The sequence below is a fragment of the Thalassospira sp. MIT121401 genome, from assembly GCF_047125595.1.
GTDB lineage: Bacteria > Pseudomonadota > Alphaproteobacteria > Rhodospirillales > Thalassospiraceae > Thalassospira > Thalassospira povalilytica.
The window spans coordinates 641,888-699,558 of record NZ_CP138926.1; the positions used below are offsets into that span (position 1 = coordinate 641,888).

42 protein-coding genes and 2 tRNA genes (1 of these 44 cut by a window edge) are annotated in these 57,671 nt (G+C 55.7%); 24 read left to right on the plus strand and 20 right to left on the minus strand.

The features are described from left to right. Nucleotides 1-331: 331 nt before the first annotated feature. Nucleotides 332-2,137, plus strand: coding sequence for a translation elongation factor 4 (gene lepA, locus SIB88_RS02990; protein ID WP_101246506.1), 1,806 nt, complete (start codon nucleotides 332-334; stop codon nucleotides 2,135-2,137). Between the two features lie 135 nt (nucleotides 2,138-2,272). After that, entirely contained in the window at nucleotides 2,273-2,737 is a 465-nt protein-coding gene (locus SIB88_RS02995) for a heme-degrading domain-containing protein (RefSeq protein WP_412559294.1), read from the plus strand. 36 nt (nucleotides 2,738-2,773) lie between these two features. On the opposite strand, the gene SIB88_RS03000 is transcribed toward SIB88_RS02995, so the two are convergent. Further along, nucleotides 2,774-3,130, minus strand: coding sequence for a winged helix-turn-helix transcriptional regulator (locus tag SIB88_RS03000; RefSeq protein ID WP_206926592.1), 357 nt, complete (start codon nucleotides 3,128-3,130; stop codon nucleotides 2,774-2,776). Nucleotides 3,131-3,235: 105 nt separating this feature from the next. Between SIB88_RS03000 and SIB88_RS03005 the strand changes: the two genes are divergently transcribed. Together SIB88_RS03005 and SIB88_RS03010 are read left to right on the plus strand one after the other, a co-directional pair. Continuing rightward, nucleotides 3,236-3,556, plus strand: coding sequence for a nuclear transport factor 2 family protein (locus SIB88_RS03005; protein ID WP_412559295.1), 321 nt, complete (start codon nucleotides 3,236-3,238; stop codon nucleotides 3,554-3,556). 44 nt (nucleotides 3,557-3,600) lie between these two features. Further along, nucleotides 3,601-4,398: an SDR family oxidoreductase gene (locus tag SIB88_RS03010; RefSeq protein WP_412559296.1), complete on the plus strand. Its 798-nt coding sequence runs from the start codon at nucleotides 3,601-3,603 to the stop codon at nucleotides 4,396-4,398. Between the two features lie 8 nt (nucleotides 4,399-4,406). On the opposite strand, the gene SIB88_RS03015 is transcribed toward SIB88_RS03010, so the two are convergent. Both SIB88_RS03015 and SIB88_RS03020 read right to left on the minus strand, forming a co-directional pair. After that, the gene (locus SIB88_RS03015; protein WP_412559297.1) at nucleotides 4,407-4,805 is read right to left on the minus strand and encodes a GFA family protein; all 399 of its coding nucleotides are present in this window, start codon (nucleotides 4,803-4,805) and stop codon (nucleotides 4,407-4,409) included. 40 nt (nucleotides 4,806-4,845) lie between these two features. After that, a complete protein-coding gene (locus tag SIB88_RS03020; RefSeq protein ID WP_170310180.1) occupies nucleotides 4,846-5,868 on the minus strand; it encodes an NAD(P)/FAD-dependent oxidoreductase in 1,023 nt (340 codons plus the stop codon). Between the two features lie 242 nt (nucleotides 5,869-6,110). Here SIB88_RS03020 and tsaE point away from each other — a divergent pair, with 242 nt between their 5' ends. From tsaE to SIB88_RS03055, 7 genes are all read left to right on the plus strand, one after another. Then, nucleotides 6,111-6,587, plus strand: a complete 477-nt coding sequence (gene tsaE, locus SIB88_RS03025; RefSeq protein WP_412559298.1) for a tRNA (adenosine(37)-N6)-threonylcarbamoyltransferase complex ATPase subunit type 1 TsaE — start codon at nucleotides 6,111-6,113, stop codon at nucleotides 6,585-6,587. Continuing rightward, a complete protein-coding gene (locus SIB88_RS03030; RefSeq protein WP_412559299.1) occupies nucleotides 6,584-7,711 on the plus strand; it encodes an aminoglycoside phosphotransferase family protein in 1,128 nt (375 codons plus the stop codon). Before tsaE ends, SIB88_RS03030 begins: the two co-directional genes overlap by 4 nt. Beyond that, entirely contained in the window at nucleotides 7,708-8,469 is a 762-nt protein-coding gene (locus tag SIB88_RS03035; RefSeq protein WP_412559300.1) for a nucleotidyltransferase family protein, read from the plus strand. Before SIB88_RS03030 ends, SIB88_RS03035 begins: the two co-directional genes overlap by 4 nt. Beyond that, a complete protein-coding gene (gene addB / locus SIB88_RS03040) occupies nucleotides 8,469-11,669 on the plus strand; it encodes a double-strand break repair protein AddB (protein ID WP_412559301.1) in 3,201 nt (1,066 codons plus the stop codon). Before SIB88_RS03035 ends, addB begins: the two co-directional genes overlap by 1 nt. Next, the gene (gene addA, locus SIB88_RS03045) at nucleotides 11,666-15,130 is read left to right on the plus strand and encodes a double-strand break repair helicase AddA (protein ID WP_412559302.1); all 3,465 of its coding nucleotides are present in this window, start codon (nucleotides 11,666-11,668) and stop codon (nucleotides 15,128-15,130) included. The genes addB and addA overlap by 4 nt, the downstream gene beginning before the upstream one ends. A gap of 177 nt (nucleotides 15,131-15,307) precedes the next feature. After that, a complete protein-coding gene (gene trxA, locus SIB88_RS03050; RefSeq protein WP_101246499.1) occupies nucleotides 15,308-15,628 on the plus strand; it encodes a thioredoxin TrxA in 321 nt (106 codons plus the stop codon). Nucleotides 15,629-15,835: 207 nt separating this feature from the next. Next, nucleotides 15,836-16,774 (plus strand): LysR family transcriptional regulator, encoded by a 939-nt coding sequence (locus tag SIB88_RS03055; RefSeq protein ID WP_101246498.1) that lies wholly within the window; start codon nucleotides 15,836-15,838, stop codon nucleotides 16,772-16,774. Here SIB88_RS03055 and SIB88_RS03060 read toward each other — a convergent pair. The 8 genes from SIB88_RS03060 to SIB88_RS03095 form a co-directional block, all read right to left on the minus strand. Beyond that, the gene (locus SIB88_RS03060; RefSeq protein WP_412559303.1) at nucleotides 16,762-18,138 is read right to left on the minus strand and encodes a lyase family protein; all 1,377 of its coding nucleotides are present in this window, start codon (nucleotides 18,136-18,138) and stop codon (nucleotides 16,762-16,764) included. The genes SIB88_RS03055 and SIB88_RS03060 overlap by 13 nt on opposite strands. A gap of 44 nt (nucleotides 18,139-18,182) precedes the next feature. Then, the gene (dcuC, locus tag SIB88_RS03065; protein ID WP_412559304.1) at nucleotides 18,183-19,577 is read right to left on the minus strand and encodes a C4-dicarboxylate transporter DcuC; all 1,395 of its coding nucleotides are present in this window, start codon (nucleotides 19,575-19,577) and stop codon (nucleotides 18,183-18,185) included. 183 nt (nucleotides 19,578-19,760) lie between these two features. After that, nucleotides 19,761-21,446, minus strand: a complete 1,686-nt coding sequence (locus tag SIB88_RS03070) for a methyl-accepting chemotaxis protein (RefSeq protein ID WP_412559305.1) — start codon at nucleotides 21,444-21,446, stop codon at nucleotides 19,761-19,763. Between the two features lie 307 nt (nucleotides 21,447-21,753). Then, a complete protein-coding gene (locus SIB88_RS03075; protein ID WP_101246494.1) occupies nucleotides 21,754-24,207 on the minus strand; it encodes a DNA translocase FtsK in 2,454 nt (817 codons plus the stop codon). A gap of 60 nt (nucleotides 24,208-24,267) precedes the next feature. Further along, on the minus strand, nucleotides 24,268-25,458 hold the full coding sequence (locus SIB88_RS03080; RefSeq protein WP_288349109.1) for an aminotransferase class I/II-fold pyridoxal phosphate-dependent enzyme: 1,191 nt from the start codon (nucleotides 25,456-25,458) through the stop codon (nucleotides 24,268-24,270). Nucleotides 25,459-25,658: 200 nt separating this feature from the next. After that, nucleotides 25,659-26,897, minus strand: a complete 1,239-nt coding sequence (locus SIB88_RS03085; RefSeq protein WP_228194741.1) for an ammonium transporter — start codon at nucleotides 26,895-26,897, stop codon at nucleotides 25,659-25,661. A 334-nt stretch (nucleotides 26,898-27,231) separates the two neighbouring features. Next, nucleotides 27,232-28,560, minus strand: a complete 1,329-nt coding sequence (gene amt, locus SIB88_RS03090; RefSeq protein ID WP_101246491.1) for an ammonium transporter — start codon at nucleotides 28,558-28,560, stop codon at nucleotides 27,232-27,234. A gap of 24 nt (nucleotides 28,561-28,584) precedes the next feature. Beyond that, nucleotides 28,585-28,923: a P-II family nitrogen regulator gene (locus SIB88_RS03095; RefSeq protein ID WP_007088725.1), complete on the minus strand. Its 339-nt coding sequence runs from the start codon at nucleotides 28,921-28,923 to the stop codon at nucleotides 28,585-28,587. A 597-nt stretch (nucleotides 28,924-29,520) separates the two neighbouring features. Here SIB88_RS03095 and ubiH point away from each other — a divergent pair. Both ubiH and SIB88_RS03105 read left to right on the plus strand, forming a co-directional pair. Beyond that, complete coding sequence (gene ubiH, locus SIB88_RS03100) at nucleotides 29,521-30,744, plus strand: 2-octaprenyl-6-methoxyphenyl hydroxylase (protein WP_101246490.1); 1,224 nt, start codon at nucleotides 29,521-29,523, stop codon at nucleotides 30,742-30,744. A 144-nt stretch (nucleotides 30,745-30,888) separates the two neighbouring features. Then, nucleotides 30,889-31,548 carry an OmpW/AlkL family protein gene (locus SIB88_RS03105; protein WP_206926612.1) on the plus strand — a complete coding sequence of 220 codons (660 nt, stop codon included), beginning with the start codon at nucleotides 30,889-30,891 and terminating at the stop codon, nucleotides 31,546-31,548. Nucleotides 31,549-31,689: 141 nt separating this feature from the next. On the opposite strand, the gene SIB88_RS03110 is transcribed toward SIB88_RS03105, so the two are convergent. From SIB88_RS03110 to SIB88_RS03130, 5 genes are all read right to left on the minus strand, one after another. Then, the gene (locus SIB88_RS03110; protein ID WP_228194740.1) at nucleotides 31,690-32,067 is read right to left on the minus strand and encodes a gamma-butyrobetaine hydroxylase-like domain-containing protein; all 378 of its coding nucleotides are present in this window, start codon (nucleotides 32,065-32,067) and stop codon (nucleotides 31,690-31,692) included. A gap of 15 nt (nucleotides 32,068-32,082) precedes the next feature. Next, on the minus strand, nucleotides 32,083-32,271 hold the full coding sequence (locus SIB88_RS03115; protein WP_101246487.1) for a Trm112 family protein: 189 nt from the start codon (nucleotides 32,269-32,271) through the stop codon (nucleotides 32,083-32,085). Between the two features lie 49 nt (nucleotides 32,272-32,320). Then, entirely contained in the window at nucleotides 32,321-33,010 is a 690-nt protein-coding gene (locus tag SIB88_RS03120; RefSeq protein ID WP_101246486.1) for an LON peptidase substrate-binding domain-containing protein, read from the minus strand. Further along, a complete protein-coding gene (gene trxA / locus SIB88_RS03125; RefSeq protein WP_412559306.1) occupies nucleotides 33,007-33,939 on the minus strand; it encodes a thioredoxin in 933 nt (310 codons plus the stop codon). Before trxA (SIB88_RS03125) ends, SIB88_RS03120 begins: the two co-directional genes overlap by 4 nt. 135 nt (nucleotides 33,940-34,074) lie before the next feature. Continuing rightward, nucleotides 34,075-34,680: a prolyl-tRNA synthetase associated domain-containing protein gene (locus SIB88_RS03130; protein WP_228194738.1), complete on the minus strand. Its 606-nt coding sequence runs from the start codon at nucleotides 34,678-34,680 to the stop codon at nucleotides 34,075-34,077. Between the two features lie 133 nt (nucleotides 34,681-34,813). Here SIB88_RS03130 and SIB88_RS03135 point away from each other — a divergent pair. The 3 genes from SIB88_RS03135 to SIB88_RS03145 all read left to right on the plus strand — a co-directional run bounded on the left by SIB88_RS03135 (nucleotide 34,814) and on the right by SIB88_RS03145 (nucleotide 35,750). Then, nucleotides 34,814-34,888: transfer RNA gene (locus SIB88_RS03135), tRNA-Gly, on the plus strand. A 36-nt stretch (nucleotides 34,889-34,924) separates the two neighbouring features. Further along, nucleotides 34,925-34,999, plus strand: a tRNA-Gly gene (locus SIB88_RS03140). 109 nt (nucleotides 35,000-35,108) lie between these two features. Beyond that, the gene (locus SIB88_RS03145; RefSeq protein WP_412559307.1) at nucleotides 35,109-35,750 is read left to right on the plus strand and encodes a DUF488 family protein; all 642 of its coding nucleotides are present in this window, start codon (nucleotides 35,109-35,111) and stop codon (nucleotides 35,748-35,750) included. Between the two features lie 70 nt (nucleotides 35,751-35,820). Here SIB88_RS03145 and fabI read toward each other — a convergent pair whose 3' ends face one another. Beyond that, a complete protein-coding gene (gene fabI, locus SIB88_RS03150; RefSeq protein WP_114111985.1) occupies nucleotides 35,821-36,579 on the minus strand; it encodes an enoyl-ACP reductase FabI in 759 nt (252 codons plus the stop codon). Nucleotides 36,580-36,962: 383 nt separating this feature from the next. Here fabI and SIB88_RS03155 point away from each other — a divergent pair, with 383 nt between their 5' ends. From SIB88_RS03155 to SIB88_RS03170, 4 genes are all read left to right on the plus strand, one after another. Continuing rightward, on the plus strand, nucleotides 36,963-41,798 hold the full coding sequence (locus tag SIB88_RS03155) for an NAD-glutamate dehydrogenase (protein WP_101248244.1): 4,836 nt from the start codon (nucleotides 36,963-36,965) through the stop codon (nucleotides 41,796-41,798). A gap of 289 nt (nucleotides 41,799-42,087) precedes the next feature. Further along, nucleotides 42,088-42,702, plus strand: coding sequence for a TetR/AcrR family transcriptional regulator (locus SIB88_RS03160; RefSeq protein ID WP_101248243.1), 615 nt, complete (start codon nucleotides 42,088-42,090; stop codon nucleotides 42,700-42,702). A gap of 162 nt (nucleotides 42,703-42,864) precedes the next feature. Beyond that, nucleotides 42,865-44,028 (plus strand): efflux RND transporter periplasmic adaptor subunit, encoded by a 1,164-nt coding sequence (locus SIB88_RS03165; protein ID WP_250281486.1) that lies wholly within the window; start codon nucleotides 42,865-42,867, stop codon nucleotides 44,026-44,028. Nucleotides 44,029-44,064: 36 nt separating this feature from the next. Beyond that, on the plus strand, nucleotides 44,065-47,244 hold the full coding sequence (locus SIB88_RS03170; RefSeq protein ID WP_228194735.1) for an efflux RND transporter permease subunit: 3,180 nt from the start codon (nucleotides 44,065-44,067) through the stop codon (nucleotides 47,242-47,244). 71 nt (nucleotides 47,245-47,315) lie between these two features. On the opposite strand, the gene SIB88_RS03175 is transcribed toward SIB88_RS03170, so the two are convergent. Further along, the gene (locus SIB88_RS03175; RefSeq protein ID WP_412559308.1) at nucleotides 47,316-47,960 is read right to left on the minus strand and encodes a hypothetical protein; all 645 of its coding nucleotides are present in this window, start codon (nucleotides 47,958-47,960) and stop codon (nucleotides 47,316-47,318) included. A 296-nt stretch (nucleotides 47,961-48,256) separates the two neighbouring features. Between SIB88_RS03175 and htpX the strand changes: the two genes are divergently transcribed. Both htpX and SIB88_RS03185 read left to right on the plus strand, forming a co-directional pair. Next, complete coding sequence (htpX, locus tag SIB88_RS03180; protein WP_412559309.1) at nucleotides 48,257-49,258, plus strand: zinc metalloprotease HtpX; 1,002 nt, start codon at nucleotides 48,257-48,259, stop codon at nucleotides 49,256-49,258. Nucleotides 49,259-49,634: 376 nt separating this feature from the next. After that, nucleotides 49,635-51,245: a hypothetical protein gene (locus tag SIB88_RS03185; protein WP_412559310.1), complete on the plus strand. Its 1,611-nt coding sequence runs from the start codon at nucleotides 49,635-49,637 to the stop codon at nucleotides 51,243-51,245. Nucleotides 51,246-51,397: 152 nt separating this feature from the next. On the opposite strand, the gene SIB88_RS03190 is transcribed toward SIB88_RS03185, so the two are convergent. Next, nucleotides 51,398-52,117 (minus strand): Bax inhibitor-1 family protein, encoded by a 720-nt coding sequence (locus SIB88_RS03190; protein ID WP_101248238.1) that lies wholly within the window; start codon nucleotides 52,115-52,117, stop codon nucleotides 51,398-51,400. A gap of 260 nt (nucleotides 52,118-52,377) precedes the next feature. Between SIB88_RS03190 and SIB88_RS03195 the strand changes: the two genes are divergently transcribed. Together SIB88_RS03195 and SIB88_RS03200 are read left to right on the plus strand one after the other, a co-directional pair. Continuing rightward, nucleotides 52,378-53,925 carry a hypothetical protein gene (locus SIB88_RS03195; RefSeq protein ID WP_412559311.1) on the plus strand — a complete coding sequence of 516 codons (1,548 nt, stop codon included), beginning with the start codon at nucleotides 52,378-52,380 and terminating at the stop codon, nucleotides 53,923-53,925. A gap of 216 nt (nucleotides 53,926-54,141) precedes the next feature. Next, a complete protein-coding gene (locus SIB88_RS03200) occupies nucleotides 54,142-55,758 on the plus strand; it encodes an acyl-CoA synthetase (RefSeq protein WP_101248237.1) in 1,617 nt (538 codons plus the stop codon). A gap of 113 nt (nucleotides 55,759-55,871) precedes the next feature. On the opposite strand, the gene SIB88_RS03205 is transcribed toward SIB88_RS03200, so the two are convergent. After that, nucleotides 55,872-57,671: the 3' portion of an ABC transporter permease gene (locus SIB88_RS03205; RefSeq protein ID WP_412559312.1), read on the minus strand. The gene runs 759 nt beyond the window's last position; the window shows 1,800 of its 2,559 coding nt (coding positions 760-2,559); its start codon lies beyond the right edge, outside the window; it ends in the stop codon at nucleotides 55,872-55,874.

Consider the following 57,671-nt stretch of genomic DNA (forward strand, 5'->3'; position numbering starts at 1 on the left):
GTTGGGCCGCAAACACAACACAACGCTTCTAATTGCGGGCAAAAACCCCTATAAACCCGCTGGTGATTGATCCGGAAAATTGAAAATGCGGTTTTCTGACGGATACGACGATCACGCAAGGCGGGTTTTCCTGTTTATGCCAGTCCGGTAACCGGATGTGATCCTACCTTTGAGTCGCCGCCACACAGGCGTGCAGACCGGGATGGATCGCAATGGGAAAGCTTGTTGATTGCGTGGATCGTAACCGCCCGGTTCGGGGGATCACACCAAATCGAAACACATGTGCCACGCGGCGAAATGCCAGCCAATTTTAGTGCCAGAAGCAGCCAAAATGACTGACCTTAAGAACATTCGTAACTTTTCGATCATTGCGCATATCGACCACGGCAAATCGACCCTGGCCGATCGTCTGATCCAGTTGACCGGTGGCCTGACCGAACGTGAAATGGCCGATCAGGTTCTCGATTCGATGGATATCGAACGTGAACGCGGCATCACGATCAAATCACAGGCCGTGCGTTTGAAATACACCGCCAAGGATGGGCAGGAATATACGCTCAACCTGATGGATACGCCGGGCCACGTGGACTTTGCTTATGAAGTGTCGCGGTCGCTTGCGGCGTGTGAAGGATCGCTTCTGGTGGTGGATGCCGCCCAGGGTGTCGAAGCACAGACCCTTGCCAACGTTTATCAGGCGATTGAAAACAACCACGAAATCGTTCCGGTATTGAACAAGGTCGATCTTCCGGCTGCCGAGCCCGACCGCGTAAAGGAACAGATCGAAGAAGTCATCGGCATTGATGCATCCGAAGCCGTGATGATTTCGGCCAAGACCGGCATGGGTGTTCCCGACGTGCTTGAAGCACTGGTGCATCGTCTTCCGGCACCGACCGGTGATGCGGATGCCCCGCTTGAGGTCCTTCTGGTTGACAGCTGGTATGACACCTATCTTGGTGTGATGATTCTGGTGCGCGTGAAGGAAGGGACGCTCAAAAAAGGGCAGAAAGTCCGCTTCATGAACGCCAAGGTCACCCATCAGATCGAACGTGTCGGTGTCTTTACGCCAAAACCGCTTGCCCTTGATGAACTGGGTCCGGGTGAAGTCGGTTTTATCAATTGCGGCATGAAAACCGTGGCCGAATGCGAAGTCGGTGACACCATTACCGAAGAAAAGCGCCCCTGTGCCAAGCCGCTGGCCGGTTTCAAACCGTCCATCCCGGTTGTGTTCTGTGGCATCTTCCCGGTCGATACCAGCGAATATGAAGTGCTGCGTGATGCGCTTGAAAAGCTGCATCTCAATGACGCATCCTTCCAGTTCGAACCGGAAAACTCGACCGCACTTGGTCTTGGTTTCCGCTGTGGCTTCCTGGGTCTGCTTCATCTCGAAATCATCCAGGAACGTCTGGAACGCGAGTTCGAGCTTGATCTGATCACGACCGCCCCGTCGGTGTCCTACAAGATCACCATGAGCAAGGGCGAAGAAATCCTGCTTCATAACCCGGCAGATTTCCCGGACGTCACCAAGATCAAGGCGATTGAAGAACCGTGGATTAAGGCATCGATCATGGTGCCCGATGATTATCTTGGCGGCATCCTGACCCTGTGTACCGAACGCCGTGGTGTGCAGCTTGACCTGACCTATGTAGGTAACCGTGCGATGGTGGTCTACAAGCTGCCGCTTAACGAAGTGGTGTTTGACTTCTATGACCGCTTGAAATCGATCTCGCGCGGCTATGCAAGCTTCGACTACGAGATCGCCGGCTATGACGAAAGCGATCTGGTCAAGGTGTCCATCCTTGTGAACGAAGAACCGGTCGATGCGCTGGCATTGATGGTTCACCGTTCGGCTGCTGAATATCGTGGCCGCGAGATTTGTAAACGTCTCAAGGACCTTATCCCGCGCCAGATGTTCCGCATCGCCATTCAGGCCGCCATCGGCGGCAAGGTGATTGCCCGTGAAACCGTATCTGCCCTGCGCAAGGACGTTACGGCAAAATGTTACGGCGGTGACGTTTCGCGTAAACGTAAACTTCTGGAAAAACAGAAGGCCGGTAAGAAAAAGATGCGTCAGTTCGGCAAGGTCGAAATTCCGCAATCGGCCTTTATCAATGCGCTCAAGATGGGCGACGATAAATAAGCTGAAATTACGATATCGAAACAAAGGCTGTATCCAATTGCGGATGCAGCCTTTTTTCTTTGCTGTTTCCATCAATGCCAAAGCTGCGTTATGGATGAAGCAAGATCATCAAACACCGTTGCCAAGGAGCCGTCCATGGATCTCGACCTTCTCGCCCGTCAGGAAGAAAAGCTGGTCTTTGATCGCTTTGACGAGGATACGGCATGGACCATCGGCTCAAAACTGGTTGCGGTCGCGCGCGCCCAGAATGCGCCTGTGGTGGTTGATATCCGAACCCCTGACCGCACACTGTTTCATGTATCCTTGCCCGGTGCCAAACCGGCCAATGACGCCTGGGCGCGTCGCAAAAGCAACCTGACCTTGCGCGAACATGAAAGTTCAATGCGTTTTGGCATGGCGCTTAAGGCCAAGGGCAAGACGCTGGCCGATCACGGGATTGATTTTGCCGATTTCGCCGATCATGGCGGCAGTTTCCCGATCCGGGTTGCCGGTGTCGGGGTGATTGGCGCAATCACGGTGTCGGGCCTGGCATCGCACGAAGATCACGGCATGATTGTTGATGTTCTGGCAGCCTATCTGAAAACAGATACCGGCCTCTGACCCGCGGTGCAGACCCGTTCTGCCAAGGACAAGCTGTCAGCTTTCTGCTTCTGCTTCTGCTTCCGCTGGGGCCGGGCGTGCTTCTGCCCATTTCAAAAGTGCATCCAGTGCCGGGCACAATGATTGTCCCCAGTCGGTCATGCTGTATTCCACCTTGGGCGGGACTTGCGGGTACACCTTGCGCTTTATGATGCCGTCGGCTTCAAGTTGTCGTAACTGCTGGGCCAGCATTTTTTGTGAAATCGCCGGAATAAGACGTTCAAGGTCGGAATAGCGCTGTGTCTTGCCACCGAACAGGTGAAACAGAATCACCAGTTTCCATCGACCTTCGAGCATCCGCAGAATGGCCTCGACATCAGATGCCGCACTATCGGGTGTGTATTGTTTCCCCATTTCCTACCTTACGCTCACTAACTTACTTTTAAGTGCGTACTTCACAAAAAGTAAGTTAAGGCAAAATATCGCGGTCTGACAATCATCCAATCAGGAGTCCAGACCATGAAACCGATCCTTCCATCACCGATCGATCGATATTTTTCCGGAAAGCAGAACGGGTCCTTTGATCTGCGGGCGTTTTCCCGTGATGCGGTCGTTCATGACGAAAGCAACACACATCGTGGCCATGCGGAAATCAACGCCTGGCAGGCCGCAGCGCGACAGAAATACGACTTCCACGCCGAACCCCAAGAACTGACCAACGATGCAGACGACGTCATTGTGCGCGCCAAGGTGTCGGGAAACTTTCCCGGCAGTCCAGTGATGCTTGATTACCGTTTCACGCTTTGTGACGGGCTTATTCACCGTCTTTCAATTTCATAGTCACACCTGCCGACAGTTATAACGAGTTGATGAAAGCGATGAACATGACCAGGCATCAATCGGGTTTCGACCAAGAATTCGCTGGCAAAACAGTTGTCCTGACCGGCGGAACCCAAGGAGCAGGCAAGGCCATTTACGACCGGCTTAAAACAGCGGGTGCCGACATTTTGACTGCGGGTCGGTCGTCAAAGCCCGATGATCTGGAACACGGGGCATATATACAGGCCGACCTGACCGATCCGGCCGATGTCAAAAGGTTCGGTGAGGCCGCATTATCGCACTTTGGGCATGTGGATATTCTTATTCATGTTGTTGGGGGCTCAACCGCGCCGTCGGGCGGATTTGCGGTCATTGATGATGATATCTGGATGCAGGAATTAAACCTGAACCTGCTTTCTGCTGTCAGGCTGGACCGCATCATCTTGCCCGCGATGATCAGGAACGGGCAGGGCGTTGTTTTGCACACGTCATCTATTCAACGCCAACTGCCACTTCATGACGCAACCACGGCTTATGCCGCGGCCAAGGCGGCTTTGACGACATATAGCAAATCCTTGTCAAAGGAAGTTGGTCCCAAAGGCATCCGCGTCAACAGCATCGCCCCGGGCTGGATATATACCGATGCGGCCAAGGCGATGGTATCGCGCATCGCCAAGGGCGGAAACATGACCGAAGATGCTGCCAGGCAATCTATTCTCGATGCTTTGGGTGGTATTTCGCTGGGGCGGCCGGCTGTTCCGGATGAAATTGCCGAACTGGTGGCATTTCTGGTGTCACAACGTGCATCGGCCATTCATGGTGCGGAATATACGATCGATTGCGGCACGATCCCGACCGTTTGAATTGAATATCAGTCGATATGGTCGATATCGGGATCAATTCCGGCAAAGCTTTCAAGGGCGTTACGCATCCACAAATGTTTACGGGCCTTGAACGGGCGCGGGTTGTCAAAGCTGCCAAGCCGGATGTCGATGGTGCTTTGCTGCGCGCCATTGCGCCAGGTCAGGCTGGAACCGCATTTCGGGCAAAATCCGCGAAACTTGCCAGGCGAGCTTTCATAATCGGTGGGCTTCCCATCCCACGTCACAGAACCGGTCGCAAAGGTGACAAAGGTCGAAACGCCCGAACCGCTATCTTTACGGCACATGTCGCAATGGCAATGATTGCCGCCAACCGGATCACCAGAAGCAACAAAGCGCACCGCGCCACACAGACATCCACCGGAATGGGTTGGATTATGCGTGGTCATGGTGCGCTTTCCTGAAATGGTGGTTTTGGACCGGCTTCGATTATTCGTTGGGAACACCCGTGGTGGTCGAATATTCGAAGTGGAATTCCTTGTCCGGGAACAGATAGGAACGTGCCGCGTGGATTGCGCTGGCACCCTCGGCAAAGCCTGAAAGGATCAGTTTCAGTTTATGTTCATAGGTCGCGATATCACCGATCGCGAAAATGCCCGGAACCGATGTCTGCATCGTACCTTGGGTTACGCCGATATGGCTTTTATCAAGGTTAAGGCCCCAGTCGGCAATCGGACCAAGTTCCATGGCAAGGCCAAAGAACGGCAGAAGGTGATCGGCTTCCAGTTCGCGCTCTTCGCCCTTAAGCGTCGCGACAACCACATGTGACAGATTGCCGTTTTCACCCTTAAGGCCCTTAAGCTGATAGGGGATGACCATTTCGATCTTGCCGGCTTCTGCCAGTGCCTGAAGCTTTGCGCTGCTATCAGGCGCGGCGCGGAATTTCGGGCGACGGTGGACGACCATCACCTTTTCGGCGACGTCATGAAGCGACAATGCCCAGTCAACGGCCGAATCACCACCGCCGGCAATCACAACTTTTTTGCCGGCGAAATCGGCACGACGTTTGACGTAATACTGAACGCCACCGGAACCCTCGTAATCTTCAAGGCCATCCATCGGCGGCTTGTTCGGGCCAAAGGCACCGCAACCAGCGGCAATCACGACCGCACCGGCGTCAATCACCGTGCCGGTATTGGTTTCAAGCGTGAAGCGCCCATCGTCGCGTTTTTCAAGTTTGATGACCTGCTGGCCCAGGTGATAGGTCGGTTCGAACGGTTCGGCCTGTTTGGCCAGTTGATCAATAAGGTCCTGACCGGCAATCTGCGGATGGGCCGGGATGTCGAAAATCGGCTTTTCCGGGTAAAGGGCGCTGCACTGGCCGCCAACCATTTCAAGCGCATCAATCACATGGGATTTAAGCCCCAGCATACCGGCTTCGAAAACCGCAAAAAGCCCAACCGGGCCTGCGCCAATAATGGCAATATCAGTGCTGTTTGATGCGTCTGACATACTTATTCCATCCAACTAAAATCAAGTTTGGGCCAGGTCGCGACCTTTGCCCGACGATCTGCGGGAAAACTGTTAGCTGCGAAATAGCATCTGGGGGCATTTATCGCAACGTAAACCGGGCAAATTTGCCATGTGCGGCCTGTTTTGCTGTGCGTGCAATCGTGATTTTGTAAAATCATTGCGAAGGGATGGTCAGTCACCCTACAACAGAACAAACAGATCCCATTCAATGAACGGATATCATGAGCAAGACAGTCACTGTCAGTGATCAAACCGGGACCGAAGCCCTTGCCGCGCGCCTTGCCACCATCGCCAAGCCGGGTGATGTGATTTTGATGCATGGTACATTGGGCATGGGCAAAAGTGCGTTTTGCCGCGCCTTCATTCGGGCTGTTGCCGATAATCCGCATGAAGAAGTCCCAAGCCCGACCTTCACGCTGGTTCAGATTTACGAACTTGATCGTCTGCCGGTCTGGCACTTTGATCTCTATCGCCTGTCTGACCCCGAAGAAATCCACGAACTCGATATCGAGGACGCCTTTGCCGATGCCGTCAGTCTGATTGAATGGCCCGACCGGCTGGAATATCTGACCCCGGAAAACCGTCTTGATATTCATATCGAACCCGGATCAACCCCCGATGGGCGGGTGTTCATCCTTGAACCAAGCGGGGATGACTGGGTGACACGCATTGATCAGCTGGCAGGGGACGGGGTATGAGCCGCGCGACCCCCGATCAGGAACGCCGCAATTTCGAACGCCAGGATTTTCTGGTGTCGTGTGGCTGGCAAAATGCACAGGTTTCCCCGCTGGTCGATGATGCATCGGCGCGCAAATATTTCCGGCTTGAACGCCGTCATGACACAGCCCTTTTGATGGATTTCCCGCCCAGTGCGATCCATGTCGATCCGCATGGCATTTACGATGATCCCGAACGCCAGGCATCGGTTGCCCCGGTTCTTCATACGACGCCGCTGTTTGAACGTGCCGGCTGGCGGGTGCCGCACATCCAGGCGTCCGATGAAAAACGCGGTCTTGTCCTGATCGAGGATTTTGGCGATATCACCTTTACCCGTGCGCTTCAGGCCGGGGCGATGATGGATGGGACAGGCAAGGACGGGCTTTATCTTCGCGCGGTCGAACAACTGATCATTCTGCATCGCTTCTGCGATGCTGGTGGCATGCAAGACAGTGGCCTTGTGCAGTATGGCCCGGATAACTTCCGCAAGATGCTGGCCAGTTTCAAGAATGACTATCTGCCACTGATCATTGATGATGAAGCCAGGCGTGCCGACGCAATTGCCGCATTTGACCGGCTACTGGATGACGTATTGCCTATGTGCTGGCAGGCGGGTGAAGTGATTATTCATCGTGATTATCATGTCGATAATCTGATGCTGGTCGAAAACGGCGATGGCGGCGATGATTGCGGCATCATTGATTTTCAGGATGCCGCGATTGCCACGCGACCCTATGACCTTGCGTCGCTTTTGCGCGATGTGCGCCATGATATCGGCCCTGATCTTGAAAACCGGATGAAGCAGTTTTATCTGGCGGCCTTCCCGAATGTTGATCATTCCGATTTCGAAACGTCATATGTGGCGACATCGATGGTTCGCAATTTCCGTATTCTTGGCCGGTTTGGCTGGCTTGCCGTCAAGGCCGGGAAAACACGATATTTTGACTATATCCCGCGCTGTTGGGATCTGATCCTGCGCGGGGCGGGGGACCATTTGCCAGCCCTTGCAGACTGGGTCCAAACCCATATCCCCGAACCGGCACGCAAGGCACCCGATCTTGCGACAAATTCGGCCATTACCCCGACCCGAAAGGCGCATCCATGACCAGCAACAATCATCGCGCACAGGCAATGGTACTGGCCGCCGGTCTTGGCAAACGGATGCGCCCGATTACCGATACCATGCCCAAACCGCTGGTGCCGGTGGCAGGCAAGCCGATGCTTGATCATGTGCTTGATAAGCTGGCAGCGGCCGGGTTCGATCGGGCGGTGGTCAATTGCCACTACCTTGGCCAGATGATTGTCGATCATGTTGCAACACGGGCGGTACCGATGGTCGTGACCTCGCCGGAGGTTGACCTTCTGGAAACCGGGGGCGGGGTGAAAAAGGCCCTGCCGTTGCTGGACCGTGAGGCGATCCTGATTGCCAATGCCGATGTCTTCTGGACCGAGGGACGGGAAGCCTTGTTTGATCGCCTGATCAGTGCCTTTGATCCCGACCATATGGATGCACTTTTGGCGATCTATCCGGTGGCGGATGGATATGGCTATGATGGTGGCGGTGATTTCTTCTGGCAGGTTGATGGGCGGTTGAAACGTCGCGGCGATGCGCCAAGCGCGCCTTACTTCTTTACCGGGGTTCAGGTCCTGTCACCGCGCCTGTTTGAAAACACCCCGGACGGGGCCTTTTCCCTGAATGTCATTTATGACAAGGCGCTGGCAGAAGGGCGGTGTTACGGGCTTGTCCATGATGGCGGGCATTTTCATATCGGAACCCCCGAAGCCCTTTCGGCCTCCGAACCGGTCATTGCCAGGGCGCTTGAAATCGAACGCGACAAACAAGCCACAGCCGGGGGCAAGTAATGGCGGACCTGTTTGATTACATGGACGCACCCGAAAATCCCGACAATGGCGCTGACCCGTTTGGCGGTGAAGACGCACTTGCGCAAAACCTGTTCTTTATCCCGCCGGGCGAAGCTTTTGCCGATCTGATTGCCAGGCAACTGATCGCAGAAACCGCTGATCAGCCAGTCGCCTTGCCCGATTATGTTTTGATGGTGCCCAATCGCCGGTCGGCCAAGGTGATGCGCGATGCTTTTCTGCGCCAATCGAATGGCGCGGTCACCCTGCTTCCGACCATCCGGCCACTGGGCGAGGCCGATGAAGACGAACTGGCGATCTATGGTGCCGGTGGCGAGCAGGCAGCCCTTGATCTTCCGCCAGCCATTCCGGACCTGCAACGAAAACTGCTTCTGACCCGATTGATCATGAACCGGCCCGATCATCGCGGTGAAAAACCAACCGCCGATCAGGCCGCCCGTCTTGCCGGGGAACTGGCCCGTTTTCTGGATCAGGTGCAGACCGAAAACTGCGCCTTTGATGATCTTGAAGGCTTGGTGCCCGAAGAATTTGCCGAGCATTGGCAACTGACGCTTGAATTCCTGCAAATCCTGACCCTGCACTGGCCGGGTATTCTGGCCTCCCAGGATGTCAGTGACCGGGCGATGCGCCGTAATGCCCTGATCAAGGCGCAGATTGATCTTTGGGATGCCAATCCGCCACAAAACCCGGTTTTGATCGTCGGGTCGACCGGACCGTTTCCGGCATTGCGTGATCTGATGCGTGCAGTTCTTGGGATGCCCAAGGGGCGCGTGGTTCTGCCTGGTCTGATGAAGGGGCTCAATCACGAAGACTGGGCCGCGATCAATGAGGACGCCACCCATCCCCAGCATTTGCTGGGCAAGACATTGCGCCATATCGGACGTCATGCCGACAGTGTGCTGCCCTGGCCCGCACTAGGCGAGGAGTCAGATGCCACCATCGAACGCCGTCGTCTGGTCCGCGAAGCCCTGCGTCCGGCCAAAACCACCCATCACTGGCGTCATATCACGGGCTTTGCGCCCGATGTGCTTGATGGGGTGTTGCGTGTTGACTGTTCGGGTGCCCGGGAAGAGGCAACCACAATCGCATTGATGATGCGCGAGGCCCTTGAACATCCCGGCAAGACCTGTGCGCTGGTGACCCCCGATCGTGGCTTGGCACGCCGTGTCGCAACCGAGCTTCGCCGGTGGGAAGTTGAAATTGATGATTCGGCGGGCATTCCGCTTCATGACACGGCACCGGCCATTTACCTGCGCCTTGTCGTGCGTGCGGTTCAGGAAGAATTCGCACCGGTTCCGTTGCTTGAGCTTCTCAAACATCCCTTGTCGGCTGCCGGTTTGTCGCCGGAAACATTCCGTGTTCTGACCCGCCTTCTGGAAAAGGAAGTCTTGCGCGGGGCGCGTCCGGGCCCCGGACTGGATGGTTTGCAAACCGCCCTTGAGGGTTGGCGTGACGAGGCGATCGAACGCCTGACGGCAAGCGGATCGGACAGTGCCCCGGCCCGGATTGAACGGATGCGCGATGATCATGATCGGCTGTCTGATCTGGTCGCGCGTTGCGCGGCCTGTCTTGAAAGTCTGTCGGATCTGAATGCGGAAAAGGCCCTTTCGCCGGTTCATGCCCTGCGTTGTCACATCACCGCAGCCGAGGCATTGGCCGCAAGCGACACCCAATCGGGTGCAGATCGCCTGTGGCGCGGCGAGGCGGGCGAGGCATTGGCCGATTTCGTGCATGAATTGCTGAATGCCCTGGGCGAGTTTGTGCCAATGCCGGGCAATCGTTATGGCGCGTTTCTCGATGCATTGATGGCTGATCGTGCGGTGCGCCCGCGCTATGGCAAACATCCGCGTTTGTTTATTTGGGGCACGGTCGAAGCCCAGATGCAGCAGGCCGATCTGACCATTCTGGGGGGCCTGAACGAAGGCGTCTGGCCGCCAGAAGCCGGGGCCGACCCGTGGATGAGCCGCCCGATGCGCCGCAATTTCGGTCTTCCGGCCCCCGAACATCGGGTCGGGCAATCGGCCCATGATTTCCAGCAATTGTTTTGTTCGCCAGATGTGGTGATGACCCGCGCACTGCGTATCGAAGGCACGCCGACAGTGCCGTCGCGGTGGTTGTTACGGATTGAAAACATTCTGCGGAAATCGGGTGTTTCGATGGAAAAACCCGATGCGGCCGACTGGCGCGCCTTGGCCGAAACCCTTGACGAGCCGACCGACGACATGCGGATCAGGATCGGGCGTCCGGCCCCCAAACCACCGGTATCGGCCCGTCCGCAACGGTTGTCGGTAACCCAGATCGAAACATGGATGCGTGATCCTTATGCGATCTATGCCCGCCATATTCTGGGTTTGCGCAAACTTGACGGGGTTGATGAAGATCCCGGCGCGGCGGATTACGGCAATCTGATCCATGATGCCCTTGATCAATTCATTGCCCGCCATCCCGATCATTTGCCACCCGACGGCGAACAGGAATTGCTGATTATCGGGCGCGAAGTCTTCCGGCCGCTGGCAGCGCGACCGGGGCTTTGGGCATTCTGGTGGCCGCGTTTTGAACGCATTGCCAAATGGTTCATCCAGACCGAAGCCACAAGGCGTGATGCGGTGCGCCGGTCCTATACCGAACAGGCCGGAACCCTTGATACCAACAGCGGTTTTCAGGTCTATGCCCGGGCCGATCGTATTGATCAGCTTCGCGATGGTGGCATTGCGATCATTGATTATAAAACCGGTGCTCCGCCCAGTCAGGGGGACGTTGCCAACGGCTTTGCGCCACAATTGCCGCTTGAAGCCGCGATTGCCGAAAAGGGCGGCTTTGGCGATGTGCCCGCCGGACCACCGGCCAGCATGGCATTCTGGAAGCTATCGGGCGGTGATCCGGCCGGTGAAATTGTCGAGATTAATACCGCCCGCATGAAAACCACGCCTGCCGCCCTGGCACACGAGGCCGTGGATGGTGTGAATGGTCTGGCCGCGGCCTTCGCCGATCCCGACACGCCGTATCTGAGTGTCCCGCACCCGGATCACGCACCGAAATATTCCGATTATGTACATCTGTCGCGCCTGCGCGAATGGATGGGCAGTGAGGATATCGACGCCCAAGCGGACGGTGCGGAAAATGGCGATGTTAGCGCTAACATCACTGCAAATCCTGATGCGGGCAAAGGGGAAAAGTCATGACCGAAATGCGCGGTACGGATCCCAATGTCCTGCAACGTAATGCGTCCGATCCCAATGCATCGGTCTGGGTGTCGGCATCGGCGGGTGCAGGCAAGACCAAGGTGCTGTCTGACCGGGTATTGCGGTTGATGCTGTCGGGCACCGAACCCCATCGCATTTTGTGTCTGACCTTTACCAAGGCGGCAGCCGCCGAGATGGCCAACCGTGTCAATGAACGGCTCGGCCGCTGGGCAACGATGGAAGATCGCGCATTGCATGATGATTTGGCCAATCTGGCCGGATCTGCGCCCAGTGCCGATGAAACGATCCGTGCGCGTCAGCTCTTTGCCCGTGTTCTTGATGCGCCGGGCGGGATGAAAATCCAGACCATCCACGCATTCTGTCAGTCACTGCTGCGTCGTTTCCCGCTTGAAGCAGGCCTTGCCCCGCATTTCGAAATCATGGATGACCGAACGGCGGCTGAAACCATGGCTGATGTGCAGGAAGAAGTTCTGGCCTTTGCCCGCACAGGGCGCGACGAAGATTTGGCCAAGGCACTTTCGGTTGTCACCGGCCAGGTCCGCGAGGGCGCATTTGGCGAAGTCATGGGCGAACTGGCCCGCGAACGTGGCCGTCTTAAACGGATGCTGGCCAACCTGGGTGGGGCCAATCGCATGCGCGATGCGGTCTATAAGGCGCTTGGCGTGCCGGTCGGCGTTAACGAGGAAGCCATTCTTGCCAAGGCGCTATCCGATGATGCCTTTGACCGTGACGGATTGATGCGCGGTCTTGCCGCCCTTGAAGCCGGAACCAAAACCGATAAGGCCCGTGTGCCGGCACTGGCGCAATTTTTGGAAAAGACCACGGTCGAAGACCGCTTGGCGGTGTTTAATGATTATCGCAGCGTGTTCTTTACGACCGCGGGTGAACCGCGCGCCAAACTGATCACCAAGGGGGCGGCGGAAAACCATCCGATGGGGGCCGATGCCCTTGAACAGGAATGTGCGCGTCTGATCGAAATTGACCGTCAGCGCAAGGCGGCTTCCATGGCCGGGGCGACATCGGCGCTAATTACCATCGGTAATGCGATGCTTGATCGCTATGCCACCAAAAAGGCGCTGCATGCGCGGCTTGATTACGATGACCTGATCCTGACCAGCTTGCAGCTTTTGCAACGTCAGGCCGGGATTGCCGGGTGGGTGTTGTTCAAACTCGACGAAGGCCTTGACCACGTCCTGATTGACGAGGCGCAGGATACCAACCCCGAACAGTGGGAAGTGGTGCGCATCCTGGCCGAGGAGTTCTTTATCGATGCCGGTCGGCATGCCGATAAGCCACGCACGATCTTTGCCGTCGGGGATGCGAAACAATCGATTTACAGCTTCCAGCGTGCCGATCCGGAAAAATTCGCCGAAATGCGCCGTTATTTCCGCGAACGGGCAAATGAAATTGCTGCCGAGTGGCGCGAAGTGCCGATGAACATTTCCTTCCGCTCTACCGATGCGGTGTTGGGCACGGTGGATCGTGTCTTTGCCGGACCGGTGGCCAAGCAAGGGGTCGGGGATGATGGTGCGGATGTCGCCCATAGCCCGTTTCGCGTCGGGCAGGCAGGCCGCATTGAACTTTGGCCTGCGGTCGAGCCACAGGAACGTGCCCCCGAAGACCCGTGGACGCCACCGACCCGGATTGTGCGCCTTGAAGACCCGGAAATCAGGTTGGCCCGCGTCATTGCCGGGCGCATTCGCCATGCAATCGATGCAAAGGAAATCCTGACATCCCGCGGCCGTCCGGTGCGCGCCGGTGATTTCATGATCCTTGTGCGCCGTCGTACCGCGTTCGTTGACGAGGTCGTCAAGGCACTGAAAGAACGCAATGTTCCGGTCGCCGGTGTTGACCGTATGCAGATCACTGATCAGCTTGCAGTGATGGACCTTGTGGCATTTGGGCGGTTCCTGTTGATGCCCGAAGATGACCTGACACTGGCCGAGGTGCTTAAAAGTCCGTTGATTGGCTTGAACGATGATCAGCTGTTTGAAATTGCCCATAACCGCCCAAGAACGCTTTGGCATGCCTTGCGTGAAAAGGCCGGGGCGGAGGATGACGGATCGATCTTTGCCCGTGCCTATGCGTTTTTGTTCAAATGGCTGGGCCGGGTTGATTACGAACGCCCGTTTGAACTTTATGCCGAATTGCTGGGCGGGCGCGGTGACGATGCGCGCGGTGTGCGGGCCCGTCTGGTCGGGCGTCTCGGGATCGAGGCCAATGATCCGATTGACGAATTCCTGAACCTTGCCATGGGTTATGAGGCCGATCACGCCCCGACCTTGCAGGGTTTCCTGCACTGGTTGATGGCCGGGGATGCCGAAATCAAGCGTGACCTCGAACAAAGCGGCCGCGATGAAGTTCGCATCATGACGGTGCACGGGGCCAAGGGCCTTCAGGCACCGATTGTGTTTTTGCCCGATACCATGCAGGTACCGACCCAAGCCCCCAACCTGTTTTGGCAAGAAGACAAAAACCTGATGTTCTGGTTGCCGCGCGTGGCACTGGAAACCGATGTGGTGTCGCGTCTGCGCGATGCCATCGCCGTTAAGCGCGATCAGGAATATAACCGCCTGCTGTATGTTGCCCTGACCCGTGCCGAGGACCGGCTTTACATTTGCGGCTGGCAGGGGCGGCGCAAGGCGCCTGAACATTGCTGGTACAATCTGTGCCAACAGGCGATGGAAGGCTACGCCAAACCGGCCCAGATTGATCTTGGTGTCTATTCCGGTTCCGGCTGGTCGGGCGAAGGATGGATTTGGGAAACCGATCAGTCCGAAGAACCCAAACCCGACCGGGTTGAAACCGGTACGGCAACCCGACAAACTGCCGCGCGCAGCCTTATTCGGGCGGTCGCACCACAAGAATCCTTCCCGCCCAAACCACTGGCGCCCAGTCGGCCGCTCGAAGAAGAACCGGCCGTACAATCGCCCTTGGGCGGGGATCAGGGGCAAAGCTTCAAACGCGGCATTTTGATCCACAAGCTTCTGGAACTGTTGCCTGATCTGCCCGCAGATATGCGTCGCGGGGCGGCGGAACGCTTCCTGGCACAGCCTGTTCACGCGCTTGAACCGGATCAGCAGGCCGAAATTGCCGATGAAACCATCGCCATTTTCAACAATCCCGATTTTGCCCCGGTCTTTGCGCCGGGATCACGGGCCGAGGTGCCCTTGGTCGGTATTGTTGGCGGTGAAGTGGTTTCGGCCCAGATTGACCGTCTGGTCGTGCGCGATGACGATGTCATGATCGTTGATTACAAAACCAACCGCCCGCCGCCACGTGATGTTGAAGGCACGCCAAAGGCATACCGTCGACAGATGTCGATTTACCGGGCGGCCCTTGCGCAAATGTATCCGGGCAAAAAGGTGCGTTGTTTCATTTTGTGGACCAACGGACCATGGATGGTGGAGCTTCCCGACCATATTCTGACATTTGGCTGATCGGGATAAAAAGGGCCTTGGCCGACTCTGCAAAACACGGGGTTTGGCGTGGGTGACATGGCCGCTAGTCGCCCAATGCGCTTGACGTTTGCGTCAGTGCTGCCTACCTTGGCCTCATACAGCGGATCGAGGTTAACGGGGAAACCCTTTGCCTCGTAACAACTAGGATCTGAAAGTATGACCACGATTAAAGTCTCCGACGGTTCGTTCGATTCCGACGTTCTGGGTTCCAACGACCCGGTTCTGGTCGATTTCTGGGCTGAGTGGTGCGGTCCGTGTAAGCAGATTGCGCCTTACCTCGATGAAATTGCCGGTGAACTGGGCGGCAAGCTCAAGATCGCCAAGGTAAATATCGACGAAAACCCGAACACCCCGGCGAAATACGGTGTTCGTGGCATCCCGACCCTGATGATCTTCAAGGGCGGCGAAGTTGCGGCAATGAAAGTTGGCGCCCTTCCGAAAAGCGCACTTGTTGACTGGATCAACCAGTCGATCTGATCTTCGGGTCAAAGAATTCAAAGAGGCGGGCCAATCTGGCCCGCCTTTTTTCATGGCATGATGATTTGTAAGACAAAGATCAATGCTGTTTCGCGCGCAGCCCCGTGACCCCGGGAACGGTCGGATATCGTGCTTTTGTCTTTCGGGATTTGGGGTATCCGGTCTAAAAGTAAGGGCCATTCACCCCGGAACTGTTGCGGACTTCCCATGAACCTCAAAGCGCTACGCCTATTTCGTTTGACGGTCTTGCAAGGGACCCTGTCGGGAGCAGCGGCAAGCGCAAATCTTAGCCAGTCTTCGGCAAGCCGGATGATTGCGACCCTTGAGGCGGAACTCAAGATCAAGCTGTTTGAGCGGATCAACCAGCGCCTTGTCCTGACAGCAGAAGGCGAACGCTTTTTTCAGGAAGCCGAGCATATCCTTAACGGGGTAGAGGAAATTCCGAAAATTGCCCGCGACATTCGTGCCGAAATTGATGAAACCCTGCGGATCATTACGGTCGGGCCGATCGGGGCATCACTTTTGCCACCGGTCATAGATATCCTGCGTGACGAAAATCCCGGTTTGAAATGCAAGATCGATATCGGAACCCGTTCTGACGTCGAAAGCCAGGTCGGGTCGCGGCGCTACAACCTTGGATTGTTGTCGTTGCCGGTAAAAAACAACGTGGTCGAACTCGGAATCGAACCGATTCTTGAGGCCCGCACACAGGTTTTATTGCCGATTTCCCATCCGCTGGCGGCACTTGATATTGTTCCGGCAGAAGCCTTTGCCGATGAACCGTTTGTATCCTTGCGCGCCAATCAGATCTGGCGACAGCGCCTTGATCGTGTGTTTGAAAGCATCGGAAAGCTTCCCAATATCAGCCTTGAAATCGGATCAAGCCTTCTGGTGCCGAAATTCGTCGAAAGCGGCTATGGGCTTGGCGTGATGGATATGATCAACAGCGCATTCAGTGATTCAACCAAGACCGTTCTGCGCCCGATCGCACCGGAATTCTGGTTGCCTTATGCCTGCGTCATGCCGCCAGCCGGCCGTAACCGGTTGGCGATGCATTTCGTGGAATTGTTAAGACAGTATGTGACCCGCCGATGCGAAGATGATCCGGTCTATGGTCAGGCTGTGCGCCCGGTTCAGATGTCCTGACCAGACAGTTTTCTGGCATGCTTGGCGACCATTTCGGCGCTTTCTGCACCTGCATTTGCAAGTTGTGATGCAATTTCGGCACTGCATCCGGTGTAGGTCGCAGGATCAAGCAGGTCGGCAAGCGCGGTCTTGTCCTTGAAATGGCTGGAAACTTCCTTTTCCTGCCACAGGGCGTCGGCAAAACTGATGGCATCACGTTCCGAGACAACAATCGCATGATGGACGATGTCATGTGCGTTCTGACGTCCGGTTGATTTTGCCAGTTCCAGCATGATTTTTTCCGACATCAATGGTGCCGGATCGATCATCAAATTGCGATACATGGCAGCTTTGTCGCATTCAAGATGTGTCAAAAGCGCCTCAAGACGGGTGACAACGCCGTACGCCGATATGCCGGCCGCATCAAGCAGGTCATAAAGCCGGAAATTGAATGCCGCATCGCCTTCGTGGCTGGGGCGGCATGCTTCAAGTGCCGGGGCGACCATGTTGCGCAAATGTGCACTTTCGGCAAGCAAGGCGACGACATATTTCGGATTGGTCTTGTGGGGCATCGTGCTGCTGCCAACCACATTTTCGCTTTGTCTTTCAAAAACTTCGCCAAATTCATTGGCCATAAGGGTGTAAAGCTCGTTACCCATGCGTTCGCAGGCAACGGCCAGCAAACCCAACACCGCCACATATTCGCCAAGCCCGTCATTGGTGGCACGCGAATGCACCGCAGATACTTCCAGTCCCAGAATGTCGGCCAGTTTCGCAGACAGTGCAAACCCGTCCGGGCCATAGCTGTGCATGGCCCCGCTTGCTCCGCCAAATGTCAGAACAAAGGTCCGCTTTTCGACTTCGATCAGTCGTTCGACACAGCGTTGAAATTCATCAATCCAGCCCGCAACCTTGTATCCGAATGTGATGGGCAGGGCCTGACGACGGTTGGTGCGCGAAATTGTCGGCCAGTCAGCCGTTTTGCGGGCCATATCCGATAACAGGGTCAAACAACGGCCAAGACGCTCCAGCGTCAGGGCATGGGCCTTGCACAACTGCAACATCTTGCCGGTAATGATGATGTTCTGGGTGGTTGCACCCCAATGCACATATCCACCGGCATCGCCGTCACAGCGTGCGGTCATTGCACGGACGATTGCCATAACCGGTGACATGCTTTGGGTGATTTCGGCCTCAAGCGCATCAAGGTCATAATCCTCAATGCGCATATGGCGCCGAATTTCAGTGGAAGCGGCAAGGGGGATCATGCCTGTTTCCCCCTGTGCCTGTGCAAGTGCCCCTTCTACCATTAGCCATGATTGCCAGGTTGCCTGCTTGGAAAACAGGTCCTTGGTGTCATTTGGCAATGTGGTCAGCTTGGTCATTTTGTTTACTCGTGTCCGTGGATCGAAGAGGCAGATGGAAGAAGTTACGAGGCTGACAGGAACAGCACATTGTAAGTGAACAGGACGATCAGCGCGCCACCCAGCGGGATTGCCGTTCGTTTCACGATATCAATTGGCGAACATCCGGCAACTTCGGATACTGCAATGATAACCCCGGAGACCGGTGACAATGACCGCGCAATACCCGCGGTGAATTGCAGCGGCAGCAAAAGCGATACCGCCCCGGCACTCGAACTGGCGGTAAGTTGCGGTGCCAGATTGGCAAACGAGAAGAATGCCGCATTGCCCGAGCCCGTCAGAATGGCTGTTACCGCGACAAGGATACAGGCAACAAACATCATACCGACCAGACCAAAGCCCGCACTTTCGGCTGTGACAATCATGAAGTCGATGGCACCAATTGCCTTGAGGCCGCCGGCAAAGAATTCCGCACAGATGATCAGCGAAATAATGCCCGAGAACATCGTTCCCATGCCCTTGAAGAAGACCATAAAGCCCTTGAAAACTTCACGAAGGTCATGGCGCAGGCGGATCATTTCACAGAAAAGACCCAGCAGCGCCCCCATGATCATCGCGGTTACCACACTGATTTCGATATGGGCGATGAACAGCTTGCTGAAAATCAGGATCATGGTCAGTGGCAAAATCGGCAGCAATGCATAGAAGCCCGGTGCCGATTGTGCCACCGGTTCCGGATCCATTGTTCCGACCGGCGCGGAATGGCCCGCGACAACAATGTGACCATCGCGGCTGTCGAAATATTTGGCACTGAAATAGGTCAGAACACAGATCGTCGGAATGATGAATACCGCAAGCGGGATCTGATATTGGGTAAAGAAGATTGCAACATCGATATTGGCGGTATTGGCCGCAAGGTTTGCGGTGCCCGAAGCCGGACCAAGATCAAGAACAGATGTGGTGCCAATCATTGCCGCTGCCGCGGCCTTGCTGACGCCAAGGCGCACAAGTGTCGGATACAGCGTTACCAGCAACAGCATGGCAAGCCCGGCTGCACTGGGGATAAAGATATTAAGGACCTGACCAACCGCATAGCCGATTGCCAGAACAAGATAAGGTGCGTGAATGCGCGAAAGCGGCTTGATGCTGATATCGACCATGGCGTTGGTTGCACCGATATGGTCCATATATTTGGCAAAACCGCCAGCTGCCATAATGATCAGGCCAAGCCCGGCCAGCCGGTATGACATGATGCCGTGAATATGTTCAAAGATGTCAAATCCGGTCCAGCCGGTCGGATCGGTTTTGCGGAAAATGACACTTTGTTCAGGGAAAAACAGTGCGGTTGCCGCAAACAGCGTCAAACCTGACAGCAGAAGAACAGTATGCGGCTGATATCTTTTGATTATGAGTGTTGCTGCAATCACCGTGACGGCGATTGCAATTATTAATGCGATCATTGGTTTCCTCCCAGACGTTTCCGCGCACACGTTATGGGCGGAGCAGCCCGGGTGTATATTGCTATAACGCGATAAGTTGATCGCATTTTTGCATAAACTATAACGCAAACCAGCAACAAAAAAGGCAGGTCACATGGACCTGCCTTCGGGTTTGTACCGGTTTGATAATCGGTGGCTGTTGCGTCAGGCCGCCCGGATATCGACCAGGAATTGCTTGATCTGACCAAGAAGCGCCTGCGACTTGTCGCCGAGGCTGTTGGATGCATCAAGAACATCGGTGGATGAATGACGTTCTTCCTCGGCCGATTTGCGCAGGCCAACGACATTGCGGGCGACTTCCTTGGTGCCGGATGCGGCTTCGGAAACGTTTCGGGCAATTTCGCCGGTTGCGGCATCCTGTTCACTGACCGCAGCAGCAATGCCGCCAGCGACTTCGTTCAATTCCTTCATCCGTGCCGAAAGATGTTCGATTGCGCCCAGTGCCCCCTGGGTACTGTCCTGAATGCCGCTGATATGTCCGGCAATGTCTTCGGTTGCACGGGTGGTCTGGTTGGCAAGGTTTTTGACCTCGGCGGCAACCACGGCAAACCCTTTGCCGGCTTCGCCAGCCCGTGCGGCTTCGATGGTAGCATTAAGCGCAAGAAGGTTGGTCTGTTCGGCGATGGACTGGATCAGTTCGACAACCTCGCCGATCCTGTCCGAAGCATTTGCCAGTTCGGCAAAGATCGTGCTGGCATCGTCGGCCTCGTTTGCGCCCGATTGTGCGATATCGGAACTGCGCGCAACCTGAAGGGTGATTTCATCAATCGCGCTTGCAAGTTGCTGGGCTGCCGATGCGACCGTGTCGACATTGGTGGCGGCCTGTTCGGTTGCCGCGGCGACATTGGCCGCCTGGACGGTGGTTTGATCCGATTGCGTGGCCATGCTGGTCGCCGTGCTGCGCAATTGCGCAAGGGCGGCATTGACTGTCGTCAGGTTGCTTTCGACTTCCTGTTCGAACCGGGCAATGCGGTCATTGACGTTTTTGGCACGGGCAAGTTCGGCGGCATTGGCGGCTTCCTGCTGCTGATGCAGGCGATCGGCTTCTTCGCGGTTGGCGCGGAAAACCTCAAGTGCCCGGGCCAGATCACCGATTTCGTCCTTGCGGTCGATGGCATTGTTTTCAACCGACTTGTCACCATTTGCCAGACGCGAAAGCGCATTGGTGATGCTGCGCATCGGTCCGGTCGTGCTGCGTTCAACGGCAAGACCAAGTCCGCCAATAACCACCATCATGGCAATCAGGGTAAAGATATCGACCTGGGCCCGTGACCAGAAGGTTGCCTCGACATCATCGGTATAGACACCGGCTGCAACCACAAGACCCCAATTCTGTGTGCGTTTGGCAAAGGCCAGCTTGGGTTCGTTTTCCTTGCTGCCCGGATGGGGCCAGACATAGCTGACATAGCCGCCATCGGGATTGCGTGCCGCCGTGGCAAGATCGGCAATCGGGGTTGCACCGGTCGGGTCCTTGACCGATGCGGCACTTTTGCCATTCAGGGCAGGGGACATCGGGTGCATGACCATGGTGCCGTCATGATCGGTGACAAAGACATAGTTGTGATTGTCAAAACGCTGTGCCGCAACCAGTTCAAGTGCCTGCTTTTTCGCGTCTTCTTCTGAAAGAAGGCCCGATCTGGCGCGCTTGGCAAATTCGTCAATGATGCTTGCCGACTGATCGACCACATATCGCAGGGTGACCTCGCGGTCATTGAGCATGGTGTTGTACAAGGACAAAAGATTGATCGCGGCCATCGCAGCCAGCGCAATCGCCACCACAATATTGACGCCGCGCAACTTCCACGCGAACGAATAGTCAGAAAGCTTCATATAGCACCCATTTGATAGCGGTGTGGCGCATTTCAGGTGAAATGCCCTGAAAGACAGTGAACAGTTGTGCACTGTTTCGCGCATTCGCGCGCCGGGTGCTCTGATCTATGGCAAACAATTCAAATTATATTTGCCAAGTTCATGATAAATCACATCTTCCCGTTCAAACGGGCCAATCGCGTGGTGATTGCCATTATCCGTGGCGGAATGTCGCGGGCCGGACATGAAAAAAGGCGGACCCGATCAGGTCCGCCTTTTTTGAGTATTTGGGGCCACAGCACCCGGTTGTGCTGGCCCGTCTTGATGATCAGTATTCGTACGGGCTGCCATCCATGTTTTCCATCAGCACTTCGCGCTTGCCGACATGGTTGGCAGCAGACACCACGCCGTTTTCTTCCATCTGTTCGATGATGCGGGCAGCACGGTTATAACCGATCGACAGTTTGCGCTGGATGAAGCTGGTAGATGCCTTCTTCTCGCGAAGGACAATGCCGACCGCCTGATTATAAAGATCATCATCCGAACCGTTCCCGCCGGCACCGGCATTGCCGCCACCCATATAGGCGGCCATCGGATCTTCTTCGGGTTCTTCGGTAACGGTTTCAAGATAGGCCGGATCGCCCTGATCGCGCAGATGCTTGACGATGCTTTCGACTTCTTCATCCGATACAAACGGGCCATGAACACGCTGCAAACGGCCGCCCTGACCCATGTAAAGCATGTCGCCTTGCCCCAGAAGCTGTTCGGCGCCCATTTCACCAAGGATGGTGCGCGAGTCAATTTTCGAGGTCACGGAATAGGAAATACGGGTCGGGAAGTTCGCTTTGATCGTCCCGGTGATCACGTCCACCGACGGGCGCTGTGTCGCCATGATCAGGTGCAGACCCGCCGCACGGGCCATCTGTGCCAGACGCTGGATTGATGCTTCGACATCCTTGCCTGCGACCAGCATCAGATCGGCCATTTCGTCAACGATGATGACGATGAAGGGCAGCGGTTCCATCGGCAGTTCCTGATCTTCAAAGATCGGCTTGCCGGTTTCCGGGTCAAAGCCGGTCTGAACCCGGCGGGTCAGTTGCTCGCCCTTGGCCGCGGCTTCCTTGATGCGTTTGTTGTATCCGGCAATGTTACGCACGCCCACCTGGCTCATGGCGCGATAACGGTCTTCCATTTCGCGCACCGCCCATTTAAGGGCGACGACCGCCTTGTGCGGGTCGGTGACAACCGGGGTCAGAAGATGCGGGATGCCGTCATAGATCGACAGTTCCAGCATTTTCGGGTCAATCATGATAAAGCGGCATTCTTCGGGCTTCAGGCGATAAAGCAATGACAGGATCATTGCGTTCACCCCGACCGATTTACCCGAACCGGTCGTACCGGCAATCAGCAAGTGCGGCATTTTCGCAAGGTCGGCAATCACCGGGGTGCCGCCGATATCCTTGCCCAGGCTCATATTGAGCTTGCCGGTATTCTTGTCAAAGTCGCTCGATGCCAGAATTTCATGCAGATGCACGGTTTCGCGACGCGCATTTGGCAATTCGATACCAATTACGTTGCGGCCCGGCACCACGGCAACACGGGCGGCAATCGCACTCATGGACCGCGCAATATCATCGGCAAGGCCGATCACGCGCGATGATTTCACACCTGCGGCCGGTTCGAGTTCATAAAGGGTCACAACCGGACCCGGGCGGACCTGAACGATTTCACCCTTTACGCCAAAGTCCTGAAGAACGGTTTCAAGCAGACGGGCATTCTGTGCCAGGGCTTCCTGATCAATCTGGGCGGCATCGGCCGGGTCGGGCTCGTGCAGTAGATCAAGCGGCGGGAAGCGATATTCATCCGATCCCAGATCAAAGGATGCCTGACGCTGGGCGGCGGCCTTCTGGCTTGGTTGCAGCTTGGCAGCCGGTGCGGCGACGATATGGACCGGTGGTTCGTTATCGACGCTGTCATCATCAAAATCGTCGTCATCACTGTCATCGGGGGCCAGTTTCGGTTCCGACTTGCGGGTCGAAATGGCCGAACCCAGCTTGGATTTCGATTTATCAAGTGACGGTTCCTGACGTGAGCCGGGGGCGCGTTTGGAAATCGGCTCGTCGTTGCTGCCATGCGGGATGACGGCGCGAATGCCGGCAATCACCTTGCCCGCGGCATAGGACAGAACCCCGCCCAGACGTTCCCAGTCCGACAGGGAATAGGCCATGCAATAGATCGTCAGAACAAAACCAAGGATCATCGATGTCAGCGCAATCAGCGCGCGTGCCCCGGGAACGCCGATCATGGCAAATCCGGATTGAAGCTTTGCCAGCAACAGATCCCCGGCAAATCCGCCAAGGCCCACGGTCAGGGGCCAATGCATGCCTGGCTGGATCGCAGCAGCTGAAATGGCAACCAGCAACAGTGCAAGCGGCAGAACCAGAAACCGCACCCACATCCAGCTGAACGGTTTGACGGCAATCAGGCGCAACCCCCAGCCCAGCATCAGAACCGTCAGAAGGGCCGATGCAAGACCAAGCGTGCGGAGCATCAGATCCGCACCATAGGCCCCGACAATTCCCAGCGGGTTGAAAATCGGTCCGCGGTCTGTGGCGTGGTTAAAGGACGGATCGCCCGGATGGAACCCGATCAGCATGATGAACAGGGCAATGGCAATGAAAACCAGACCAAGGCCGCAAATCCGCAAACCGCTACGCTTCAGCAAAGTCACGAGACTGCCGGGCATAAACGCGGTTCCAAGAGTGTTCGACTGACTGCTCATCTGGGTATCCGTTCTGGTTAAGTCCTGTTTGGGGTGAATGATGGCAAGGGCGCGAAAGGCTTAGCTTTCAAGCGCCCCGGCAATCCGCGTCAGCCCGTCGCGTGTGGTTGCAAGATCATGGACAAGGGCAATGCGGATAAACTGTTTGCCCGGATTGTGGCCATTCTTGTCGGTTATCGAAAGGTAACTGCCCGGGATGACCTTTACCCCGGCTTCCTTCCAGATCTTTTTGGTCGCTGCTTCGTCATCGCCGACATCAAGCCACAGGAAAAATCCCCCGGGCGGGCGGTAAAAGCCAAACCGGTTGCCGAAAACTTCGGCCGCGACATCGATCTTGGCGCGATACAGATCCCGGTTTGCCTCGGCATGGGCATCGTCATTCCACAAATCCACCGATGCGGCCATGATCGGCATCGGAATGGTCGCCGAGCAATAGCTGCGCAAGGCGGTAAAGCGTTTGACGATTTTGGCATCCCCGGCGACAAAACCGGATCGCAGGCCCGGTGCGCTGGATCGTTTCGACAGGCTGTGGAACACAAGGACATTGTCCATGTTTCCGCCCTGTTTCGCACAGATTTCAAGGGCCCCGACCGGGGCTTCGCGGTCATAGATATCGGCGTAGCATTCATCCATCGCCAGAACGAAATCATGCTTGCGCGCCAGATTGATCATGCGTTCGATATAGTCGTCCGATGCGATCGCGCCTTGCGGATTGGCAGGCGAACACAGGAAAAACAGCCGACAGGCATCAAGTGTCGCCTCATCAATCAGATCAAGATCAGGCAGAAAACCGGTCTCAGGACCGGCTGCCAGCGGCACCATTTCCGCGTCATTCAGAACCGCTGCGCCGCAATAGACCTGATAAAACGGGTTGGGCAGCAGCACCTTGGGCTTTTGGCCCGGCTGATCTTGCGGAATGACGGTGGTGGCAATCAGATAAAGGGCTTCACGCGTGCCAGCGACGGGCAAGACATGGTCATCGCGATGGATCATGCCGGTCGGCAGGTTATAGCGGCGATCAAGCCAGTTTTTGATGGCGTCGCGCAATTCGGGTGTGCCGGAACCGGGCGGATATTTGTGCCAAAGCGATGCGTGTTTGACCATCGCCTCGGTGATCATCGCCGGGGGTTCATGTTGCGGTTCGCCAATCGACATCACCAGCGGGGATTGCCCGGGTTCGATCCCGTCAAGCAGGGCCGCCAGTCGCGGAAACGGATAGGCAGGCAATTGATCCAGGCGTTCGTTAAACATGGTCGTCGTCAATCCAGCTTGATCTGTGCCCCGTCACACTGAACGCGGCCGTTATGCAGAATATGGGTAAATTCCCCTGACTTTACCCCTATGCCAAAAGTGCAAAGAAAGATTTAAGAGACCGGCGACAAAGGTGCAAAAAGCCCGGAAAGGCTGGCTTTCCGGGCTTCGAAAAATCTTCTCGGGATGTCGAGGCGGTCTTAGCTTGCCCGCAGGTCATCCTCGGGATAGGCGCCGATTTTATGAATCGAAATATCCGCACCATCAAATTCGTCTTCTTCGGAAAGACGGAACCCGACGGTTTTCTTGATCGCGCCATACACGACAAAGCCGGCAATCGTGGCAAAGGCAACCCCGATCAACGATCCGGCAAGCTGCGCACCAAGCGACACGCCGCCCATGCCGCCAAGGGCCTCAAGACCAAAGATACCGCATGCAATGCCCCCCAGCAGGCCACACATGCCATGCAACGGCCAGACACCCAGAACATCATCGATTTTCCATTTGGCCTGACACTGGTTAAAGCCCCAGACAAACAGAACCCCGGCAAGCCCGCCGGTCACCAATGCCCCGATCGGATGCATGACATCTGACCCGGCGCAAACCGCGACAAGCCCGGCAAGGGCACCGTTATGGACAAAGCCCGGATCGTTGCGCCCGGCAATCAGCGCGGTCAGAATGCCGCCAACCATCGCCATCAGCGAATTCACGGCAACAAGGCCGGTAATACCCGAAACCGATTGTGCGGACATGACGTTAAAGCCGAACCAGCCCACGCACAGAACCCACGATCCCAGTGCCAGGAACGGAATATTGGACGGCGGAATACCGATCAATCCGCCGGTTTTGCTGTAACGGCCGCGCCGAACGCCAAGGCTGATGACAGCCCCAAGTGCGATCCAGCCCCCGACCGCATGCACGACGATTGATCCTGCAAAATCATGGAACGGCGCGCCAAATGTGGCTTCGATCATGTCCTGGAAACCGAAATTGTTGTTCCAGACCATGCCTTCAAACAGCGGATAGCACACACCGACCAGAATGGCCGTCGCAAGAAGCTGCGGATAGAAACGCGCGCGTTCCGCGATGCCACCTGAAATGATGGCCGGGATTGCCGCGGCGAATGTCAGCAGGAAGAAGAATTTGACAAGATCATAACCGCTTGAGGCAAAAACAGGCACGCCGTCGCTGCCTGCATGGCCGCTCAATACAGCAGCACTTGTAAGGAAATCAACACCATAGGCGATGCTGTATCCGACAAAGAAATAGGCGATTGTCGAAACGGCAAAATCGACAATGATCTTAACCAGAGCATTGACCTGGTTCTTTTTTCGCACGGTGCCGACTTCAAGAAAGGCAAAACCGGCATGCATCGCAAGCACCATAATGGCGCCCATCAGGACGAAAAACACGTCCGAGGCAGTCTGGAAGGCCTCCATAAGGCATCCCCCTTTATAGCGTTTCCTCTCGGTCCGGTCTTTTCGGGGCAGCCGGACTCTGGTTCGGAGCTGCCAAGATCAATTTTCGTGCCAGAAATGGTTCGAACCGCCATCAGGCCAGCAGCATCAACGGTCTGGCGTCGAAATCGTCGCTCGGGGTGGGGGATGTGCGACTGCTGTGAAAAACGGGTTTTGCCTTCGCAGTGACCAAATCGCTGCCCAAAAAGGCAGCACTGCATACAAAAAGCCCGCCTGGGATGCATCCCGGGCGGGCCAGTTGGTCTGACAGGCAGGGTATCGGGCGAACCCGATACCCGTCAGGAAATCTGTTTGCTTAGAAGCGCTGGGAACCCTTACCGAATTCCGGGTATGCTTCCAGACCAAGTTCAGCAGCATCCGAACCCATTGCCTCGTCTTCTTCAGACAGGCGGATACCGATGGTGAACTTCAGGATGAGCCAGACGATCGCCGAAGCAACGATGGTGAAGGCACCCATTGCAACGATACCGGTCAGCTGAACACCGAACGATGCACCGTCATTGGTGAACGGAACAGCAAGCGTGCCCCAGATACCGCAAACAAGGTGAACCGAAACCGCACCGACAACATCGTCGATTTTCAGTTTGTCGAGCAGCGGAACCGCGATGACAACCAGAATGCCGCCGATTGCGCCAATGATGATGGCAGAACCGATGGTCGGGGTGTCCGGACCAGCCGTGATCGATACCAGACCAGCCAGCGCACCGTTAAGTGCCATGGTCAGGTCGACCTTTTTGTAAAGGATCTGGGTCAGGATCGCCGCAGCAACCACACCACCGGCAGCAGCCATCGAGGTGTTGCCATAGATGTTGGCAATCGCGATAACGTCAGCAGCCGAACCCATGGCAAGCTGGGAACCACCGTTGAAGCCGAACCAGCCGAGCCACAGAACGAAAGTACCGAGCGTTGCAAGCGGAAGGTTCGAACCCGGCATCGGATGAACCGAACCGTCTTCGCCATATTTGCCTTTACGTGCGCCAAGGATGATCGCACCGGTCAGAGCAGCCCAGCCGCCGACCGAGTGAACGATGGTCGAACCGGCAAAGTCAGCAAAGCCCATTTCCGAGAGCCAGCCGCCACCCCAGGTCCATGCACCGGTAATCGGGTACAGAACGCCGGTCAGAACAACGACAAAGATCATGAACGGCCACAGTTTGATGCGCTCGGCAACAGTACCGGAAACGATCGAAGCTGCGGTTGCAACGAACACCATCTGGAAGAACCAGTCAGAGGTTGCAGAATAACCGCCAGAGAAGTCACCACCCAGAGCCGCTGCATCATCAGCGCTCCAGAGGCTGAGCGAGCCGATCCAGCCCGAAACATCCATATACATCAGGTTGTAGCCGATGAGGTAATACATGATACCTGCAACAGCAAACAGCGCGATGTTCTTGAACAGAATGGTCGAAACGTTCTTGGTGCGAACGAGGCCGGATTCCAGCATTGCAAAACCAGCAGCCATCCACATTACCAGCGCGCCGCTGAACAGGAAGCTGAAGGTGTTGAGAATGTATTGGGTCTCAGCCGAAACGCCCGCGTCCTGAGCAAAGGCCGGAGAAGCGATTGCCAGAAGGGCGGTAGCTGCAACAGCAGCAAGGCCGGTTTTCTTCATGGAAATAGTCATAAATGTCTCCCCTTGTCTCTGGACTTACAGGGCGTCATCGCCGGTTTCACCAGTACGGATACGGACCGCCTGGCTCACATCAAGAACGAAAATCTTACCGTCCCCGATTTTCCCGGTTTGAGCAGTTTTGGTGATGGCTTCGACAACCTGATCGACCAGATTATCCGTGATGGCGACTTCCAGCTTCACCTTCGGCAGGAAGCTGACCATGTATTCAGCACCACGATAAATTTCGGTCTGGCCTTTCTGACGGCCAAAACCTTTAACTTCGGTGACCGTCAGACCCTGAACGCCAAGCGCGCTGAGCGCCTCGCGGACTTCGTCGAGTTTGAACGGCTTAATGACAGCAGTAACAAGTTTCATAATATTGCGACCTCCCGGCATATCCGTTGAGTACCAACGTGGTAATCACGATTTCGCAGTCGCAGTTTCCAAACCAAGAATCGTGCCAGACTCAAAATAAAACTGTTAAACAATTGATTTGTAACGAAAAATTTAAAGATCGTTTGAGTTGAGCCAGAACATTCCAATGGAATTGGTGGATTAAAATATGCACAGAATCTGTTTCTGTTTAAAAAATGTGCATATTTTTTAATCAAAGAAATACAACAGCAAAAACCTGTTGTAGCTCAAGGCGATGGCAGGTCGCGGATTACGCAGATATTGGCGCTTTTTCGGGGATGGGTGGTCTGTGCGGTGGCGGGATTCCGCCATTATTTAATGGGAGCCTGTCACGGATCTGGCTGGTGATCCGGGCGTGGGCAGACCGCCGTAAATATCATCACATGACAATTCCCGGGTCAGAGTGACCGGGGCGGGTTGTGGGGGCGTTCCGGGCGGGGTAAATATGGGCTGTAACCAATTGCGGTTATGAATATTGCGTCAGGTCAACGCCGTCCTGTGATCAAAGGTCGTAAGACAGCGGGATCGACGGAGCCGACTGAAACAGGATATTTCGAGATGCATGATCAACAGGCACTTCATACCGATGTCGTCATTCTGGGCGGTGGTCTGAACGGGGCGGCGATGGCGCTTGCTTTGGCCCACGGGGGCATGAAGTCGGTTGTGATCGATTACGCAGATCCCAAAACGATCCTGAGTGCAAATTACGATGGCCGCACCTGTGCGATCGCGGCGGCGTCCAAATCGGTGCTTGATGTGGTCGGGGCCTGGAAACATATGGCTGACGAGGCCGAGCCGATCCTTGATATCCGGATCGCGGATGGTCAAAGCCCGCTTTTCCTGCATTACGACCATCACGATATTGGTGACGAGCCGCTTGGTTATATTGTTGAAAACCTTGTGACCCGCGGGGCTCTTTATCGTGCAATCGCCAAAAACGATCTGGTGGAAATGATTGCACCGGCCCGTGTTTCTGAAATTGCCCGCGACCAGGGCGGCATGACCATCACCCTTGATGATGGCCGTTCCGTGCGCGCACCACTGGCTGTCGGGGCCGAAGGCCGCAATTCGATGCTGCGCAAATGGGCAGGCATCAAAACCTATCAGTGGAGCTACAAGCAAAGTGCGGTGGTCTGCACGGTCAAGCACAAGCAGCCCCATAATGGTCTGGCGGTCGAGCATTTCCTGCCAGCCGGTCCGTTTGCCATCCTGCCAATGACCGATAACCGCTGTTCGATCGTCTGGACCGAGGGGACTGACCTTGCCAATTATCTGGTCAATCTTGACGAAGAAACCTTTGTTGATGAATTGCATCGTCGTTTCGACGGCTATCTTGGTGATCTGGAAGTTGTCGGGCCGCGCTTCTGTTATCCGCTCGGGCTTCAGCATGCCTATCACTATACCCAGGATCGCATTGCGCTGATCGGGGATGCGGCACATGGCATGCATCCGATTGCCGGTCAGGGCCTGAATATGGGAATCCGCGATGTTGCGGTTCTTGCCGAAATCCTGGTCAATGCGCGCCGTCTGGGCCGTGATATCGGAAGTGCCGATGTGCTGGCCGAATATGAACAATGGCGCCGGTTCGACAATACGGTGATGCTGGCGGTGACCGATCTGACCAACCGGCTGTTTTCCAATGACATTGCCCCGATACGCTGGGCACGCGATATCGGTCTGGCAGTGGTTCAGAAAATCCCGCCGCTTAAAAAGACCTTCATGTCCCATGCCATGGGCTATGCCGGAACACTGCCGAAATTGATGCAGGGCAAGTCGCTTTAACGGTCATTACTGATCAGTGTTCATTTAAAACCATTCAAAACACTGTCGTTTTTAGTCAGTGACTGTTGATATGTGTCAACAAGTCATCAATCAGAAAGGCGCAATGTCCCCTTCGATCTGAACTACGGAAAAAGGGGACAGACAATGTCATTCTTGAAGAAAACGATGGGCGCGACTGCATTGGGTGGCCTGATGGCCGCGGCCCTGCTTAGCGGCAATGTGGCCTATGCACAGACCGCAGAATTCAAACCCAAGCAGGCCGGCGACTTTCTGATTCGTGGCCGTGTACTCGGGGTGGTTCCTGATGAAGACGTCACCAGCAGCAGCCTGGGTGGTGAAGGTGAAATTGACAACGATGTCATTCCCGAGCTTGATTTCTCGTACTTCATTACGGACAACATTGCACTTGAACTGATTGCGGGCACTAGCCAGCACGATGTGACTTGGGATACCGGTTCTAGTAACCTCGATCTCGGAAGTGTGCGTTTGCTGCCGCCGACCTTGACCGCGCAATATCACTTTATGCCGGATAGCCGTTGGAGCCCGTATATTGGTGCCGGTATCAACTACACCTTCTTCTATGACTCGAAGCCGGGACAGTTCAATTCCGTCAAATATGACGATGGATTTGGCTATGCCTTCCAGGCTGGTTTCGACTATGCGATTTCCGGTCCTTGGTCGCTCAACGTCGATGTAAAGAAAATATACCTCAATACCGACGTTTCCGTGAATAACGGTGCGGTCAAAGCAGACGCTGATATTGATCCGTGGCTGTTCGGTATTGGCGTTGGCTATCGCTTCTGATCGGGCTTGATCTTCCGGTGCTGCCGGAAGTCGCCATATGCAAAACGGCTCCGTCCTGCCCGACGGGGCCGTTTTTATGTGCCGGACCAACGTTCTTATGTGTCGGGTCAGTGACGGCCTTTGCCGTGGCCGTTTCGGTGATCAGGGATCGCGCGACAGGCCGCGTGCTTCAAGTGCGGCAAGGTAATCCGCCCACAGCGTATCCTTCTTGTCGTGCAATTCGCGCAGATATTGCCAACTGTAAAGGCCGCTATCATGCAGATCGTCAAAGCTGATGCGCACGGCGTAATTGCCGACCGGGGAAATGTCGATAATGCCGACATGGCGACGGCCCGGGATGATCTTTTTCTCTGACGGGTGGTGGCCCTGCACTTCGGCAGACGGGCTTTCGACCCGTAACAGTTCGGCACTTAGCCGCGTGGTCGCACCATCATCCCAGATGACCTCAAGAATGCGGTCATCGCGCAGATAATTGATCTCGACGGGGGTGAATTCCGGTGTGAAGCCGTCCTGTGACATGATGGCCTGATCTGATCAGTCTTCGATCGGGCGGGCTTCGTCGGGCAACATGATCGGAATGCCGTCACGGATCGGATAGGCCAGACCGGCCTTCGGGCTGATCAGTTCGTTGTTTTCACGATCATATTCAAGCGCCTGCTTGGTTACCGGGCAGACAAGGATTTCAAGCAGTTTCGGGTCTACCGGGCTGTGGGTCGCAGTCATGAATTCGGCCTTTGGGTTCGGGTGCCATCACAAAGAATGGCATGGACAATCAATTGGCGCTGCCATGTACCTGTTTGGGGCCGGCATGGACCGCCATTTCAAGCAGCGTGGTCAGCATATCGCCCCGATCATACAAGGTTGTGCATTCGAGCAAAGCCTGTTTTTCAAGCGGGCTGAGCCGACACCCCATCGAAATGGTCGTAATCAGCATTTCATCGTCGCTGTCGGCCAGTGTATCCCAGCATGATCGCAGGGAATGCTGGGCAAAATAGGCCTCAAGTGCGATGCGCAGCCGGTCGCGATTGATCGGGGTGTCATCGGCCGGGATATCCAGATCGTCTTTCCACGGGGAAAAATCGCCGCGGACCGTGCGATATCCGCCATCGGTACAAGGCAATTCCTCGATCACGTTAAAGCGGCATACGCCGGTCAGCGTGATCAGAAACCGGCCATCGTCGGTTTCGCTGAAGGCGGTAATGCGCCCGGCACATCCGGTCGAAAAGATTTCCGGATGGTCCGGGTCCATGAAATAGTTTTTATGCTGGTCGGGGCGCGGTTGAATCATCCCGAAAATGCGGTCCTGTCCCAATGCGTCGGCCACCATATTCATGTAGCGTGGCTCGAATATATTCAGCGGCAAATGCCCGCGCGGCAGTAAAAGCGCACCACTAAGCGGGAAAACCGGCATGACATCAGGAAGATCCGAAAAGGCCGGATCAAATGGACCGCATATGCTCATGAAAACAGTACCGTCGATAGGGCCCGGCGTCCGGCAACACTGGCAGGATCCATCGGGCCCCAGGCTTCAAAAAACTTCAGGAGCTGTGTGCGTCCTGCATCCTCGTTCCATTGCCGATCGGTGCGAATGATCTTGATCATGGCATCGACGGCGGCATCGCGCTGATTGGCAGCAAAGCACGCCATGCCGTAATCAAACTGTGCCTGCAAATCATCGGGGTTGGCTTCGGCCCGTGCGCGGGCTTCTTCAAGGTCATCCCCAGATACGCCGGTCTCGGCCAGTTCAAGCGCGCTGATGGCTTCGCTGACCGGGCCTTTCAGGCGCAGCTGTTCTGGCATGTCATCGACATACTGGCGCGCTGCTTCAAGTTCTTCCATCGCGACAAGACAACGGATCACGCCACCTGTGGCCTGTTCGTTTTCGCCTTCGCCGTCGCGCTCAAGAACGGCACCGTAAAGGCCATAGGCCGACTGGATGTCATCATTGGCAAGGGCGGCGGCCGCCTGTTCAAGAAGTGCTTCGACCGGGCTTTCGATCGGGCCACCGGCAAGGCGCTCGTAAAAGGCGCGCACTTCGCTTTCGGGCTGACCACCCTGAAAACCGTCAACCGGGCGACCGCCCTTGAAGGCATAGACAGTCGGAACCGACTGGATGCGCAGCTGCATCGCCAGTTCCTGGTTTTCATCAATGTTGATTTTGACGAGCTTTACGCGACCGCCAGCTTCGCGGGTGACTTTTTCAATCACCGGCGTCAGGTTTTTGCACGGACCGCACCACGGTGCCCAGAAATCGACCACCACGGGGACTTCCATGGAAGGCTCGATCACGTCCTGGACAAACGTTTCTACACTGCTGTCCTTGATCAGGTCAGAAGCCTGATTCTGATTGGTGGCGGTCTCAGGCGCATTCGCGTCAAGAATAATCGACATAGTAGGTCACTCGCTAATTCTGAAATTCTAGATGATGCCGCAGTGCCCGAACGACAAGAGGCAGGCATGTGAAATAGGTGTATTACTATAGTTAAATATAAGTATTTATAAGGGTTTGCCTTAGGTGTCCGCCATTCAGTTAGGGGCTGCCGGTTCCGGTTCTGCGTCGAAATCAATGACCAGGGCTTCGTAGCCTAGGGAGTCGATGAATTTCAACAGGTCTTGGGACGAAATTGTCGTGGTGCGGTCATTTCGCAAGGGGTGAAAATTCAAAACATCGCCCCTGGCCAGCTTCGCATCCAGCGCCAGATTGACCTGTCGTTCCCGGTCATTGATCAACGCAAAGGGTGTGACAGAGCCCGGTTTGACCCCCAATGTTTCGATCAGCAATTCCGGTTTGCCAAAAGACAGGCGTGCACAGCCCAACCGTTTGTGCAGGTGGTTCATGCGGATTTCCGTTTCTTCCTCGGCCACGACCAGCCACATCGCCCCTTTCTTGTCTTTGACAAAAAGGTTCTTGGAATGAAGGCCCGGCAGATCCCCGCGCAGCTTTTGCGAATCCTCGACCGTAAAAAGCGGAACATGCTCGTGAGTCGTCGTTTCGATTCCCAATTTTGCCAGCTGATCGAAAAGTACGGTTGATGGATCGCTCATGCTCTTTCCCTTGCGGATGTAGTGCGCGAAGATAGCCAAGTTCGGAACGGGACGCAAATTTGCGTCGGCACGGTCGGATTTCGGCAATTGGACCTCGTAAAGTCAAGGAAAACCGCCAAAATTTGCAATGTTACGATTTCGTGGAAAAAAGGGTTGCAATCGCTCTTTGTTGGGCTATTATCCGCGCCGCTCCACAGGGGCAGGAAACAAACTGATGAATGCGGGCGTAGCTCAGGGGTAGAGCATAACCTTGCCAAGGTTAGGGTCGAGAGTTCGAATCTCTTCGCCCGCTCCATCAGACGGTTTCCACAAGCATCGCTTTCATGATGATGCGGGCGTAGCTCAGGGGTAGAGCATAACCTTGCCAAGGTTAGGGTCGAGAGTTCGAATCTCTTCGCCCGCTCCATGATGAAAGTTCAAAGGCCGTCCTTCGGGGCGGCCTTTTGCTTTTGCGATTGCGTGACGGAGTCACCATCAATCTTGCAGCTTGGGCCGAATTATCGTTTCTTTGCCCTATGCAAAATCAAGCTTCGACCACTTCGCATAATCCAGATCGTATCATCTTCACTGTCGGCTATGCCGGGCATGACCGTGACAGTTTGCTTGCGCTTTTCAAGGCGCAGGGCATCACGGCAGTTGCCGATATCAGGACATTCAAACGATCCAGTTACTGGACGGCTTTTGATGCGGACAGTTTCGGGCCGTTTTTGCGCGAAAACGGCATTGCCTATGTCTTTATGGGCGATGTGATGGGTGGCAAGCCCCAGACTCCCGCGCTGTATCCGGACGGGCAGCTTGATTATGGCCTGATGGCGCAATCGCCTGCTTTCCGGTCGGGGATCGCGCGGCTTGTCAGCGGGGCGGAAAAATATCGTATTTGCCTGATGTGTGCGGAAAAGGACCCGCTTGATTGTCATCGGACCTTGCTGATCGCACCGGCATTGAAGGAAGCCGGGTTTGATTTGCGCCATCTGGTCGAAGGCCGCATCGAAAACCAGGCGGAAACCGAACAGCGGATGCTTCAGATCAATGGCGGGGATGTCCCCGATCTGTTTGCCGCGGCCGAACCCGATCCGGATGCGGATTACAAACTGGCATTGGCCCGGCAGATCAAACGGGTCGCGCCAATGGCCGATGACGCCATCAAGCGCCGCTAGGAAGCTTGGGATATGATGGGGTGGGCAATCGGGGGCCTTGGCGATGCGGGCGGGGCGCCTGATTGCTGATCTAGCCCATGATGTTGTAACCGCCATCAATATGGACGACATCGCCGGTCAGTGACTTTGCCCGGTCACTGACCAGAAAGGCTGCCAGTTCACCGATCTCGTCAATGGTGACAAGGCGTTTTGACGGGGCGCGCTGGGCGGTTTCATCCATAAGATGCTGAAATTCGGCGATGCCCGATGCGGCACGGGTCAAAAGCGGGCCGGGCGATATGGCATGGCACCTGATGCCTTTGGCGCCAAGCTCGGCTGCCATATAGCGAGTCGTGCTTTCAAGTGCGGCCTTTACCGGGCCCATCACCCCGTAATGATCCACAACCCGTTCCGATCCCATATAGGTCACCGTCAAAAGTGTCCCGCCATCGCCCATAAGCGGTTCGGCCCGTTTGGCGAGCCTGGCAAAGGAATGGCACGAGATGTCCATGGCGGCCAAAAATCCGTCGCGCGAGCAATCAACGACCCGCCCGTGCAGGGCATCTGCCGGGGCAAAAGCGATGGAATGCAACAGAAAATCAAGCTTTCCCCATTGTTTTTCGATCTGCGCAAACAACATGTCAGATTGTTGTTCATCTCTGACATCAAGTTTGGTGATGATCGCGGCATCGACCTTTTGGGCAAGGGGGCGAACATGGGGTTCGGCCTTGTCATTGAGGTAGGTGACCGCAAGATCGGCACCTTCGCGTCGGAAAATGCGCGCACACCCCCAGGCAATGGACAGGTCATTGGCAATTCCAACGATTAATCCCTTTTTGCCTTCCAGCATGGCGTGTCTCCGGCAATGTGGTGTGCGGTTGCGAAAGAATCGGCTGTGTGTGGCGGCAGGAAACAGTTTAGGTGATTTTGCGTCGCAGCAAAGAACAAAATTCTGTGACAATACTGCCTAACAGTTAATCAGATGGGTGATGCCTAGCTTGTTGGTTAAATGAATTTTTTTTGTGCAGAAGCATAGTTTTTAGGCAATTGATCGGCTATGTGTAGCCTTGGAAGGATCCTTCGGAATTCCGTGTCATCCAATAGCGGTTTTCCCCCGGTTTCTTTCGGGTTTCGGCCCAAAAATAAAATGTGACATCCGTGGTGTGTGATGCCGGCCGCAAAGGTCGGTGTTTCGGTTCTGGCAAACAGAACTGAGAAAAAGGGAAATTGGACATGAAAGCCCGAAAAGACGACCCGAAACGGGAAGTCATCGACAAAGTTGTCGAACAAATCAAGCAACGCATAAAAGGCAAGACGGCGAAGGATGCAGAAGCATTCGTTCGCCTTTTTTATAAGGATGTTCCGCCTGACGACATGGCGGGTCGATCGGTCGACTCGCTTTATGGCGCGGCGTTGACGCTTTATAAATTCGCGCAAAAGCGCCCGTCCGCCGATGCTGCCAAGATCCGGGTCTATAACCCCGATCTCGAAGAGCACGGCTGGAAATCCGATCACACCGTGATCGAAATCAGCAATACCGACATGCCGTTTCTGGTCGATTCCGTAACATCGGCCCTGCATGAACTTGATCTGACCGTGCATCTTGTCATTCACCCGATCATGCGCATTGCCCGTGATGACAGTGGTGAATTGCTGTCGGTGGCCGGGGTGGACGAGTCAAAAGACCCGCGTGAATCGGTGATGCATGTCGAGATTGACGAACAGACCGATCAGGCCGTTCTGACCAAAATTCACGACCGTCTGGAAAACGCGCTGACCGATGTTGCGCTGGCGGTGCGTGACTGGCAGCCGATGCTTAAAAAGGTCACCGAGGTTCTTGATGAAATCGGTGAAAGCACCGGTGGCGTTGCCGAGGAAGACCGCCAGGAGGTCAAGGATTTCCTTGGCTGGCTGCATAATGATCACTTCACCTTCCTTGGATATCGGGAATACCGCTTCAAAACCGGCGGCAAGAAGGGTGCGGTCGATGTCGAGGTGAAAAACCAGCTGGGCATCCTGTCGCGTGAAGGAACGCATGTTTTTGACGAACTGCGCCAGATCGGCAATCTGTCGCCCGAAGTTCAGGATTTCGTCACCAGCCCCAACCTTCTGATGGTGACCAAGGCCAACAAGCAATCCACCGTTCATCGTCCGGTGCATCTTGATACCATCGTCGTCAAACAGTTCGACGCCAAGGGCAAGGTGGTTGGTCAGCATCTGTTTGTCGGTCTGTTTACGTCGGTCGCCTATAACCTCAGCCCGCGTCTGATCCCGCTTCTGCGCATGAAACTTGCCGAAACGGTCAAACGTGCCGGCTTCCCGCCAGCCAGCCACGATGGCAAGGCGCTGGTCAATATTCTTGAAACTTTCCCGCGCGATGAGCTGTTCCAGGTCGAACTCGATGATCTGTATCATACCTGCATGGGCATCCTGCATTTGCAGGAACGTCAACGCATCGCCCTGTTTGTCCGTCGCGATGCGTTTGAACGGTTTGTATCCTGTCAGCTGTTCTGTCCGCGTGACCGGTTCTCGACCAAGTTGCGCTTCAAGTTCCAGAAAGTCATCGAGGATGCCTTTGATGGCAAGGTAACCGCGCATTACACCCTGATCGGGGACAGCCCGCTTGCGCGTCTGCATTTGCTGGTCAAAACCAATCCGGGTGAGCTGCCGGAATATGACGTTGCAGAAATCGAACGCCAGCTGGTGGAAGTTGCCCGCGACTGGACCGACACATTGCGTCAGGTTCTTGTCCGCGAAATGGGCGAAGAACGTGGTCTGGCGCTGTATCGTCGCTATGGGGAAAGTTTCTCAAGCGACTATCGCGAACGTTTCACCGTCGAAAGTGCGGCCCTTGATATTGAACGCATCGAAGATGTGATCAAGGCCAATGACCTGCGGGTCAACCTGTATCGCCCGATCGAGGCTGCCGAAAACGAACTGCGCTTCAAGATTTACAATCCCGGTGCGCCGGTTCCGCTGTCTGATGTTCTGCCCATGCTTGAAAATATGGGGCTTAAGGTCATCACCGAGAACCCGTTTACCGTAAGCCCGCGCGATGTCGAAACCAATGTGCGGATCCATGATTTCGGTGTGGTTGTCGATGGCGAGTTCAATCTGCATGACGTCCGTGACAAGTTCCAGGAACTGTTCGTGCGCATGTGGCATGGCGAGGTCGAAAATGACGCCTTTAACCGTCTGGTTCTGCTGGGGAATCTGAACTGGCGCGAAGTCGTTATCCTGCGGGCCTATGCCCGCTATACCCGTCAGATGGGCTCGGCCTTCTCGCAGAACTATATGGCGCGTACCCTTGCCAATAACCCGGCCTTGGCATCGGCGATTGTGTCGCTGTTCATTGCCAAGTTCGATCCGGATCGCGATCCGGGGCTGGCGGCCGAAGTCGACGTAATCGAGGCCGATATCATCACCCGTCTTGAAGACGTGATGAACCCGGACGAAGACCGCATTTTGCGCGCCTTCCTCAATCTGGTTCAGTCGACATTGCGCACCAACTTCTTCCAGTATGGTGCGGATGGAAATCCGAAACCGTATCTGTCGGTCAAATTCAATTCCGGCATGATCGAAGATTTGCCCCTGCCGCGTCCGTGGCGGGAAATCTTTGTCTATTCCCCGCGGGTCGAAGCTGTCCATCTGCGCGGTGGGCCGGTTGCCCGTGGCGGCATCCGCTGGTCCGACCGTCAGGAAGATTTCCGCACCGAAATTCTTGGTCTGGTCAAAGCCCAGATGGTCAAGAACGCGGTGATCGTGCCCGTCGGGTCCAAGGGCGGGTTCGTGGTCAAACGTCCGCCTGCGGACGGGTCGCGCGAAGCATTCCTTGAAGAAGGCATTGCCTGCTACAAAACACTGATGAGCGGCATGCTCGATATCACCGACAATATTGTTGGCGGCGAAATCATTCCGCCGGAACGGGTCCGTCGTCTTGATGATGATGATCCCTATCTGGTGGTTGCCGCCGACAAGGGCACGGCGACATTTTCCGATATCGCCAATGGTGTCGCCCGTGACTATGGCTTCTGGCTTGACGATGCCTTTGCATCGGGCGGGTCGCAGGGCTATGACCACAAAAAAATGGGCATCACGGCGCGCGGTGCCTGGGAATCGGTCAAACGCCACTTCCGCGAAATGGGCAAGGATATCCAGACCACGCCATTCACCGTCGCCGGTGTTGGTGACATGTCCGGTGACGTGTTTGGCAATGGCATGTTGTTGTCCGAACAGATCAAACTGGTCGCGGCCTTCAACCACATGCATATCTTTGTCGATCCGGACCCGGATCCGGCAAAAAGCTTTGCCGAACGCAAACGCCTGTTCGATCTGCCGCGTTCAAGCTGGACCGACTATGACAAAAAGGTCCTGTCAAAAGGCGGCGACATCTTTGACCGCAAGGCCAAAACCCTTGATCCGTCCCCCGAAGTCCGCAAGCTTCTGGGTCTTGATGGCGGCAAGGTAACCCCGGCCGACATGATGAAGGCCATTCTGAAGGCCGATGTCGAATTGCTGTGGTTTGGTGGTATCGGGACCTATATCAAGTCCAGTCACGAAACCAATGCCGATGCCGGGGACCGTGCCAATGATGCCATCCGCATCAATGGTCGCGAAGTCCGGGCCAAGGTGGTGGGCGAAGGCGCAAACCTTGGTGCGACCCAGCGTGGCCGTATTGAATATGCCCATGCCGGTGGTCGTCTGAATACCGATGCGATCGACAACGCAGCGGGTGTGAACTGCTCGGATCACGAGGTCAATATCAAGATCCTGCTGGGCGAAGTTGTCTCGGCCGGTGATATGACCGAAAAGCAGCGCAACAAGCTTCTGGTCGAAATGACCGACGAGGTTGGCGATCTGGTTCTGCGCGACAACTATCTGCAAAGTCAGGCCATTTCCAATGCCCATGCGGCAAATTCGGAATTGCTTGATGCGCAGGTGCGCCTGATCCGGATGCTGGAACGCGAAGGTCGTCTGAACCGGGAAATCGAATATCTTCCCGATGATGAAGAACTCGCACGTCGTGCCAATGCGCATGAAGGTCTGACCCGCCCCGAAGTTTCGGTGCTGATGCCCTATGCCAAACTTTGGCTTTATGACGAAGTGCTGGAATCCGATCTTCCTGATGATCCGATCCTGGTCGAAGAACTGGTACGCTATTTCCCGACACCGCTTCGCAAGAAATATGCGGATGCGATTTCGGGCCATCGTCTGAAGCGTGAAATCATTGCCACGGTGGCGACCAACAGTCTGGTCAACCGGGTTGGTGGCACGTTCGTGCATGACATGATGGAAGCAACCGGTCTTTCGGCCGTTGATGTATCACGCGGTTATCTGATCACCCGTGCGGTGTTTGGTCTGCGTGATCTTTGGGCCGGGATCGAGGCCCTTGATAACGTGGTGCTGGCCAAATTGCAGACCAGCATGTTCCGCGACATCAACCGCATGGTCAATGACGTCACCCAATGGTTCCTGCGCAATTGCGAAGACCTGAATGTCGGTGCCAAGATCGAAATGTTCCGTCCGGCAGTATCCAAGGTGATTTCGGCCTTTGATGAAATCGTTCCTGCCGATGCTGCATTCCGGACCGCACTGGAACAGAAAACCCAGTCGCTGACCGCACAGGGCGTTCCGGAAGAACTTGCGCGCCGCATCGCATCGGTTGCCCAGATGGTCGCGATTTGTGATGTGGTCCGGATTGCCGAGGCAACCGGTCGTGACGTCATCGAAGTCGCATCGACCTATTTTGCGGTCGGAACCCGCTTCCAGCTTGGTCTGATGCGGGCCGCAGCAGAATCGATCGAAGCCGAAACCCATTGGCAGAAACTGGCACGTGCAGCAGTGATTGATGACCTGTTTGGTCATCAGCGCGAACTGACCCGTGCTGTTCTGGCTGAAGGCAAAAAAGGCAGCTCGGGTAGCGAGCTTGTGGATAAATGGGTTGCTGCCCATCAGCGTGGTTGTGCGCGCTGTGACGAACTGATCAACGAGTTGCGCGCCGCAGGCCAGATCGATCTGTCGATGATCACGGTGGCAAACCGCCAGATGCGGGCGTTGATCGGGGCCTGACCCGGATCGGCATCAAACATCTCAGTGCAAAGAGGGTGCCTTGTGCGCCCTCTTTTGTCATTTCGGGTCGGATTTCGACATTGAAACGGGACGGGATGAAAAAAAATACCGCTTTGATGGCTGTTATGTGCATCACGCACATCGCGAGTTAAATCTTTGAATTTCTGAACATTCCTGTCATCCTCCTGCCATGTTTACATGATGATCTTGGAATGTGTCGGCTGGGTTTCCTTGAAAAATACCAACCGGTACGTATATCTGATCCATAATCAATATACAGGTCAAAGCCATGAGGAACGCCGAAGAAACCCGGACCAAGCTTCTGGAAACCGCGATCGAGTTGCTGTCAACGCGCAGCTATCACGATATCGGTGTCAGTGATGTCTGCAAGCATGCCGGCGTGACAAAGGGCGCGTTCTATCATCACTTTGACAGCAAGGCGGCCCTGTTTGCGGCCTCTGCCCGCCATCACTGGGAAAAGGGCAAGGATGAGCTTCGTGCCATCTTTTCCCCCGAAGTTCCGCCGGTGGAACAGCTTAACCGCTATATCGAACTGGTTTGTGACAAGCAGGAACGCTATGCCGTGCCTGGCGAAAGCGAAGTCTGTGTCTGTCCGATCTTTACTGCTGGCGGCCAGGTCGGCCCCGAAGATATGGAAATCCAGAATTGTTCGCGCGAACTGGCTGACGAACAGATCAAATATCTGGCCTCGATGGTGCGCGGTCTGAAGGGCGAGGGCATGCTGGGCGAAGATGGTGACGTCACCACCCTGGCACGGCTGGTTTTCCAGTATGTCCACGGTCTGCTGACCTATGGCAAGGTTTTTAACGATCTTGATACTGTTCGGTCTGATCTGCGCGAAGGGATCTATCGCATCCTTAATTTGCAATGCAAATTCAGATAGTTATCCGAATATTTTCCTGATTTCATTCCTGTCACAAAACAATAAAAATTAAAAAAACGCCATTTTTTTGCCTTCTTCCCCTTGCGAACAAACCGATTGGTATGCATCTAAGCTTCAAACGGGCCGCGTGTGTGCGGCGCAACCCATTTGGAAGATCAAAAGATGCAGTCTCGATCAAAACGCAAAATTTTGCTGCCAGTTGCCGCATTGGCACTGATTGCTGCTGCCGGTGGATATGGCTTGCATATCTCTGGCTCATCTGCCGACGAAGTGGCGGTTCAGACCGCCCCGATGGCAACCCCTGTTACCGTTTCCAACGTCAAAAGCAGTTCCGTCCGTCTTTGGAACAATTTTTCCGGCCGTCTGAGCGCGGTTGAAGAAGTGCAGCTGCGCCCGCAGGTCAGCGGTGCGATCGTCGAAATCCGGTTTGAAGACGGCCAGCTTGTTCAGAAGGGCGATGTGCTTGCCGTGATTGATCCGCGCAGCTATCAGGCCGCCGTGAACGAAGCCCGTGCCGAACTGGCCGCAGCCGAACAGAATCTGTCGCTGGCGGCCAAGGAAAAGGCACGCGCGGAAAAGCTGGTGTCGAACGGCACGGTTTCCAAGCGCGTCTATGACGAACGCCTGAATGCCCATCGCGTGGCACAAAGCCAGGTCACCCGCGCCAAGGCCAATCTTGAACTGGCTGAAATCGAACTGGACCATGCCTTTGTCAAAGCCCCGATCAGCGGGCGTGTCAGCCGGGTCGAACTGACCGTTGGCAACCAGGTCAATGCCGGCCCGAATGCCCCGGTTCTGACCACCATTGTCTCGACCGGTAAAATCTATGCCGATTTCGATCTCGACGAGCAGACCTTCTTTGCCAGCATCGGGGATAACGGCAAAATCGACGAAGCTGCCCACAACATCCCGGTCAACATGACCCTGTCAAACGGGCGTCAGGTGTCGGGCTATGTGCACAGTTTCGATAACCGGATCGATGCGCGCACAGGGACCATCCGTACCCGCGCACTGTTTGACAATCTCGATGGCAACCTTCTGCCGGGCACGTTTGCCGCCCTTCAGGTCGGAACGCTTGCCAAGCAGGATGTCATCACGGTTTCGCCCGAAGCAATCAGCACCGATCAGGACCGCAAATTCGTCTATGTGGTCGAACCGGACAATACGGTTGCCTATCGCCAGGTCACCCTGGGGGCGGAAATCAACGGTATGCGCATTGTGACCTCTGGCCTGAACGAAGGTGATCTTGTCATCGTCAACGGCATCATGAAGGTCCGCCCCGGCATGCCGGTCGCCCCCGAAATTCTGCAGGCCGCCGCATCCTGAGGGGTGCGGATGGCGCGCTAAGCAAGGCTTACTATCATGCAGAACCTTTCAAGATTTTTTGTCGACCGCCCGATCTTTGCCGGCGTTTTGTCGGTGCTGATGTTGCTGGCCGGTCTGATTGCGATGTGGCGTTTGCCGATTTCGGAATATCCCGAAGTCGTACCGCCTTCGATCGTGGTGGAAGCCAAATTTCCCGGCGCGAACCCCGCCGAGATTGCCGAAACTGTTGCATCCCCGCTTGAAGAACAGATCAACGGGGTCGAAGGGATGCTTTATGTCAACTCACTGGCCACCACGGACGGCAACCTGTCGTTGACCGTGACCTTTGAAATTGGCACCGATCCCGATCTGGCCCAGCAAAAGGTCCAGAACCGCGTATCACAGGCCGAACCGCGTCTGCCCGATATCGTGCGTCAGCTTGGTGTGACCGTGTCCAAACGATCCCCTGATCTGACCATGGTGGTGCATTTGCGTTCGCCCAATGAACGCTATGACATGCTGTATCTGCGCAACTATGCGACGCTCAATGTCCGTGACCGTCTGGCACGTATCAGTGGCGTCGGGCAGGTTGGCCTGTTCGGGTCGGGCGATTATGCCATGCGTGTCTGGCTGAACCCCGACAAGGTTGCCGAACGTAACCTGACCGCGGGCGAGGTCGTTTCCGCCATCCAAAGCCAGAACGTCCAGGTCGCAGCCGGCATCATCGGTGGTGCGCCCTATGACAGTGGCGTGCAGTTCCAGTTGCCGATCAATATCAGTGGCCGTCTGGAAACCCCCGAGGAATTCCAGAACATCATCATCAAACGCGAAGCCGATGGCACGATTACGCGTCTTGGCGATGTGGCGCGTGTCGAAATGGAAGCCCAGCAATATGCGCTGCGTTCCCTGCTTGATAACAAACCGGCTGTCGCCATTCCGATCTTTGCATCCCCGGGGTCAAACGCGCTTGATATTTCAAGCAACGTGCGCGCGACCATGGAAGAACTCAAACAGAACTTCCCCGATGATCTCGATTACTCGATTGTTTATGACCCGACCGTGTTTGTGCGCGGCTCGATCAAATCGGTGATCAAGACGTTGTTGGAGGCCATCGCCCTTGTGGTGATCGTGGTGACGATCTTCCTGCAAACCTGGCGGGCATCGATCATTCCGTTGCTGGCTGTGCCGGTATCGATCATCGGGACCTTTGCCCTGATGCTTCTGATGGGCTTTTCGATCAACGTGCTGTCGCTGTTCGGATTGATCCTGGCAATCGGGATCGTGGTTGATGACGCGATTGTTGTGGTCGAAAACGTTGAACGTAACATCGAACGGGGTCTTTCACCGCGCGATGCAACGGTTGCGGCCATGCGAGAAGTGACCGGTCCGATCATCGCGACCTCGCTTGTGATTACCGGTGTGTTTGTGCCAATTGCCTTTATTTCCGGCCTGACCGGCCAGTTCTATCAGCAATTTGCCCTGACCATCGCCATTGCGACGATCATTTCAACCATCAACTCCCTGACGCTGAGCCCGGCTTTGTCGGCGGTCCTTCTGCGTGGTCATGATGCGCCGAAAGACTGGTTGACGCGTGGCATGGACTTTGTCTTCGGCTGGTTCTTCCGCGGCTTTAACCGCTTCTTTAACCGCAGCACGGAAATGTATGCCGGCGGGGTCAAGCGTCTGCTGGGTGTAAAGGCCATCATGATGGCGCTTTATGCCGGGTTGCTGGTTCTGACCTGGCAGGGTTTCCAGATCCTGCCGACGGGTTTCGTTCCCCTTCAGGACAAGCAATATCTGGTCAGTTTCGCCCAGCTCCCGCAGGGCGCGACACTGGATCGTACCGAAGATGTCATTCGTGAAATGTCTGACATCGCGCTTAAGGAACCCGGTGTTGAAAGTGCCGTGGCCTTCCCGGGGCTTTCGATCAACGGCTTTGTGAACAGTTCAAGTGCCGGCATCGTGTTTGTCACCCTGACCGACTTTGACGAACGCAAAAGCGATGATCTGTCGGGCCTTGCCATCGCCGGCAAGCTGCAACAGAAATTTGCCGCCATTGACGAGGCCTTTGTTGCCATCTTCCCGGCGCCGCCGGTTCAGGGGCTCGGCACCGTCGGTGGCTTCAAGCTTCAGGTTCAGGATCGCTCCGATCAGGGCTATCGCGCCCTTGATGATGCCATGAAACAGGTCCTTGCCAAGGCATGGGCGGCACCGGAACTGACCGGTGTGTTTTCAAGCTATAACATCAATGTGCCGCAGCTTCAGGCGACCCTTGACCGTACCAAGGTTCAGCAGCTTGGCGTGCCGGTTGATGAAATCTTCCGGACCATGCAGGTCTATCTTGGCTCGATGTATGTCAATGACTTCAACGCCTTTGGTCGTACCTATCAGGTGATCGCACAGGCCGACAAGCCATATCGTTCAAGCCCGGAAGACATCCTGCGTCTGCAAACGCGCAATTCGGATGGCGACATGGTGCCGCTGGGCTCTGTTTTGTCGGTATCTGAAACATTCGGACCGGACACGGCAATGCGCTACAACGCGTTCCGGTCGGCCGATCTGAATGGCAACGCCGCCCCGGGCTATTCCAGTGGCGAGGCACAGGCTGCAATCAGCAAGATTCTGGATGAAACATTGCCGCCCGGCATGTCCTATGAATGGACGGAACTGACCTATCAGCAGATCCTGGCGGGCAATACGGCGATCTTCATCTTCCCGATCTGTATCCTTCTGGTGTTCCTGGTTCTGGCTGCTCAATATGAAAGCCTGACCATGCCATTGGCCGTGATCCTGATCGTCCCGATGAGCATCCTGTCTGCTGTGTTTGGTGTCTATCTGTTCGGGGGTGACAACAATATCTTCACCCAGATCAGCCTGTTTGTGCTGGCCGGACTGGCATCGAAAAACGCCATCCTGATTGTCGAGTTCGCCCGTGAACTTGAACATCAGGGACGCAGCACCGTTCAAGCCGCGATCGAGGCCAGCCGTCTGCGCCTGCGCCCGATCCTTATGACCTCTTTGGCCTTCATCATGGGTGTCGTGCCGCTGGTTCTGTCCAGTGGTGCCGGTGCCGAGATGCGCCACGCGATTGGTATTGCCGTGTTCTCGGGGATGCTGGGCGTGACGATATTTGGCCTGATCCTGACCCCGGTCTTTTATGTTCTTGTACGCATGATTGGCCGGCGCAACGAAGTTCGTTCACTTGATGAGGCTGACGCACACCAGCCTGCGGAGTAACCGACATCGTTGCAGAAACAGCCGGACCGTCTTTTTCCCCCGACCCCGCCGGTCCGGCTGTTTTACTTATCCTACTGCGTCTCAAGTCTCATGGTGCGGATGTCGAGAAATGCCTGGGTATCAATCAGGGCCACTGGTCCTTGCCAGGTGCCTGCCTGTGCCGGTGATGGCGCATCCCAGTCAATTTCGCGCATTGGCGGCATGTTTTCTTCTGATGGCCATCGATCCCCGCCAAACAGTTCCTCGCGATAATCTGCCAGCGTGCCAAGTGTCCCGGCCGGGCCTTCCTTGACCGTCAATCGGTCGCCATATTCGCGACGCAACGCGAACTCGATACGGTTTTCAACATATCGGGTTAACTGATCCCCGGAATATCCAAGATCCTCGCCATGGCTTTGTGCATAGCGATACTCCATAGCGTAATTCATGCCATTGGATACATTGACGTTATCCTCGCCAAACACGGCAACCAGTTCATCATCAAGATAGTAGGCGCGTGTGATCTCTGCGTCGCTGTTATCATCAAGCCAGCTGTTCAGATGGTTTTCGGCATTGGCCTGATAGGTTTCGAATTGTTCCTTGCGCTTGGTCTGGATGTCTTTCCATTCATCAAGCGAAAACTTGGTGCTGTATTCACCGGTTTGCGGATCAATCGGTCTGGGCATGGTCAGGTACCGCGCACCGACAATGGACATCTTTCCTTGAAACTCGACCATAAAACACCTCCTTGAGTGATATCTTAAATTGTGTATGCAATTAAAAGACCACTTATCGGTGTGTGTGCCGGGTGCCCTTGATATCTGCGGTATTTGTTCTGTGATGTTGGTCACGCAGATAAAAAAGCCATAATCATTTTGCTTGTTCAAAGGGTTGGCGGGAATAATCTTCCCACACCAAGGAATAAGTTTTCGATGCTGTGGCAAACAGGCAGGACAAGTTTGCCGGGCGCTTGCCATTGGCAAACTTTGCCTTATCTGTCGTTCGAAAGGTTTGTCGAAAAGGGTGTTCGACCATGAACTATGTGCGTACAGGTTTGTTGCTGGCGGGGTTGACCGCGCTGTTTGGTGCCGTTGGCATGATGATCGGCGGGCAACAGGGCATGATCATTGCGCTGTTGTTTGCCGGGGCGATGAATGTGTTCGCCTATTGGAATTCCGATGCCATGCTGCTTCGGATGCGTAGTGCAAAACAGGTTGATGATCGCACTGCGCCGGAACTGGTTTCCATGGTGCGCGATCTGGCGCGTAATGCCGGTCTGCCAATGCCCAAGGTCTATGTGATTGAAAACCCGCAACCCAATGCCTTTGCCACCGGGCGCAATCCGGAAAATGCGGCGGTGGCGGCAACAACGGGGTTGCTGAAACTGCTTGATCGCAATGAGATCGCCGGTGTCATGGCCCATGAACTGGCCCATGTCAAAAACCGCGATACCCTGACCATGACGATTACGGCAACCATCGCCGGCGCGATTTCGGCGCTTGCCAATTTCGCGATGTTTGCCGGCATGTTCGGCGGCAATCGCAGCGAAAACAACAATCCATTGGGCGGGATCGGCATGATCCTGATTGCCATTCTGGCGCCGATGGGGGCGATGATTGTGCAGATGGCAATTTCGCGCACCCGCGAATATGACGCTGACCGTATCGGGGCTGAAATTTGCGGACATCCCCTGTGGCTGGCCAGTGCACTGGCCAAGCTTGATAAAGGTGTGCACGCCATCCCGAACATGGAAGCCGAACGCAACCCGGCAACCGCACATATGTATATCGCCAATCCGCTGTCGGGGAAGGGTGTCGACAATCTGTTTTCCACCCACCCCAACATGGCCAACCGCATCGCCAAGCTTCAGGAAATGGCCAGTGGCCTGACCGGGCAGGGTAGTGGTGGACATGGTGCAGTTGCACGGCCTGCGCGTCCGGCATCACAAAAAGGACCCTGGGGCGGATCGCAACCGGCATCGCGCCCGACGCAACCGGCAACCAAACCACGGCGCCGCACCCGTCCCTGGAACTGAAAACTTTTCGTGCGACATTCCTGATGACCTGTTTTCAAGGCACCGGATCGTTATGGTCCGGTGCCTTTTGCTTGCCCGATCATGTGGATGTCATATGGGTGATTTTCTTTCTGCAACGCGCCCGGGAACGCAGGTCATTCCCGTGACGGTTTCAAAAAGGTCACGGGTTTGCCATGGCCGCGCAGAACCCGAAAATCTACTTGATCGACTGGGGGTTTCGGTATTTGAAGGGTAGGTTTTCTATACTTCGGTATGGCGTTAAAGCCGCGCTCCAGCATTGACCAGCCGCGTTGCGCGGATGACAATGGACCCTTAATGAATTCAAGTATCTATAGAAGCTGCGTGTCAGTTTTTCGTGGATGCAATAAGGGCAGGAATGGCTGGGTTCTGGTCAATGGTTGGCCTGGTGATCAAGTCACTGATTACCGGCAACGATACATCAGGGGAGTTGGTTCAGACTGCGGGGGATGATACTGCCTCGGTTGCGGAACCGCTGTGCCTGTATGCCATTGCCCGCTTCAATCGTCCCGATGCAAATGCCCAGGGCGGTGTCCGCCCGCCAGACCCGCTAAGCGATATAATCGCGCGCAGTCTGGCCGATATGCCCGAAAGCAGCCAGATCAGACTGGATCAGTATTTTGCCCCCAATTCGGATGCGGTCGATGCGTTCCAGGCAATGCGCGAAGCCCAGCTCAATGTTTTGAATATGGGGCGCCGGGTTGATGCGGATGCGGTTTTCTGGGGACAGGAAAACCACAATACCGGCGGTTTCGATCTGCATCTGGTCAGTGATGCTTTGACCTCGTCGCTTTATGATCTGATGTTGCCGCTTACTCACAGTTTCCGGCAAACCGATCATCCCGATGTCGCCCAGGCCTTGCGCATTTTGCTGGCGGCCCAGCTGATTTTCAAATCGCGGGGCGGGGAGCAGCGGTTGCTGCAAATTTCACGTCTGACCACCCATCTCGAAGAATTTCAGGAACGCATCAATCGCGGCGAACATTTCGAAATGGCCGGGCAGGGGGTGGCGACTGCCTATGCCTTTGGGGCGTTTGTCCTGACCGAAACCGGGGATCGCACCTATTGCGCCAGTGCCTTGCGCGTGCTTGAACCCCATATTCGCAAAACGCTTGGTGCGGCGGGCGAAACCGTATCCGAACCGGCCAAACCCAAGGCCCGCACATCATCGGGATTGCTGGGTGAATCATCACGGCCCCAGCAAAAAGAAGAAGTCGTACGTGAATTGCGCACCGAAGACCTGGTGGCGCAAATCAGCGACTTTTCAAAAATCGACGCCCGATCGGCCGCCCTTCTTGCGCTGTATGCGGGGCTTGTGAACTGGTCACTGATCGCCAGTCTCAAGGCGCGCTCTGGTGCGCTGGCCATTGGCATCTGGAAAATGCTTGAACGGCGGTTCGAACTGTCGATGGGATCGCCCGTTGATCGTGCACTGGCGATCTGCAAACTGGCCGAGGCAATGGTCGCAACCGGCAAGGATGCCGAGGACGCCAAACTTGTCGAACAGGGGGCATCGCAATATCGCCGTGCCCTTGGCATGATCAACAGTCGGGCACATGCGCCGCTTTATGCGATTACCGCCTATGGGCTGGCGGAATCGATTGTGTCCGCGGCCATCATCAATGATGTCAGCATCCCCGATGCACAGGTCGTTCCTGTCTTTCAGGCCGCCCTTAAAATCTGTGGCCGGCGTGATGATCCCTATATCTGGGGCAGGACAATGTTTGCCCTGGCGACGGTCTATCTGACCAATGGCACCCAGGACCAGGATGTCACCATGCTGTCCAATGCCAGAATGGGCTTCTCGCAATCCTATGAGGCCTTTGTCGATGCCGGGGCCAAGGGCGCGGCGCGCGCGGCTTCCGGGGGCTATACCCGTGCTGAAAACATCATTTCGCAAATGGGCCATCGCAAGGCCGTGATGGAAGCCACCGGCGGGGACGGATCGGCAAAGGCCGCGGCCTCCTGATTACCAGCTGGCGAGCTTTCCGAACTGGGCGTCCAGGGGACACCGGAAGCACGTCAGGCATCATCAATGATCCGAACAAAAAGAAACCCCCCGCAGCGGCTGCTGCGGGGGGTTTGACTGCGACTGCCCGGGGGCAGCATACAACGTCACTTCTATTCGCGATTACCGAAGAAGTGCAGAAGCATGATGAACAGGTTCACGAAGTCGAGATAAAGCTGCAGCGCACCGAACAGGGCTTTTTTGCCTGCGGTGGTTGCGTCATCATGCTCGTGATACGCTTCCTTGATGCGCTGGGTGTCATAGGCGGTAAGGCCCGTGAAGATCAGAACACCAGCCGCCGAAATGACGAACTGCAGCATGCTGCTGCCAAGGAAGATGTTGACCACGCTGGCAATGATGATGCCGATCAGACCCATGAACAGGAAGCTGCCCCAACCCGACAGGTCCTTCTTGGTGGTGTAGCCATAAAGGCTCATCGCACCAAAGGTACCAGCGGTGATGAAGAAGGTACGTGCGATCGACTCACCGGTATAAACCAGGAAGATCGAAGCAAGGGACAAGCCCATCAGCCCGGCATATACCCAGAATGTCGCCTGTGCTGCGCCGAAGCTCATTTTATGAATTCGTGCGCTCAGGAAGAAGACAAGCCCGATCGGGGCCAGCATGACAATCCAGTGCAGTCCGGTGCCAAAAATAGCCTGCATCAGGGCCGGGCTGGTCGACACAGCCATTGCCACGATACCGGTCAGGGCAAGTGCGGATGCCATGTAGTTATAGACACGCAGCATATAGGCGCGGAGACCTTCATCGATCTCGGCCGCCGACCGGCCAACCGAGACGTCATAGCCGCGTTGACGCGTTTCAAAAGCCATTGAAATCCCTCTTTGATCCAATTGTGGGCAGAATCGTTTATACAATTCTGCGATGGTCAAAATATGGCAGGATTTCCGTGAAAAGCAACGGTTTGGCGGAAACGGCAATCCCCCGGCGCGCCCGAATGTGATCTTGTTCACCCGACATCTGACAAGAATGTGAAATTCCACATTAAGGACAGCCCGCTCAAACAGGTTTATGATGGCGCCACGGCGTAAAGCATGATGTGCAGCGCGATACATCAAAGGTACCAACAGGCATGTCAGAAACCATCGTGGCACCACCATTTTCGATGCGCAAACTTGGCATTGCCCTGTGTCTGATGCCGGTGATGTTGGCGATACCGTCTGCCACGCTGGCCCAGAATGCGAAATTCACCGCCAATGCCGAACGTGGGGATATCCCGGTCTTTGTTGAAAAATACGATGACGGTGAATTCTGTGCCGACGGTTCGGGCGCGCAACCCTGTGCGATTGCGCCCGTCGATGTGCCGGAATTTGATGCCAGTTTCGTCTACCGGTTTCTGGCCTATCATGCGCAACGTCCGTTTGACCGCTTCTCCTGGCAGGCTTTTACCGCCCTGATGGCCCCGCGTGATGCCGATCTTGATATCCCGGGCAGCAAAGCCGCCTGGCAAGACTTCCCGACCCGACGGGATCTGTTTTCCGACGTCGCCTTTCCCAACCCGTCCTGTGCCGATGATTTGCCCGACGGGTCCCTGCTGCTGGCAAGCTATGTGCAATCGACCGGCGATATCCTGATCGATCAGGCCGGGAATTTTGTGCTGTATGAAACCCGCATCAATCAGGTTGCTGCGGATTATATCCGCGAAAACGGCCTTGATCAGAAGTCCGGACGTCTGGCCTTTGCCAACGGGCAAAACCCCATAAGCTTTCCTGTCGGGCACATGACGCCACCAATCAGTGCGACGGCCATAACAGACAGCACATTATCCGGATCAAGTGATGATACGGGGAGCGGTGTAAAGAATGGAGCATCTGTCGGCGATGCCCCGCGCATTCCGCCAAGCGCACCCGGGGTTATGGGCGCGCAATTATTGAAATTTGCCTGGCGCATTTTACCGGGCAGTGACGGCACCAAACCGCTGGTCGATCATGGATATTACACCCGCCCGGCCCGTATATCGCTGGGGCCATCGCAAACGGTCGACGGGCGGGCGAAATGTCTTGATGTCACGGTCGGGCTGGTGGGCTTGCATCTGGTGCAGCGGGTGCAAAGTGGCAATGGGGATCGCTGGATCTGGTCAAGTTTCGAACATATCGACAATGTGCCCTTGGCGTCGAATGCCCGTCGCCCCAACAGCATCATCACCGATACCCCGTTTGCCAACGGATGTCTGGCGCCAGCTGATATCGATCGGCCCTATGCATTTTACGGCGGGCATGGCGTTGGCGGGACGGCGGCCAATAATCCGGTTTCGGGGGATGTGAAATGGGCGGACAGCGCACCCTATGCGCGGCGCCTGTCCGGGGAACCGGTCGGGGGATCCGATATCGTTCGCTGCTGGCGACTGTTTTCGGGCACGGCGGAGTCCAATTTCATCTGGCAACGCAAACTGGCCGGTACCGTCTGGCAGAATTACATGCTGCTTGGCACACAATGGATCGGAAATCCGGGCGGGGCGACATTCGGGGTCGGCGAAGTTCCCCGTTATCTGACCAATAGTGCGCTTGAAAGCTTCATGCAGCACCAAGCCGATGCCACCTGTCTGGGCTGCCACAGCCGGGCTACAACCGATGCCGGGCAGTCTGCGAATTTCACTTTCCTGCTTGATCCGTCACCCTGAATCAGGATCGGCAACTTATCTGCAAATAACCCCGGGTCAGACAAGGCCGGTTTATGGTTTGAATGATGCACTGCATCGTTCTGATGGGGCTTTCTTGCCATTCAGATCACCAACGACAAACAAAATCGGTGCAATCCGAATGCAAAAGGCACTATCATGTCGCCAATATTTGCCGCAGCCAAAAACAAATAACAGCGGTAAATTCAGGGAGGAAATATGCTGACCAGTCGTGATGACTACGCGACGGTATGCTCGGATTTTGTCTGGGATGTACCGACTCATTTCAATATTGGTGTTGATGTTTGCGACAAATGGGCCGATGACCCGGATCGTTTGGCGCTGATGCACCGTCGGCGCGACGGATCGCGCCGTGATTACACATTTGCCCAGTTCAAACGTTTGTCGAACCGCTTTGCCAATGTCATGCGCCGCCATGGCATCCGGCGCGGGGACCGGGTGGGTATTCTGTTGCCGCAAAGCCCCGAAACCGCGATTGCCCATATCGCGACCTACAAGATGGGCGGGATTGCGGTTCCGCTCTTTACCCTGTTCGGGGTTGATGCCCTGGAATACCGGTTGGGCAACTGTGCCGCCAAGGCGCTGGTGACCGACAAGGAAGGGGCGGCAAAAATTGCTGAAATCCGCGATCTTTTGCCGGCACTTGAATATGTCTATGTCATTGATGGCGCGCCGGATGGCTGCTTTGATTTCAAGGCCCTGTCAGCCGAGGCCAGCGACCAGTTCGATGTTGTCAAAACCCGTGCCGATGAACCGGCCCTGATCATTTACACTTCCGGCACCACCGGCCAGCCCAAAGGCGCGCTTCATGCCCATCGGGTTTTGCTGGGCCATCTGCCCGGTGTTGAAATGTCCCATGATTTCTTCCCCAAGGACGGGGATGTGATGTGGACCCCTGCGGATTGGGCCTGGATCGGCGGGCTGCTTGATGTGTTGTTGCCGGCCTGGCATCACGGGGTGCCGGTGGTTGCGCACCGTTTTGAAAAATTCACACCCGAAGCCGCCTTTGGCCTGATCGCCGAATATGGTGTGCGCAATACCTTCCTGCCGCCAACTGCATTAAAGATGATGCGGGCGGCAGGCGATGAAATGGCGCAAAAATTCAACTGTAATCTTCGCTCTATTGCAAGTGGTGGTGAAACGCTTGGTGCGGAACTTCTTGATTGGGGGCGTCGGGTGTTCGGTGTCACCATCAATGAATTTTACGGTCAGACCGAATGCAATATGGTCGTCAGTTCCTGTCAGTCGATCATGGCGCCCAAGCCCGGCGTCATGGGCCGTCCGGTGCCGGGCCATAATGTTGCGGTGATTGATCTGGGCGGGAATGTCGTGGCCCCCGGTGAGATGGGGCGCATTGCAGTGCGGGCACCCGATCCGGTGATGTTTCTGGAATATTGGCGCAATCCCGAAGCCACCCGCGACAAATTTGTCGGCGAATGGCTTTTGACCGGCGATATGGGCTGTGTCGATGCGGATGGCTATATCCGCTTTGTCGGGCGCGATGATGATGTCATCAGTTCGGCCGGGTATCGCATCGGCCCGGGCGAGATCGAAGATTGCCTGATTGCCCATCCGGCCATTCGTATGGCCGGGGTGATTGGCAAACCCGATGACCAGCGCGGACAGATCGTAAAGGCCTTTGTGGTTCTGGCTGATGGTTATGCGCAAAGCCCCGAACTTGAAAGCGATATCAAGGATTTCGTCAAAACCCGGCTGGCGGCACACGAATATCCGCGTGAAATCGCGTTTCTCGATCAATTGCCAATGACCACGACCGGCAAGGTCGTCAGGCGTGCTTTGCGTGATCTGGCGTGATGTGCTCACCAGCCGAACCGGTCTTTCCGGTTTGATATCGAAATGATCTGAAACAGAAAACAGGGCCGGTCACATGTGACCGGCCCTGTTTTTTTAAGATATCGGAAAATGGCCTATTCGTTGCGCAACATCGGTGCGGCGGGACTGCGCAGCGCCTGCCAGGTGCCAACGAAGCCGGCCGAAAGCGTTGCCAGAAGACCGATGGCAATCGGACCGAAAATGGTCATCGGCAAGAAGACCCAATGTGCCTCCATCACCAGAACCAGCACCGACCATGCCGCGACCGAGCCGACAAAGGCGGCAATCACCCCGGTCGCAAGACCCAAAATCCCGTATTCCAGCGCATAGGCATAAAGGATATTGGCCCGTGTCGCGCCAAGCGTCTTGAGTACCACGGCATCATAGATCCGCTTGCGGCGGCCTGCGGCAACTGCGCCAGCAAGGACAAGCACCCCGGCAACAATCGCAATCATGCTTGTCGCATTAAGTGCGGTTCCGATCCCGGCCAGAATGGCATTGGCGGCTTCAAGCGCCTCGCGCACGCGGATGGCGGATACATTCGGGAAGTCGAGCCCGATCATGCGATCAACCGGTTCTTCCATTTCGCGCGGCATATGGGCGGTGGCAATCAGGCTATAAGGGGCCTTGTCGATCAGGCCCGGTGAAAACACCATGGCAAAATTCATGCGCAGGCTTTGCCATTCGACTTCGCGCCAGTTGGCGATCTCGGCCGTGATGTCGCGGCCCAGAATATTGACAGTGATGGTGTCACCGGGTTCAAGTTCAAAGGCATTGCCGATATCGGCACTGATCGATACCAGCGGCTTGGACGCATCATCATAATCAGACGGCCACCATTCCCCGCGCACCAGTTTGGTTTCGGGCGGCGGGGCGGCGGCAAAGGTCAGGCCACGGTCACCGCGCAGGAACCAGCGATCATCGCCCGGGCCCACATCATTGGCATCAACCCCGTCAATCGCGGTGACACGCCCGCGCAGCATCGGTGTTTGTTCGATATCCGAAACATTTTCCTGCGCCAGAAGCTGGCTTCGGAACTGATCCATCTGATCCGGGCGGATATCAAGGAAGAAGAAGGCCGGGGCAGATTCAGGAAGGTTTTCATTGATCTCGTTATCAAGATTGCCCTCGATCCCCGATATGGTCACCAGCAATGTCAACCCAAGCCCAAGTGACAGGGCGACCGGAACCGTGCTTGCCCCCGGACGATGCAGGTTGGCGAGGGCAAGGCGCGAAAAGGCATCCCGACCGGTGATAAACCGTTTCGAAAGAGATACAATTCCCCGTCCGGCATAGGTGAAAATCACCACGGCCGCCGCAGATCCGGCAATAAAGCCCAGTGCAATTGCCCGGTCGGTTGCCGTCAAAACCGTCAGGACCAGCAACAGCACAAGGGGGATGCCGATATAGGGCAGGTCGCGCCGCCGCACCGGACTGCCGTTAAACAGTCCCGCACTGGCCCGGAAAAGCCGGGCAGCGGGAATTTCACGCGCACGCAACAGGGACGGCAATGCAAAGACCAGTGTGGTCAGCACCCCGAAACTGGTGGCAATGATCAGGGATGGCAATGCCGGGCCAAGGGTCACATCAATTGGCAACCGCCCGGCCAGAAGCGGGGCGACAATTGCCGGGGTTACAGCACCGATCAAAAGCCCGATCCCGATCCCGATCAGCGCAAGCACCAGGATTTGCAGGAAGTAAATCCGCAACACCAGTCCATGTGACGCCCCGATCGATTTCAGGGTGGCGATAACAGATGTTTTGCTTTCGATATGGCTGCGCACTGCATTGGCGACCCCGATGCCGCCCACCAGAAGGGCGGACAGACCAACCAGGGTCAGAAACAGGGTCAGACGTTCAATAAAACGGCGCAAACCGGGATTGGCGTTCGATGT

Bases quoted from the DNA above. Each gene is read 5' to 3' on its own strand.
- SIB88_RS03095 (WP_007088725.1), bottom strand. From the start codon at position 28,923: ATGAAACTTGTTACTGCTGTCATTAAGCCGTTCAAACTCGACGAAGTC.
- SIB88_RS03200 (WP_101248237.1), top strand. From the start codon at position 54,142: ATGCTGACCAGTCGTGATGACTACGCGACGGTATGCTCGGATTTTGTC.
- SIB88_RS03155 (WP_101248244.1), top strand. From the start codon at position 36,963: ATGAAAGCCCGAAAAGACGACCCGAAACGGGAAGTCATCGACAAAGTT.
- SIB88_RS03005 (WP_412559295.1), top strand. From the start codon at position 3,236: ATGAAACCGATCCTTCCATCACCGATCGATCGATATTTTTCCGGAAAG.
- SIB88_RS02995 (WP_412559294.1), top strand. From the start codon at position 2,273: ATGGATCTCGACCTTCTCGCCCGTCAGGAAGAAAAGCTGGTCTTTGAT.
- SIB88_RS03190 (WP_101248238.1), bottom strand. From the start codon at position 52,117: ATGGCTTTTGAAACGCGTCAACGCGGCTATGACGTCTCGGTTGGCCGG.
- SIB88_RS03030 (WP_412559299.1), top strand. From the start codon at position 6,584: ATGAGCCGCGCGACCCCCGATCAGGAACGCCGCAATTTCGAACGCCAG.
- dcuC (WP_412559304.1), bottom strand. From the start codon at position 19,577: ATGATCGCATTAATAATTGCAATCGCCGTCACGGTGATTGCAGCAACA.
- SIB88_RS03105 (WP_206926612.1), top strand. From the start codon at position 30,889: ATGTCATTCTTGAAGAAAACGATGGGCGCGACTGCATTGGGTGGCCTG.
- amt (WP_101246491.1), bottom strand. From the start codon at position 28,560: ATGACTATTTCCATGAAGAAAACCGGCCTTGCTGCTGTTGCAGCTACC.
- htpX (WP_412559309.1), top strand. From the start codon at position 48,257: ATGAACTATGTGCGTACAGGTTTGTTGCTGGCGGGGTTGACCGCGCTG.
- SIB88_RS03070 (WP_412559305.1), bottom strand. From the start codon at position 21,446: ATGAAGCTTTCTGACTATTCGTTCGCGTGGAAGTTGCGCGGCGTCAAT.
- lepA (WP_101246506.1), top strand. From the start codon at position 332: ATGACTGACCTTAAGAACATTCGTAACTTTTCGATCATTGCGCATATC.
- SIB88_RS03020 (WP_170310180.1), bottom strand. From the start codon at position 5,868: ATGTCAGACGCATCAAACAGCACTGATATTGCCATTATTGGCGCAGGC.
- SIB88_RS03145 (WP_412559307.1), top strand. From the start codon at position 35,109: ATGCAAAATCAAGCTTCGACCACTTCGCATAATCCAGATCGTATCATC.
- SIB88_RS03000 (WP_206926592.1), bottom strand. From the start codon at position 3,130: ATGGGGAAACAATACACACCCGATAGTGCGGCATCTGATGTCGAGGCC.
- SIB88_RS03120 (WP_101246486.1), bottom strand. From the start codon at position 33,010: ATGAGCATATGCGGTCCATTTGATCCGGCCTTTTCGGATCTTCCTGAT.
- SIB88_RS03010 (WP_412559296.1), top strand. From the start codon at position 3,601: ATGACCAGGCATCAATCGGGTTTCGACCAAGAATTCGCTGGCAAAACA.
- SIB88_RS03055 (WP_101246498.1), top strand. From the start codon at position 15,836: ATGAACCTCAAAGCGCTACGCCTATTTCGTTTGACGGTCTTGCAAGGG.
- SIB88_RS03115 (WP_101246487.1), bottom strand. From the start codon at position 32,271: ATGACTGCGACCCACAGCCCGGTAGACCCGAAACTGCTTGAAATCCTT.
- SIB88_RS03185 (WP_412559310.1), top strand. From the start codon at position 49,635: ATGGCTGGGTTCTGGTCAATGGTTGGCCTGGTGATCAAGTCACTGATT.
- SIB88_RS03195 (WP_412559311.1), top strand. From the start codon at position 52,378: ATGTCAGAAACCATCGTGGCACCACCATTTTCGATGCGCAAACTTGGC.
- SIB88_RS03170 (WP_228194735.1), top strand. From the start codon at position 44,065: ATGCAGAACCTTTCAAGATTTTTTGTCGACCGCCCGATCTTTGCCGGC.
- SIB88_RS03015 (WP_412559297.1), bottom strand. From the start codon at position 4,805: ATGACCACGCATAATCCAACCCATTCCGGTGGATGTCTGTGTGGCGCG.
- SIB88_RS03165 (WP_250281486.1), top strand. From the start codon at position 42,865: ATGCAGTCTCGATCAAAACGCAAAATTTTGCTGCCAGTTGCCGCATTG.
- ubiH (WP_101246490.1), top strand. From the start codon at position 29,521: ATGCATGATCAACAGGCACTTCATACCGATGTCGTCATTCTGGGCGGT.
- SIB88_RS03060 (WP_412559303.1), bottom strand. From the start codon at position 18,138: ATGACCAAGCTGACCACATTGCCAAATGACACCAAGGACCTGTTTTCC.
- trxA (WP_412559306.1), bottom strand. From the start codon at position 33,939: ATGTCGATTATTCTTGACGCGAATGCGCCTGAGACCGCCACCAATCAG.
- tsaE (WP_412559298.1), top strand. From the start codon at position 6,111: ATGAGCAAGACAGTCACTGTCAGTGATCAAACCGGGACCGAAGCCCTT.
- SIB88_RS03160 (WP_101248243.1), top strand. From the start codon at position 42,088: ATGAGGAACGCCGAAGAAACCCGGACCAAGCTTCTGGAAACCGCGATC.
- SIB88_RS03110 (WP_228194740.1), bottom strand. From the start codon at position 32,067: ATGTCACAGGACGGCTTCACACCGGAATTCACCCCCGTCGAGATCAAT.
- trxA (WP_101246499.1), top strand. From the start codon at position 15,308: ATGACCACGATTAAAGTCTCCGACGGTTCGTTCGATTCCGACGTTCTG.
- fabI (WP_114111985.1), bottom strand. From the start codon at position 36,579: ATGCTGGAAGGCAAAAAGGGATTAATCGTTGGAATTGCCAATGACCTG.
- SIB88_RS03085 (WP_228194741.1), bottom strand. From the start codon at position 26,897: ATGGAGGCCTTCCAGACTGCCTCGGACGTGTTTTTCGTCCTGATGGGC.
- SIB88_RS03080 (WP_288349109.1), bottom strand. From the start codon at position 25,458: ATGTTTAACGAACGCCTGGATCAATTGCCTGCCTATCCGTTTCCGCGA.
- addA (WP_412559302.1), top strand. From the start codon at position 11,666: ATGACCGAAATGCGCGGTACGGATCCCAATGTCCTGCAACGTAATGCG.
- SIB88_RS03175 (WP_412559308.1), bottom strand. From the start codon at position 47,960: ATGGTCGAGTTTCAAGGAAAGATGTCCATTGTCGGTGCGCGGTACCTG.
- addB (WP_412559301.1), top strand. From the start codon at position 8,469: ATGGCGGACCTGTTTGATTACATGGACGCACCCGAAAATCCCGACAAT.
- SIB88_RS03075 (WP_101246494.1), bottom strand. From the start codon at position 24,207: ATGAGCAGTCAGTCGAACACTCTTGGAACCGCGTTTATGCCCGGCAGT.
- SIB88_RS03035 (WP_412559300.1), top strand. From the start codon at position 7,708: ATGACCAGCAACAATCATCGCGCACAGGCAATGGTACTGGCCGCCGGT.